Below are 57,671 nucleotides of genomic sequence, written 5' to 3'. Positions count from 1 at the left end.
TGACCATTAACGTTTCCGGCGCATGCAACATCGCGGGAAAGGGAATGGGCAACGGAATCGCTTCAAACCACGATCAGAAACTTAAAATCACAGGCAACGGCACTTTAAATATCACCGGCGGGAGTCCGACCAATGGGAGCGACGGAGGCAGCGGCATCAGTATGGTGGCAGACACATCCGGTACCCTGGGAGCCGGAGCTGATCTAACCATCGAAGGCGATGTGACCGTCACGGCCACCGGGGGCGACTCCTCTGCTTCCGCTGGATCGGGCATTGCCATCACATGGGGCAACATGCAGGTAAATGGCGGCACAGTCAATGCAAGGGGTGGCGTATCCCGTTCTTCAAGCATCAACGACAGCGCAGGCATCAAGCTCACCGTCCCCTTCTCCAATATAGCCTTAGGCGGAAAGCTTACGGTGGAAGGCGGCGGCGTGAACGCGACAGGTGGCAATGCCGACAACGTTTACGCCGGCAAGGGCATGTCTCTTGCCAACTCTGCAACGATCAGCGGCGGCACGGTGACGGCGATCGGTGGCGACAGTGTTGCGGGAACCGGCGGCTTGGCGATCTACACCATCAATCAAAGTATCGGCATCACGGGCGGAACGGTCACGGCCACCGGTGGAAACAGTACGAATAGCAACGGCGGTTCGGCGCTGTATACAGAGCATCAAAACATAACCATCACCGGCGGAAGCGTTACGGCTACCGGCGGCAACAGCGTCAATGGAAGCGGCCGAATGGCGCTGTACGCCGATCAAGCGATCGCCATATCGGGTGGAATCATCACGGCCACCGGCGGTCACAGTGTCAATGAAACCGGCGGCAACGCGATCTACGCCAACCAGCAAAACATCGACGTAACCGGCGGAACGGTGACAGTTGCCGGGGGGAGCAGCGACAAGAAAAACGGCGGTGTCGCTATGTACGCCTACGGGAGGGATATTAACCTCACCGGCGGAAGCGTCACAGCCACCGGCGGCAACGGCGATCTCAACGGCGCGCACGCGGTTTTTGCTTATGCAGGGAAAGTCAAGATTGAAAACAGCGCCGCCGTCCGGGCGGTCGGTGGCACGGGCGCGAAAGGACTGGGCGGCGCCGGCCTGCGCGCATTCGGATATAACAGCGGCACAAATTCGGGGTTGGGTAATACTGTCACCGTATCTGCCAGCGCCGGAGACGTGTATGTGCGAGGAGGACAAGGCGCTTCCGCGCAAAGACCGTCTGTTCTGGGCAAGGATGTCTATGTCGCTGCCGGAAATATCGGCTCAGTGGTGATGGAAGGGACCAATCCGCGCTCCATCAAGAACATCCCCGGCGGGGACGACCTCTTCATGGTCAATGTCTCCACCAACCCGGCGGCGGCGGTTCTTGTGCAATCGGTCATCAACGGCGCGCTGGGGGGAAGTTATACCTACCGGGCCACGACGGCCCCCGATGGCACCGCTTGCCTATGGCTTCCTGCCGGCTCCCAGACCTTGTCTGCGACAGACTATTTGAGCACAACCGTGACCTTGACCACAGACGCCGCACAGACGAATCCCGCAACCATCAATAAATATTCAGCGCCTGATGCGCCAGCGGCGAGCGGGGCGATCGAGAAAATCGTCGTCAACAGCTTCACTGGCGGCGCGACGCTGAAACTCTACCGGACCGACGGCAGATTGATAGCCACCGCTGACCATGTGACAGCGTCCGTTTACACCTTTGATCCCGTAGAACCCAGCAGCTTGGGATACTACATCACTCAGACAGTGAATACAATGGAAAGCCTCCATTCAGGCACTGCCATTGCCGTCCTGCGAGTACCGACCGTCAGTGCAGAGATGGGACGCATCGATGCAGGCAATATCTACCCCGGAGCGGCGATCACCCTCTATGATCGAGATGGCGCAGTCATCTCCAGCGCTCCGACTGATCTGGGGACAGGCGTTTTTCGATTCGCAGGCCTCACTGAAGGAAGCCAGTACTATGTGGCTCAAAGCATCAACGGTGTGCGAAGCCAGAATTCGACCACCGTCACGGTTCCCGGGCCGGGCGCCTTTGTTCTTAACGCGACGCCGGGCAATGGCATTGTCGATTTAACTTGGACAAGTGTGACCGATGCCGTTTACTATCATGTCTATCAAGGGCCATCCCACCTGGACCGCATGATCGTCACGATGCCGGAAAGCAGTTACCATTATAGGGTGAGCGGGCTGACAAACGGTGTCTCCTATCCATTTGAAGTGAAAGCATGGGACAACGCCGAAAGGACTGTTCTCGCTACGGGCCAAGTCAGCGCGACCCCTGTCAGCACGCCGGGAAGACCTGCGGGGATCAGCGCCGTCGCCGGAGACGGACAAGCGGAAGTCCACTTTACTGCCCCCGATGGCGGAGGAAGCCCGATTACCGGATACAAAGTCAATGTGTACATAAACGGGGTAAAGCAGGATTCACTCACGACGAGCGGAAGCAACAGCCCGATTTCGGTAACCGGATTGACCAACGGACAGGCCTACACCTTCCGGGTCGTTGCGATCAACGGCCAGGGAGAAAGCGTCGAATCGGAAGATTCCGCAGCCATAATCCCGTACAGACCTTCCAATGGGGGTGGCGGCTCTGGGTCTGGTTCCTCCGGGACGACACCGGCGGTCGCCAATGCCGGCATGGACGTTCTGGTGAACGGCAAAGCGGAAAAAGCCGGCGCCCTGACCGAAACGAAACAGGGCGATAAAACCGTAGCGACCATTACTGTCGATCCTGCGAAACTAGAACAAAAGCTTGAAGCGGAAGGCAGTCACGCCACAGTGACCATTCCGGTCAACTCCGGCGCAGATATCATTGTCGGTGAACTGAACGGGCAAATGGTAAAAAATATGGAGAGCAGAGAAGCCCTGCTCGAAATCAAGACACCCATGGTTGACTATGTTTTACCGGCAAAAGAGATCGACATTGAGGCCATTTCGGAACAGATCGGAAAGGAAGTAGCGTTGAAGGATATCCAGGTTCGGATTTCTATCGAAAGGTCCGATGAAGCGACAGTCAAGGTGATAGAGAACGCGGCAAAAACGGGCGAATTCACGATTGTTGCGCCTCCGGTTGACTTCACGATTAACTGCGTCGATGGGACGAAGGCGATAGAGGTCAGCAAATTCAACACCTTTGTGGAAAGAACACTCTTGATTCCCGAGGGCGTTGATCCGAACAAGATTACGACCGGCGTTGTCGTAGAACCCGATGGAACTGTGCGGCATGTGCCGACGAGAGTCATCATCAACAACGGCAAGCATTACGCGGTGATCAACAGCTTGACCAACAGCGCCTACACCGTCATCTGGCACCCGATCGCCTTCCAGGACGCAGAACATCACTGGGCGAAAGAAGCCATCAACAATATGGGCTCCCGCATGGTCATCAGCGGTGTTGGCAACGGAATGTTTGAACCGGATCGGGAAATCACCCGGGCGGAGTTTGCGGCCATCGTGGTCAAGGGGCTGGGTCTGAAGCCGGGAACCGGAACGAATCTCTATTCCGATGTGCGACCGGCGGAGTGGTACGGCCCATTCATTCAGACCGCCGCCGCCTACGGCATCATTTCCGGGTATGGAGATGGCACCTTCGGACCCGATGACCGGATCACCCGTGAACAGGCCATGACGATGATGGCGAGAGCGATGAAGATCACCGGGCTCAAGGCTGGATTGAAAACGGATGAAAGCGACAACCTGTTGAATGGCTTTGGCGACGAGCCGCAAATCGCCGTCTGGGCGAAAGAAAGCGCCGCAGCTTGTGTGAAGACCGGCATCGTAGAAGGGAAGAGCCGGGACATGCTTGCGCCGAAGGGTGAAATTACGAGAGCAGAAGTGGCTGTGATTGTCCAGCGATTGCTGAAAAAATCAAACCTGATTTAAATTAAAAAGCCCGCATTCATGGCGGGCTTTTTGAATTTCAGAGGCCAGGCTGGAACTCGGCGACTCGGGGGACGGTTGATGACGCCCCAATAAACTCCGCAAGAATGGAAAAGAAATAAAATCCGGCCTTGATATAATAAAAGCGTGAGGTGGCAAATGCATGCAGTACGGAAAGGATATGGCATTCTGCCGGCAGTATATTGAAGCGCATCTAAATGAAGAAATTGCACCGCGGGCATTGGCGGATATGCTGGGCTATTCATACTATCACTTTTGCCACGTCTTCCGTATTTGCCACAATATGCCGGTAGGCGAATATATACGCAAAAAACGCCTGAAAAAGGCCGTCGAAGCCCTGGAAAAGGGAGCGCAAATCACGGAAATCGCCCTGACTTTCGGGTTTGACACGCCTTCAGGCTTTTCTAAAGCCTTTCGCCGTGAATTTGGCATGAGTGCGCGCGAATACAGGAGGAATATCACGAAAGGTATGATGAACAAAAAGAAAGGTGGAGCGGCTATGCACGTTCGGTATGAAAAAAAAGACGGATTCAAGGCGGTAGGGTATTCCATTGACCCGCAGGATGGTCAAAAAGTCGATTTGCCTGCGTCTGGCGCTTATTGGTTCGGTTTGGACTTTTCATCGGCCAGCAGTGAGGACTATGCCAGGTTGGCAAAAACAGAGAACGGCTACGCCGACCAGATCGGCCTGTGGTATCGTCCGGAAGAAAAAAACGGCGATCTGTCCTACTTTTTCGGAGTGGTGGTGGAAAGCTTTGATTTTGTGCCCACAGGCATGGTGACTTTGGAAATGCCGGCCGCAGAATATGCCGTTTTTACGACTGAGTCCGCCGATTTGGCCAATGATAAGCAGGCTTTTTGCAACGCCATTAAAAGCGCCTGGAAGTATATCTTCGAAGAATGGTTTGCGCAAAGCGACTATGTATATGACCAGGATAAATACGCCTTTGAATTCTATACGGACAAAAACGGCGGGATGGATTGTGAACAGGCTGTGGCCGATATCTACATTCCGGTGAAGAAGAAGAACTAGTTTTTTCCGAGAACACCCGGCGCGGTCCCGCCACTGTATGGAGGAGAAGCCTCGCAACGAGGTCACTGGATGACGTTCGCTTGTTGCCTATCATGCCTTGCTGTCATGCGATCAGCGTGACAGCACGCAATAGGGGGCGGCGCAAGCGTCACCGGGAAGACGCGAGGTTTTGATGAATCCGAGCCAGGAGACCTGCCTGTTTTCTGTCACCAACAGCACCCACGGTCGATGGGGAGGTGATAGAGCATTGGGTTGCGCGATCCATTGCCGAGTAGACCTTGCCGTAAGACGGGCAAGGTTTTTTTGCATGGAGACGGATCGTCATTATCAGATCAGGTTGGAATTCGTGAGATGTTGGCTTGCTTCGATTTGCTGTGTTGCGCGTCAGAGGTCTGATGCAGAGAGAGGGGGAACAGGGATGACCCATTTGAAACAAGGGCTGGTTCAAGTCTACACGGGCAAGGGAAAAGGAAAGACGACAGCGGCGCTGGGCCTGGCTTTGCGGGCGATCGGACATGGCTTTTCGGTGTTCCTCGTGCAATTTATGAAGGGAACCCCCGTATACGGGGAACTGGCGGCGCTGCAGCGTTTGCAGCCGAGCATTCAATTCGCCCAGTACGGCAGAGACTGTTTTGAGGGAAAATATCATGAAGACGGCAGCCCGGTGATCGACTATGACAAGTGCATGATCCGCAAAGGAGAAGCCACCGAGGAAGATCGCCAGATGGCGCAGGCGGCCCTGCACAAAGCCCGAGAGGTCTTGTGCAGCGGAGAGTATGATATCGTCATTCTCGATGAGTTGACCAATGCCATCTACTTTGAACTGGTGACACTCGAAGAGGCCTTGGAACTGATTCAACTGCGTCCGGAGCAGGTGGAGTTGGTGATCACCGGCCGCAACGCGCCCCCCGAGATTATCGAAAAAGCCAGCCTGGTGACGGAAGCGACGGAAGTCAAACATCCCTATCAAGAGGGGATGCTGGGCCGTCAAGGGATCGAATACTGATGCGATAAGACGGTCAAGAGACCCCCGTCTCTTGGCCGTTTTTCCTTCCTTGTGACGTAACCAGCAGCGGTTTGCTTCTTTCAATGCTGCCGGCGGATCAGACGGATCAGGAGGTGGTAAGACATGACATCAACGGAGTTTTTGAACAAATTGATCCAAAACATGCGGGAACGAATCGCCAAGACAGGGGATCAAGACCTGGTAAAAGACCTCGATGAACTTGATCTCATAACGAAGGCGCTGGTTGACAACCTGTCCCGGCAAATCGAGAGGGAACAGAGGGCGCTCCAAAAACGCCTGGAGATGGAGGAGGTGTCGCAAGAGTACATGCTCAAGGTCTTTGCCGATTTTATTAAAGCCAACGGGTTGTCTGATGAATTCGCTCACTATACGGAGGTGTGGCTTGACCTGAATGAAGAGACGCAATTGCGCCATTGATTCTCGTTATAAATATCCCTTTCATTAGCAGGATTTCGCGATCATGTCACGAATAATGATTATGGACAATTTCATAACGAGGGAGTATGGTGACCTGACTGTCATCGTGAAGTCAGGTCTTAAAAGGGAAGACCGGTGAAAATCCGGCGCGGTCCCGCCACTGTATGGGGGAGGAGCCTCTATCAAAGTCACTGGCGCAAGCTGGGAAGACCTGAGGCATCCGACGAACCTGAGCCAGGAGACCTGCCTGCTCCGCTGCCGTTCGACCTACGAAGGATAGGGAGGTGGTCTGCTGTGCCGTTTTCTTTTTTAGAATCGCGGCTGGAGTGATCATGGAACCTTAGCGTATGGCTAAGGTTTTTTTGATCTCCGCGAAAAGGTAAAAAAGAAATGGAGTGGTTTTTGTGAAGTCCTGGCGTAAAATTTCTGCCCTGGTCACCCTGATGTTGCTGACCATGTCCTTTCTCCTGATGGGCGCCTCATCGGCGATGGCGAAAGAAAAAGTCAAGGTCGATAAAAAAGCGATCCTCCTCGTCGCCTTCGGCACGAGCGTGCCGGAAGCGCGGGTGGCCCTGGACAATGTGGAAGCCAAAGTCAAGGAAGCCTTCCCCGGCGTAGAGGTGCGCTGGTCCTATACGTCTTCCATCATTCGCGAGAAGATCGCCCGGGAACAAAAGGTGTTCATCGACAGCCCCATGACGGCCTTGGCCAAGCTGAGCGATGACGGGTATAACAAGGTGGTCGTCCACTCCTTACATATCTTCCCCGGTCAGGAGTACAGCGATCTGGAGAGTGTCGTCAAAAGCCTGCAAGACACAAAGACCAGCGAGGGCCCTGTTTTTGACAAACTGGTCTTGAGCGATTCGCTCCTCCAGGAATTTAACGATTACAAGCGCGCCGGCGCCGCCATCGCCAATCTTATCCCGGAAAACACCAGCGAGGAAGCGCTGCTGCTGATGGGTCATGGCACCGGATACCGCGCTTTGAGCGCTTACGGCTGCATGAATGACGTCCTGCGTCAGCAGTACTGGGGCAAGAATGTGATGCTCGCCACTGTCGAGGGCTATCCGGAACTGCAACATGCCATGCGCGACCTGGCGGCCAGCGGCGTGAAAAAGGTGAAGCTGGCGCCGTTCATGGTCGTCGCCGGTGATCACGCCCAAAACGACATGGCCGGCGATGAGCCCGACTCCTGGAAAAGCCAACTGGAAGCCAAAGGGTATGTGGTAGAAGCCCATATGCAAGGGCTCGGCGAGAATGACGCCGTTGTCAAGATCATGGTCGACCACCTCAAGAAGGCCTGGAATCAACTGTAAGCGAGGAACTATCCGTTGCAAGACCAACCGGATCGTCACGACCTATGGAATGTGTACCGACAGCGCCGCCGTTCGGCGGCGCTGCTCACCGTCGCCATGGCGCTGCTCTTGGGCGGGCTGCTGATCGGCTATACCGGGATCGGCGTGCTTTCCGTCTCGGCCGGCGAGATCAGCCAGATCATCGGCGCCAAGGTCACTGGACAGGCGGAGTGGCTGAAAGGGGTTGACCCGGTGAAGGAGGCGGTCATCTGGAAGATCCGCTTGCCCCGCCTGGTGACAGCGATGCTCGTCGGCGCCGGACTGGCCGTGGCCGGGACGATTTTTCAGGCCATCCTGATCAACCCGCTGGCCGATCCCTACACGTTAGGCGTCTCCTCCGGCGCGGCCTTTGCGGCATCCCTGGCGATCTATGGCAACTGGCAGATCGCCGGCATGCCCCTGTTATCGCTGCCCCTCTTCGCCTTCGGAGGGGCGCTTTTTTCGTTGGCTGTCGTCTATGCCATGGCCCGGATCAATGGGATGCTGTCTGTGACGAACCTGATCCTCGCCGGCGTCATCGTGGGATCCATCTTTTCCGCCGCCATCAGCCTGCTGAAAAGCCTATCCGGCGACGAGGTGAGCGCCATCGTCTTCTGGCTCATGGGCAGCTTTGCCTCGCGCAGTTGGCCCCATGTCTGGCTCGCCCTGCCCATCGTCGCGACCGGCCTGGCCGTGGCCCTCTACTATGCCGAAGACCTGAACCTGCTCAGCTTGGGCGCGCGGACTGCCGGCCACTTGGGTGTCGATGAGGAGCGGGTGCGCACGGCGCTACTGATCATCGCCTCGCTGATCTCCGCCGGTTGTGTCGCCGTATGCGGCATCATCGGCTTTGTCGGCCTGATCGTGCCCCACCTGATGCGCATGGTCATCGGCCCCGACAACCGCTACCTGATCCCGGCGAGCGCCCTCTTCGGCGCCATCCTGCTCAGCTCGGCCGACACCCTGGCGCGCAACCTCTTGACGGCGGAAATCCCTGTCGGCGTGTTGACGACATTGCTCGGCGGTCCTTTTTTTATCTACATCTTCCGGACGAAAATGAAAAAAGGCTGACTCTCCGATGGCGCGACAGATGAGCGAAAGAGCAGTCAAACAATGCGACAGAAGGGTCAAAAAATGGGCGATGAGATGGGCGAAATGATGCGCGACCGGCGCGCAGCGGGACAGAGGTGAGCCGAATGGAGCAAACAAAAGCGAAGGCAAAAGCGCCATTGCTGCGCGTGAAGGAGATGGCCTTCGCCTACCGGGGCGGCGCGTCCTTGATGGAAAAGATCGATCTGTCGATCGACCGGGGCCGTTTCTACGGGATATTGGGCCCTAACGGCGCAGGCAAATCGACCCTGATGAACCTGCTCACCGGCGCCTTATCGCCGAGCCGCGGCGAGATCCTCTATCGCAGCAAGAGTGTCGGCAGCTATGCCAAAAAGGAACTGGCCCGGCGCTTCGCCGTCGTGCCCCAAGACTATGGGGTGGATTTCCCCTTCCAAGTGCTGGAGATGGTTCTGATGGGGCGCAAGCCGCACCTGAGACGTTTTCAGCAACCGAGCGAAACCGACATGGACATCGTCTACGAGGCGATGCGCGTCAGCGGCACCCTCGCCTTCTCCGAAAAAAGGATGACCGAACTGAGCGGCGGCGAAAAACAGCGGGTGATCTTCGCGCGAGCGCTGGCGCAAGACCCCGAGGTGCTCTTCCTGGATGAGGCCACATCGAACCTGGATGTGAAGCACAAGCTGGCCTTGCTGGGCACGGTGCGGAAGCTGAATCAGGAAAAGGGCCTGACAGTGATCGCCGTGATGCATGACTTCAACCTGGCGGGTCTCTACTGCGATGACCTGATCCTGCTGGACAAGGGAACCGTCTTCGCCGTCGGTCCTGTCAGCGACGTGTTGACGAAAGAGAATGTGTTCACCGTTTTCGGTGTTGATGTCGATATCCTGACAAATCGGGACAACGGCAAGGTGCAAGTCCTGCTCAAGGACGAGGGAACACGGCAAAGAGGTACACAATAAAGAGGTACACAGCAAAGAGGAAGATAACAAAGAGAAAGATAGCAAAAGGACAAGGGAAGTCTGTAAGTGGAACGGGCCAAATCACTTATATGAAATAGGGGGGACTGATCATGGAAATGGTGAGCAAGCTGTGGCGAACACTGACCCTATCGGCCCTTGTGGCGGCCCTGGCGATCACCGCAGGCTGCGGCGCAAGCGGCGGCAAGGAAGGGCCAGCCAAGACGGCCCCCGGCGCAGCGGCCAAGACGAGCGCCAACGGGGCCATCACCGTCGTCGACGACGCGAAGCGGACGATTCAACTGGCTCAGCCGGCGCGGCGGATCATCTCGCTCTACAGCGGCCATACGGAAAACCTCTTTTCCTTGGGCCTGAACGACGCGATCATCGGCGTCTCCGAATCGGAGACCTACCCGCCGGAAGTGAAAAACAAAGCCGCCTTCGACTACCGCGCCGACGCCGAAAAGGTGATCGCCGCCAAACCGGATCTGGTGCTGATCCGCACCACCGTCTTTGAGCGAAACCGGGACTTCGTCGACAAGCTGGAACAGGTGGGCATTCCTGTCGTGGCCCTTTTTCCGGAGAACCTCGATGACTTTTACCGCAACATGGACATCCTGGGGACGCTGACGGGCCGGCAGGCCGAGGCGGAGACATGCAAGGGCGAGATGAAACAGCGCCTGGCAGACTTTGACGCCATCGCCCGGTCGATCCCGGAGAACCAGCGCAAGCGCGTCTTCCTGGAAGCGACCAAAGACCCCGTGAAGACGGTCACCTCCGATTCAATGGCCGCTCTGGTGCTGCAAAAAGCGGGCGCCATCAACGTGGCCGCCGACGCGAAGGCCGTCAAGGAGGGCAGTTCCATCGCCAGCTACGGCGATGAGCGACTGTTGACCAAAGCCGGCGAGATCGATGTGTACTTGGCGCAAAAAGGCGTCATGAACCGCGTGACTGAGCAGGAGATCTACCAACGCCCCGGCTTTGAGGCGATCAAAGCGATCAAGGAAAAGCAGGTCTACCTGATCGACGGCGACATGATCTCCCGGCCGACCATGCGCCTGCTCAAAGGGATCGAAGAACTGGGACAGCGGCTCTATCCCGACTACTACAGCAACATAAAAGGAAAGTAGGAGTACATCATGAAGGGAACCTTTACTGGCATCGGCGTCGGACCGGGCGATCCGGAACTGCTCACCTTCAAAGCGGCCCGCTTGATCAGCGAGGCTGACGTGATCATCGCCCCCTTGTCCAAAGAGGGGCGGGAGAGCACGGCCTTGCGCATCGTCCAATCCCACATCGGCCCGGAGGCGCAGGTCTGTCACCTGGAGTTTCCCATGACCTTGGATGCCGAGAAGCTGGCCCGTTCCTGGAGCGAGAATCACCAGGTCATCTTGGGATTTCTGCGCCAGGGAAAGAAAGTGGTCTTTATCACCATCGGCGATCCGATGGTCTACAGCACCTACATGTACATGTACGAGCGGCTGAAAGAAGCGAACGTGGCCATCACGACCGTTCCCGGCATCACCTCCTTTACAGCGGCCAGTTGCCGCGCCGGCGTGCCCCTGGCCGAGGCGGAGGAGACGATCACCATCATCCCCGCCACCACGGACTGCGAAAACCTGGATCAACTCTTTGCCCTCTCAGACACGCTCGTCCTGATGAAGGTCTATAAAAACAAGGATCAGATCATCGATCTGCTGGAAAAGCATGGACTGAAATCGCGGGCCGTCTTGATCAGCCGCTGCGGCCTTGACGGCGAGATCATCGAGACCGATCTGGACAAGGTGCGGGGGAAGGCCATCAACTACCTGTCCATCATCATCGCCAAGAAAGAAAAAAAGGCTCATTCAGCCGTCGAGGAGGCGCGCGGCGTCGTCCGTTCCGCCTAAAAAACTGTTCGGGACAGGTGGGAGACCCCTTGATTTCGATTACGAACGTCACCAAACGGTACGCCGACGGCACCGTTTCGGTGAAGGATCTGAACCTGCATATCGCCCCGGGCGAGTTTTTCGGCCTCCTCGGCCCGAACGGCGCGGGGAAGACGACGACGATCCGCATGCTCGTCGCCTTGCTCGCGCCGACAGAGGGGCAGATCCGGCTCAACGGCCATGCGGTGCGACCGGAACAGGTCGCCTTCAAGGCCGACATCGGGCTGGTGCCGCAGCACATCAATCTGGAGCCAGAACTGACGGTGGAGCAGAACCTCTACCTGCACGGCCTGCTCTACAGCTTGCCGCAGGAGCGGATTCGCCGCCGCATCGAAGAACTGATCGATTTTATCGAGATGCAGGAAAAGCGCCACAGCCCCGTGAACAAGCTCTCCGGCGGGATGAAGCGCAAGGTGCTCATCGCCCGCGCCCTGATGCACGAACCGAAGATCATCCTCCTCGACGAACCGACGGTCGGCCTGGATGTGCACAGCCGACGGAAGGTGTGGGACGTGATCAAGGCGCTCAACGCCAAGGGGATCACGATGGTGCTCACGACCCACTACCTGGAGGAAGCGGAGACTTTGTGCAGCCGCATCGGCCTCTTGAACAAGGGCCGGCTGATCCTGGAAGGGACGACAGAAGAACTGAAGCGGCGCGTCGGCGAGATCGTGGTGGAGCGCTTTGTCCACGACAAGACAGAGGTCTATCTCTTTCCCAGCCAGGCCGAGGCGCTGGCCTTCGCCCAGACGGTGCAAGCGGGCACGATCAGCATCCGCAAAGCCAAGCTGGAAGACATTTTCGTCAAACTGACCGAGGAAACGAAATGATAAAGGATAGGGTCTGAAAAAAACAGAGGCAAGTAAACAAACTGACCGAGGAAATCCAGGAAAACAACGGCTCCGAGAAGTAGGTGACAACATGTCCGGTTTCTACGCCGTGTTGCTGCGGGAATACTGGTTTTTCCGCAGCCGCTTCTGGCAATTTACGACCAGCGCCATGATCTCGCCGATCCTCTACCTGATCGCCTTCGGCTGGGGCCTGGGCAAGGTGGTGCAGATGGAGGGCATCTCCTATTTCAACTTCATCATCCCCGGCATCGTCGCCCTGAGCACGATGAACGCCAGCTTCAACGCCGTGGCTACGCCCACCTCGATCGCCCGGCTCTATGACAAGACCTACGAGGAATACATCACGGCGCCGATCCGCGTCTGGTCCTACGCCGCCGGCAAGATCATCGCTGGGGCCTTGCGGGGAACCTATTCGGCGGCCATCCTGCTGACCCTCACCGTCCTGCTGCGGGCCGAGGTGCATATCACCGCCGGCTTCGTCTTGCTGCTCTTTTTGAATAGCCTCGTCTTCGCCAGCCTCGGCTTTCTCGCCGCCATGAAGATTCGCTCCCATCCCGACATGACCCGCTTCACGAGCTACTTCATCACGCCCATGTCCTTTCTCTGCGGCACCTTTTTCTCCGTCGACTCCGTTCCGGCGCTGGCCAAGCATCTCATCAACCTCCTCCCGCTCACCTATGCCAGCCTTGGCCTGCGGGCCATCGCGCTGGGGAACGATTTTCCCTGGCATGCCCCTGTGGTGCAACTGGCCTTCCTGGCCGCCTTCTGGGTGCTGGGCACGCGGGCCTGTTACCGGGTGGAGCAGAGCTGACGGCGCGCCGGAGCGCAAGCGGAGCAGGGCAGGGCAGGGGAGGATAGGGTAGGATAGGTCAGCACAGGGGAGGGGAGATAGGGGAGGGTTTTGATTGCCCCTGCCGGCAGATGGGTATATGATTAGAGAAGCTGAAGCGAGAACCTAAAACTTGGCAAGTCTATCTCGCCGTGGTGGCAAGCATCTGGGGCGGCATCTATGTCGTCCGCAAAAGGCACAAACAAAGCGTCCGGCATAACTGCCGAACGCTTTGTTTTCAGGAAGGGCATAATCATATTGTTTGATGGGGGAAGCTTCTGATATGGCAAACGCAAAAGTGAAATCGGACAAACCGGCCATTCTCCTTGTCGCCTTCGGCACGAGCGTGCCCGAAGGGCGGGCGGCCCTGGATCATATCGAGGCCGAGGTCAAAGCAGCCTTCCCTGGCGTAGAGGTGCGCTGGTCCTATACCTCCTCCATGATCCGCAAAAAAATCGCCCGGGAACAACAACTGCTCATCGACAGCCCATTGACGGCCCTGGCGAAACTGAGAGATGACGGCTACAACCAGGTGGTTGTTCACTCCCTGCATGTCTTTCCCGGCCGGGAGTACTGCGACCTTGAAGAGATCGTCAAAAGCCTCCAAACGATGCAGACCAGCGACGGCCCTGTCTTTGACAAACTGGTGCTCAGCGACTCGCTCCTTCATGAATTCAACGATTACCGGCGCGCCTGTGACGCCATCGCCGGCCTCATCCCGGAAAACAGCGACGAGGAAGCGCTGCTGCTCATGGGCCATGGGACCGACCACCGGGCCTTGAGCGCCTTCGGCTGCTTAAATGATCTCCTGCGCCACCAGTACCGGGGCCAGAACGTAATGCTCGCCACTGTCGAGGGCTACCCGGAGTTGCAACACGCCCTGGGCGACCTGGCCGCCAGCGGCGTGAAAAAGGTCAAGCTCGCGCCCTTTTTGGTCGTGGCCGGCGGCCATGCCCAAAAGGATATGGCCGGCGATGAGCCCCATTCCTGGAAAAGCCAGTTGGAAGCCAAGGGGTATGAGGTGAGCGCCCACATGCAAGGGTTGGGCGAGAACGACGCCATCGTCGGCATGATGGTGGATCACCTCAAGAAAGCCTGGGGATAGCCCAGGATGGCGCAAGCCATGGAGCACATCATCCAAGTCAACGCGGCCAATATCGAAAAAGAGCATATCTGCTGCGCCTTATCGAATGACAAAAAAGAACGTTGGCGGCGTAGTGGTCAAGGAGTGTTATTGCTTTTTTTGAAGAAGCCCGCTCATCGGCGGGCTTTTTGAATTTCAGAGGCATGGCTGAAAAAGGGCGACTCGGGGCCTGATTAGGATAAGCGGATCGGCCATTCACGTGAGCGAGATAAAGATAAAAAAGGCTACATAAAGTCGATGGGGTCAAACCTTCCGCCTAACACCGTCTCGGACGATCCGCCGAGGAATCGGTCGATCACCGTGGCATAAAGGCGCCGGAAGTCGGTGGTGAACTTCAGATCGCCCTGATCCAGGTCGGTCAACGAGGGATATTCGCCATACAGACCGCCTTTGACGGGCGCGCCGATGAAAAAGACCGGTCCCGCTGTGCCGTGATCGGTGCCGCCGGATGCGTTCTCGTGGACGCGCCGGCCAAACTCGGAAAAGAGCAGGAGCAACACCTGATCAGCCTTGCCGGATTCGTCCAGGTCCTGGCAGAAATGGCTGACAGCCTCGTCAACCTGTTTCAGTTGATTGGTTTGGGTCTGCACCTGTCCGGCGTGAGTGTCGAAGCCGCCCAGTTGGGTGTAGATGACTTGCGTCTGCGTTTCCCCTTTGATCAAAGCGGCCGCGTCGGCCAAGGCTCGTCCCAGGGTTGTCGACGGGTAGCCTTGCGACGTCCCTTTGAGGCGCTCCACTTGTTCCACAGAGGCGATCAGGCTGTTGCCTTTTCGTTTCACTGAGAGGTATGGGTCGGTGGATGCTGCCGTTGCATACATCTGTTTAAACGCCTCGACCAGGGCCGTCTCCTTGGCTAATTTGTAGTTGTTCAGCGAAGGGATGACTGGAACGGACAGTTCGCCAGAAAGCGCCAGCAACATCTGGTTGCCGATGACAACGGCCCGCATGGGGTGATTGGCATCGGGTGTCGAGGCCATGTAGCGCGCCAACCAGCCTTGTTGCGCCCGGGTATCCGGATCGGCCAGGTTCCAGATGTCCATGGAGCGAAAATGAGAGCGGTCCGGTTTGGGATAGCCGACACCTTGGGCGATGGCCACGCGCCCAGCCCCATAAAGGCGATGGATGCCTGCAAGAGCAGGGGACAGACCGACCTGCTCATCAAGGGGCAGGACCGCATCGGCTTTGACGGCAATGGTGGGTCGGTTATTGTAATAAGCGTCATTCTGATAGGGAATGAGGGTGTTGAGCCCGTCGTTCCCACCGGCCATTTGGATGACGACGAGGGTTCTGTCGGTGCGGGGCGCCGAACCTGTGCCGGCAAAAGCCAATTGTGCCGGGAAAAGCCCGTTGGCGCATCCGCTGAGGGCGCCGGCGCCCAAGACCGCAGTGGTGATGCCGGCGCCGACGAGAAACTGCCTGCGTGTGATCGAATCCATGGCGGGCCTCCTACAACCTCTGGTTTTCCGGCGAGATGAGCAGCAGCGCGAGGAGTCCCTGGGCCTTGGTCGCTGACCAGGCGCCCTGGGCGTAGCCAAGCAAGGCCGCACGGCTACTGGCGGACAGAGCCAGGCACAACTGTTGGGACCACTGCGCCAACGCCGCCTCTGCCGTTGGCGGCAACGATTGGACCAGAAGCCCCTGCTTCGCCAGGCGGGCGGCCTCCTGGGCAAACTGAAAGCGTGAACGCAACGTGGCGCTGTTCAGCCAGACCTCGCCGCCGGGCCATCCGGCCACGTTGGGCGGCGTAAACAGCAACTGCCCCATCTCGTTCATCCAGTGGGAGATCTGGTCTGCCGTCAGGCGGATGCCGGTGAGGCGGACAGTCTCGGCGAGAAACTGGGTGGGGTATTTTACCAGGCTTCGTTCCTGGGCGGCCTGAACAAATTCCTTCCGGGCAAAGAGCGCGCCCAGGAGCGCTTTCATATCGTAATCGCTCTGGCGATAGAGTCCGGCCAGTTCCTCGACCAGCGCCGGCTCGGGATTCTCCCGGTAAAAATGGCGCAGCACCTTGGCGGTGATGAACCGGGCTGTCTGGGGATGTTCCAGAAGCAGGTGTATGACGCCGTCGGCGTCGAAGGGGCCGCTTTTTGCAAAGAGGGTCTTGGCGCCCGCGTCATGGATTTTTTTGTTAAAGACGCTTTGGCCCGCCTTGTCCACCTGCCAGCCCGTAAAGGCCCGGGCGGCGTTTTTGATGTCCATTTCCGTGTAATGGCCCACGCCCAGGGTGAAGAGTTCCATCACTTCGCGGGCGTAGTTCTCATTGGGCGCTTTGGCGGTGTTGCGGTTGCCGTCGAGCCAGAGCAACATGGCGGTATCGCGCGTCACCGCTTTCAGCAGATCGCCGAACTTGCCCAAGCCGTGCCGGTAGAAGAGGTCGTACTGGCGGGCCATGTAGAGACTGCGTGTCACCTTGACTGAGGAGGTCGCAAAATGGTTGTGCCAGAAGAGGGCCAGCTTTTCCTGGAGGGGAAAAGACCCTTCGGTCATCCGTTGCAGCCAAGCGGCCCGCAGGGCTTTCAGATTCTCTTGCTCCCGCTGGCGGCGGGCTTTCTTGGCTTCTTCGTCTTTGAGCGGTTCGCCGCCATCATCGTTGACGACACCGGTTAGGGAGGGGGGATGGGGGTCTGTTTGCAGCCAGGCCTCGGGAGCCGCTGCATTTATTGGGGTGGGATAGGTAAGGCTGCCTCCGAAGCCGGCCCTTCGCAGCAACGCCTGACAGAGCGCTTCGTCGCCAGTGGCGGTTGCCGTTGCCGCATTTGAAGCACTTGCCGGAGCGGGGTTTGTCCCTCGGATGGGCGTCGTGGCCGGGCTAGATGTTCCGGTAGAACGGGATGTCCCCGTAGGGCTGGGCGTCCCGGTCGGGTTAGACGTCCTAGTCAGGATAGGAGGGTTTGACGGAATGGAGGTGCTCAGCGAGGCAGACCCTGTTGCCTCGGAAAGGAACGTGCGATGGAGTTCAGTTGCCATCTCTGCCCAACGACCTTTCACACAAAAAGGAAGTGTTTTTTTTATTGTAGCACCGATCACAGGGAAGGGGGCGTTTTTGGTCAGCAAAAACGCCCCCTGTGGTACCACAGGCGGCGGAAGGAGTGGGGTGGGAGAGACAGAAGAATAAGTCCGTAAGGAACTCCTACAGAACGATGTCATTATTTGATGATGGGAGCGTCTGTTGATATAACCAACGAAAGAGCAAAAGCTGGGAGATCGGTTCTTTTGATAAAAAGAAAAATGGGCTATAATTATATATATCTTTTAGACTTTAAATATATAGTTTTAAGGGGATGCCCGTCATGATGTCGTTTCGAAATGAAAAGCTGGAGAGAGCGTCCTGGCCCAATTCCGTCATCTCACTGCTGACGCGAATTGCCGAGTACAAAGGGAAGCAGGCGCTTTTTGAGCGGCAGATTCCGGAGATTTTGAAGGCGATGAAAGAAACGGCCGTCATCCAGAGCACAGAAGCGTCGAACCGGATCGAAGGCATCTATGTGTCGACCCGGCGGATCACCGCGCTGGTCCAGGAGAAGTCGGAACCGAAAAACCGGTCAGAGGCAGAGGTGGCCGGCTATCGTGACGTGCTGAAACTGATCCATGAATCGGCGCCCTATATCCCTGTGAACGAAAACGTGATTCACCAGTTTCACCGGGATCTCATGAACTACGCGACCGGCGCAGGTGGCTCCTGGAAGGCCTCCGAAAACTATATCCGAGAGACGCTTCCGTCGGGAGAAACAAGGGTTCGGTTCCAAACGGTCCCGGCTGTGATGACCCCGGATGCGATGAAGGAATTGACGGAGCGGTATGAACAGGTAAAAAACCAGGGCACGGTCAATGAATTGCTGATCATGGCCGCTTACGTTCTTGACTTTTTGTGCGTCCATCCCTTTCCTGACGGGAACGGGAGAATGGCCCGTTTGCTGACCCTGTTGCTGTTGTACCGGAGCGGCTACGAGGTTGGACGCTACATCAGTCTGGAAAAGGTGATCGAGGAAGACAAAGAGCATTATTATGACGCCCTGCATCGCTCGTCCCTTGGCTGGCATGAGGGGCGGCATGTGCTGCTGCCTTGGACGGAATTTTTCTTGTCCATGCTGCTGAAAGCGTACCAGCGTTTTGAGGAACGGGTTGGCGTCGTGTCGGAAGCCAACCGGAAACGGGGTTGGAAGGAAGAAAAGGTCCAGGAAGTGGTCCTGGCTATGCTGGCCGACTTCAGTTTTTCCGATATTCAGGAACGCTGCCCCGGAATCAGCCGGCCAACCATTCAGAAGGTCCTCAATCGGTTGGCGAGGCAGGATGTCATCGTCTGTATTGAGTATGGGAGAAATGCGAGGTGGAGAAAGATCATCATGTAAAACCTTTTTGCATTCATGTGGGCATATAGAAAAGACTCGCTCTAGTGACTTTTAGGAAAGCCCGCGACAACGGCGGGCTTTTTGCGTGTCAGCAATAGGGTGAAAAGGTTGTGTCATTTTCATTTACTTGGGCAACCTGAATGACCGTTGCCGTTGGGGGTGACAGCATACTTTGAGCCGTATATCGATTTTACTTTGGTCGTTATTTTTAGTATCTGGGGCATCAGTATACGTTTTATCATTTTTTCCTAGTTACCTTGAATGGAAATCCCAATTTACGAATGCTCCTATTGAAAAAATTAAACGCAGGGAGCAGACCATAGCGATTCTTCTATTTGTTCCAGGTATTCTGGGTTTATTTAAGGCTTTGATAGGATAACAAGGAACGCAACGGGCTATGCGCAAAAGGACATGGGCGGGTCTCCGGATGATCCACAGGTGGTGCGACCGGAAGGGCCTGTTTGCTTGAGGAGCGCCATAACCTATAATCGCTGGGCGTCCCCCAGTTCTCAAACCGATGATAATTCGGGTTTGTCGAGTCAAAATAAATCAGGATGGGTGCATGATCCAATTCGGGGTGCGCCATAAAAAATTGAGCATCTCCATATCGAATCGCCGCTAACGCCAGCGGCAATTCGCGCCGAAAGATGCGATCGCGTCGAGCCGATAGGGGAGCAAACTGACCATTCACGTAAACATAGACATACAAAATGATCGTGCCGTCATACCATCGGCATTCCGCCAGGACTTCATCGCGCAGGCTGTTGATTTTTTCGTAGGCGTAGGCGCGACCTATCGTGAGAAAAAGCTCTCCTGTGATATCGGAGTGTGTTAACGTATATTTTCGTCCGATGACAGGTTCCGCCGGGGTCACGCCATCTCTGTATTCGACAACCAGCTTTTCCGGATTTAGCTGTTTCATATACTCCACCCCAGAGCAGTATATGAGAGCGTTTTAACGTTCGCGATTTCTCTCCCGCATGACTTCCTTCAACACATTGGTCCCGTTGATCGCCGCAGGAAACCCCGCATAGACCGTCATCAACAACATGATCTCGATGATCTGCGCCGCTTCCAACCCCACATTCAACCCCGCGTGGATATGAAACTTAAGTTGAGGCTGCGCATTGCCCAGTGCCGTCAACGCCGCGATCGTGGCGATTTGGCGGTATTTTTTATCGAGGTTGTCCCTGGCGTACACATCGGCGTAGTTGCTCAGGATGAGATTGATCAGGTCTGGCGAAAAGTCGGCATAGGCCTGTTCCAGCCGCGCCACCTGCTGCTCGTCCAACACCGAAAGCGCCTGGGCGCCCCGTGCATAGCGGTCCGCGTCCGAGCCCGCCCTGTGGTCAAGGTTCCCGGCGTTGTAGGGGCTTGCCGTGTTCGTCGGGGCTTCGCCGGTCCGGTCGGTGATCCCTTGCGCGCGGCGTTCCTGAAGGACATCCTGCAAGGCGTTCATTGCATTGATGCAGGTGGGAAAACCGGAATAGGCCGACATCTGTAGGATGATCTCTTTCACTTCGTTGATAGTGCAGCCGACATTCAAAGCGCCGTTGAAATGAACCTTCAACTGGGGCTGCGCGTTGCCCAGCGCCGTCAATGCCGCGACGACGGCGATTTCCTTCGATTTCAGATCCAAGCCGTCTCGGCAATAGATGTCGCCGAAGGCATACTCCACGATGTAGCGCACCAGATCAGGCGAGATTTCGTTGAGGCTGTTCTTCACCGCTTCTCCAGCGTGTCCATCCACTTCAAGCAGTTTTTTATAACCCCGTTCCCAGCGACTTTCCGCGTTCATGCAGCGTTTCCTCCATTTCATTGTAAATCTCGATTTTGCCGACCACGTACTCCCGGACTTCCAGCAGTTTGGCGATCTTGTCGTCCATCTCTTTGAGGTGTTCGCAGAGCAAGGCTTTTCGTTCGGAAACGGTGCTGTCCCCGAGATGGCGCAACCGCGCGTATTCCTGCATCTTGCGAATGCTCATCCCGGTGGCGCGCAAGCGGTTGATAAAGGCCAGCCAGCGCAAATCCGCTTCACTATACACCCGTTGCCCGGCGGCATTTCGTTGGATGTCCTTCAAAAGCCCGATGCTTTCGTAATAGCGCAGCGTATGGGGCTTTATTTTTGCCACCTCTGCCGCTTCTTTGACGCTGATGTCGGCCATGTGTGTCGCCTCCTGATCATAGCTTAGTGGTTCAAGTGTACTTGAAGTCAAGGGGGAATGCGAGAAAGCCTCAAGAGGACTCGAAAAAATAGGTGATGGCCTTTCGCTCGAGGAAGGGCTGATGACATGGACGAGAATCATTTCAGTATGTCGGAAGAGCGGATCACGTCCTTTTGGCAGGCCTGTAGCTCGGTTTGCAAACCAGAAACTAGGCGGATAACGAGGGAGAGCGTGTACGTCGCAGCCAGTTTAACAGTGAAGAAGGATAAAAACTGCTCGAATCCTATGATGTTCAGTTTTAGAACAACACCTTTCGGGAGATCAACATCGACACGACCTTTGGTAAAACCCATGTGATCCTCGCGGGAATGAGAAAAACCTCCCGTTACTGCTCCTGGACGAAACGAATGAGAACTCGCCATCATGTGGCACAAGAACATGGAAGAACTTTCGAAGCATTTCTTTGTCTTGGCCGTTTACACCTCGGAGCAGGACCTTTCCTTTAAATAATTTAAATGTATATTTGGAGATGATTATGAGGTAATAGAACAAGTACCTCTACAAAAATCATATGAATACGATTGTAAGCGATTGACGTTAATGGTATAATTAAATAGAAATTAACTTACAATTTATGGTTGTTGTTGACTATGAATGGTAAGATAAAAGAGTAGATATAACATCAATAGTTAATTAGTCTACGGATATAATAACAGCTGGTTAAAGTAAATAATATAAACATATAGGAGGGATCGGGTTGTGGATTGGGATGCTTCCCCAACATGGAGTGGTTATGTATATCAAGGTAAAGTTGCAATATACCATATGTTAAAAGTAATATGCGAGAGATTAGAAAAGGGTGAAAAATGTCCAATAGAATATAGTAAAGACCAAAGCAGTAATAAACTAGCGGAGTGTCATAATTATTTAATGGAGCTTGAGAAGGTAGAAGATTTTTCAATTAAAGATAAATTTCAGAATTACCTCACATTACATCAAGTAAAAGCGTATAAGACCCAAGAAATTAGTCACTATAGAAAGGCTATTTTAAAATTAGTACAAAATACAAATAGTTTTTCAAATTCAAAGGGTTACTTGCATTTAATAAAAGAAGTCCCCATAACTTATGGTAATTCTAACATTTCAACATATGAATATATTATTAACGGAACTATTAAAAATTACTGTGGATTGGAGGAAATTGAACAACTGATAAAAGAGAAAATAATTAAGATAAAATATCTACTAAAAAATGAGACATTAGCTACGTTCGATACGGAAGTTATATATTTATATTTTATGAATGTAATAGACCAGATAGTAAGAGAAAGACACAAGAATATTGATGATTTTGGACGAGGGAATTTTATAGTTGCACCTTATCCTTTTTGTTCTTTATGCGAATTATTAAATACAATTGAGATGGAAAGAGACTTATACTATACCAATAAATTAAAAAGTAAATTTATAAAAAAATTCGAAGAATACTATTATATTATTTTAGAAGTAAAAAGGAGGCTTTTGCAGGAAATAAATACTGACGTTCAAATAGCTTGTACCTCAGAAAAAAATTTTAAGTTGCATAAATACATGTGTCAACTTTGGAATTACTACGGTACTAAAGAAAAGTTTAGCTCTTTTTGTAAAATGGTAACCCCGGAACATAAAACAAACGAAAAGCTTAATGACGATGATTATCGAGCTTTAATTCCTGATAATTTATTAGCGGAGTTTTATTTTCCTACAACAGAACTACTGGTTAACAGTACCGCAAAAGCAAAAAATAATGGTGTATTTATTATTAATCAGAAAAAGTACATAATAACAAATATAACAAAGCCAAATTTAAATGGTTTGTGTAGCGAAGAAGAAGAAAAATTATTTAAAAAAATCCATGAGGACTTGCTAAGGAAAAAGATATTAAACAATCCATCAAATATTGACTTGCTTTATGAGGTTGATGCTTTAATTACGAAAGAAATTAATTTGGATCGAATTTACGATGATAGTTTTTGTGATGTATCTGAACTTTATGTAAATGAACTAGAAAATGAGTTAGATGGTGGGAGATTAAAAAATAATATTGTGCATATAAAAGAAGATATAGAGATAATAAGCTTAGATAAACTGAAAGAGAGGCTTAATAAATGAAGAACATAATTTTAGAAATTTTTCATGAGAACGGATTTGAAAAATTCAAAACACAACAAACTAATAACATAGAATTTTGGGGTCCTAGTAAAGCAAAACAGTCGTTAGAAGCATATTTTATAGTTGATTACCTGGATGACTCTGAATTCACTAATGTAGATGAAGTTAAAGAGAAATTTATTAAATATTACAACATAATCAATGACTCTGAAATACAAAAATCTGCCATGGAAAAAAACACTTACATAATAATATGTTTAAAAGTAAATATAACCTCGCTTGGAAAAGAAATTAGACAAGGTATTTTTGATATAGAAGAGGATCCACAAAAATTCAAGAAACACGTTTTGTTATACACCGAAAACCAAGTTAATCTTTTTAATAATATAAGAAAAAGCTATAACACAACTACAAATGCCTTGTATGATATTTTAAATAGCGACCACTTTCAGGAGTTTAAAAAAAATCCTGAGAATGATTCATTATATAGTTTAGTTGCAGGATTTTTTATTAAATTGCCTTTCCTAAGGTATAAAGGACAGGAAAGAATGATTGATGATTTAGCTTCGGTAATATTTAAAAAGATCCATGAAATAGGTGAAGATAAATCATTATTAGTTAATAAAATAATCAAAATCGATATTGATAGGATAAAAAGCATGAATACTAATGAGATTATTAGCCTTTTGAAAGGGGGTTTTAAGCAATGAATAATTACAAAATCAAATCGTTATATATTGAAAATTTTAAGCTCGTTGAAAAAGCAGTGCTTGATTTTGAGAATATTGATTTAATAGTATTAGATGGACCAAATGGCTTTGGAAAAACAACTATCTTTGATGCAATAGAATTAATTATTACCAATAAAATCAACAGAAATGCTACGATTATTACTTCAGATATGAGAACGGGTTTTGAGTATTCTCCTTATATAAAGAACAAAGAACTTGACATTATTTTAGTTGGTGAATTTATTAATAGTACGGGGAAGATTTTTTCTAAGATTATTTACATGTCACACAATGCTCCTACCACTACATCCAATAGACCTGAATGCTTTGATAGATTCAAGCCATATTACTATGATGGTAGTATTTTTAATGATTTAAATACAGTAAATATTACGTATACCGACTTGGTTGAACAATATTCAAATAAAGTCAAATCTATAATAACTGATCTAAAAGAAAATCAGGCAACTGAGTTTTCTAATGGAGTATTTAACTTTTTTAATAATTTTTATTATATTGAACAAGAGAACAATACTTACTACTTAAAATTACCTGAAAAAGATAGGATAAAACAAATTGATACCTTGTTTGGAACAGGATCCGAAAAAGAACAACTTAAAAAAATTGAAGAATTTTTAAACAAAATTAGAATTGAACATAGAACATTAAGTGCTCAAATAGATTTAATTAAACAAGAAATAGAGGAAGTTGAAAGAGAAATAAGTGGAAAGATAAAAACGGAGTCAATTAGCTATAGATCATTACTAAAGGATTGTGGAGTACATAAGGATTGGGATAGAGAGGATATACAAGTCACAAAAGAAAATAAAGATAAAATCGATGAAGAAATTCAACTGCTGGAACATTATGTAAAGTTTAATGTTGACTATAGGAATGATAATTTTAACAAAACTATTGATAATTACATTGAAAAAAAGGAGCTCATGCGCAATGCTACAATATTAGGGTATTGGATACAAAACAATGATGAATTATACAATCAAATTGTTAAGAAATATAATAATTCAAAAATTGCACATGAAAGTTTAGTTAATTTACAAAAGGAGAGTATAATAACAAAAATTAACGATGCAATTATTGATAAATTAAAAGAGATTTTAGGTGGAAATCATGATTATGACGCGATAAAGATATCTTTGAAGAATATAGTTTTGAAACAAAAAGGTTCGGGTGAATTATCGAAACTTATTCAAAATATGAATAACACAAGAATGTCGCTTATGAGAGTATATGATGAAGTTCGAGATAAAACAGTCTTGACTGATAATGAATGTCCGTTATGCGGCTATACGTGGGAAACGTATGAAAAAATGATCGAGAATATCACAAGCAAAAGGCAAAGTCTATTAAGTTTACTCGATAGTTCTACAAAAGAAATTGAAGATGACATAGATGTTTTGTACAACAAACATATAAATTTACTGATCAATTCTATCAATGAATATTTAAAAACTTCCGACAATATTGTAGATGATGACTTTTTTATTCAGATTACTAAAACTTATAAACATAAGTCTGAAGTCGCTAAATATTTAAAGTGGTGTACGGATAATAAATTTGATTTCTTTCGGTTCTGTAATCAGAAAAAAGAAGCATACTTATTTACGGATGAAGTATATAAAACTATTTGCGATGAAATGAAAGGTTTAAAAAAGGAAATATCACCTGAATTCATAGAAGTAGAAAAAGTGCCAATTTCAAAATTGAAACACATATTTGATTCTTGTTTTGGTAGCAAGATTGAAAATATAGCGTTTGTTACGTTGGAACATATTAAAGAGAAGAAGATGTACATTGAAAGCGTATATTTTAATGCGTTATATACAAAAAAACAAAATTTAGTTGAAAGGAAACGAAAAGAAACAGAAAAGTTTGATGTATTGAATAACTGGACGAAAGGGATTCAAAAAGATGATGTAAGAAACAAAATGCCTTTATATACCATTTGTGACATATACAGCAAAGAAATTAGCAAGAGACATAAAAAGTTAATTCAAGATGTTGAGATCCCTTTTTACATATTTAGCGGCAAGATTTTACAATATTACCAAAAAGGCATTGGCGTTTTTTTAGACACAGGGGATGATAAGAATTCAGCAAAGAGTATTAGATTTATCAGTGACATAAAAAACAAACACGATGTAGTGCACTCTATGAGTTCGGGACAGATTGCGGGTGTAGTAATTGCATGGTCTTTAGCATTAAACAAGGTATATAGTAGTCAAAACAACTTCAATGCAATATTAATTGATGACCCTGTTCAAACTATGGACGATATTAATATGGCTTCTTTAGTCGATCTTCTGAGGAATGAGTTCTCAGATAAGCAACTAATCATTTCAACACATGAAGATTATGTATCGAGATATATGAGATATAAATTTAAGAAAAGTGGTTTAACGGAAAAATGCATTAATGTTAAGGAAAAGTTAGCGTAAAAAAGGTTAGCAATTTTGCAGGAACAACATTTAAACAGTATTTGGATTCCCCCCTCCCTTGACATCCCCCTCCCCAACACGCTATATTACAGGTTGGACACATATCGACAGGACGAGTCGAGCGATGATCCAATCGCGATAAGTACGTGGATTGACTCGTCCCTGGCCGGCGTTTTAGGCGGTCCGGGGATGGGTTTTTGTTTATTTTCAAGGAGGCGTTTAGGCTTTGGAATTCACCGGCAACCGGGTACGGCAGCTCTTTCTCGAATACTTCGAGCAAAAAGGACATACCATCGTCGCCAGTTCCTCCCTGGTCCCTCACAATGATCCCACCCTGCTCTTTTCCAACGCCGGCATGAACCAGTTTAAGGACGTCTTCCTCGGCTTCGAGAAGCGTCCCTACGTGCGGGCCACCACGTCCCAAAAGTGCGTCCGCGCCGGCGGCAAGCACAACGACCTAGACACAGTCGGGCGGACGGCCCGTCACCATACCTTTTTTGAGATGCTCGGCAACTTCTCTTTTGGCGACTATTTTAAAAAGGACGCCATCCGGTTTGCCTGGGAGTTCCTGACCGAAGTGTGCCAGTTGCCGAAGGACAAGCTCTACGCCACCGTCTACCTCGATGATGACGAAGCCTTCGCCCTCTGGCGCGACATGATCGGCGTGCCCGAAGAGCGCATCCTGCGCCTCGGTGAAAAGGATAACTTCTGGGCAATGGGCGACACGGGCCCCTGCGGCCCCTGTTCGGAGATCCTCATCGACCGCGGCGAGCACCTGCGTTGCAAAGCCGACGAGTGCGCCATCGGCAAGTGTGACTGTGACCGCTGGCTTGAGATCTGGAACCTCGTCTTTATGCAGTACAACCGCGACGAAAACGGTGTCATGACGCCGCTGCCCCGGCCCTCCATCGACACGGGCATGGGCCTGGAGCGCGTCACCTCGGTCCTGCAAAACGTGGGCTCCAACTACGACACGGATCTGATGCGGCCCATTATCGCCTTTGTGGAGCAACTCTGCGGCCAAGTCTATCACCGCGACGACCGGGGCTTTCCTTTCCGCGTCATCGCCGACCATATCCGCTCCTGCACCTTCCTGATCACTGACGGCGTTCTGCCGGGCAACGAAGGCCGCGGCTACGTGCTGCGCCGCATCCTGCGCCGGGCCGTCCGCTTTGGCAAGGTCCTCGGCATCGACAAGCCTTTCATGCACGAGATCGTCCCCGTCGTCGTCGAACTGATGGGCGCGGCCTATCCGGACATCCGCGAGAAGCAGGACTTCGTTCGTAAGGTGATCAAGATCGAAGAAGAGCGCTTCCACGAGACCCTCACCGACGGCATGCGCATCGCCGCTGACATGGTGGCCAAGGTCAAGCAGGAGGGCGGCAACGTCCTGCCCGGCAAGCAGGCCTTCACCCTCTATGACACCTACGGCTTCCCCCTCGACCTGGCCGAGGACATCGCCGAGGAAAACGGCCTCACCGTCGACAAGGACGGCTTCCAACAAGCGATGGAAGCCCAGCGTGAGCGCGCCCGAGCAGCCCGCCAGGACACCGTCTACGGCGCCGGCATGGAACTCTGGGCCGAACTGCTCCAGCAACTCGGGCCGACCGTCTTCACCGGCTACGGCAAGACCGCTGGCGAGAGCGTCGTCAAAGCCATCGTCACTGGCGCCGAGCGCGTCACTGAGGCGGGCGCCGGCACCGCCGTTCAGGTGGTTCTCGCCGAAACCCCCTTCTATGCCGAATCGGGCGGCCAGATCGGCGACATGGGCCTCTTGCGCGCCGGCGACGCCGTCGTCCGCGTCGACGATACGAAAAAAATGGCCGGCGGCCTACACGTCCACTTCGGCGTCGTGGCCGAAGGCTCTATAAAGGAAGGCGATGCCATCACCGCCGAGGTCGACAGCAACCGTCGTTTGGCCATCGCCCGCCACCACAGCGCCACCCACCTCACGCACAAGGCGTTAAAGGAAGTGCTCGGCGAGCACGTCAATCAGGCCGGCTCCCTCGTCACGCCCGACCGGCTGCGCTTTGACTTCTCCCACTTCAGCCCCCTCACGAAGGACGAGTGGAATCGCATCGAAGCGGCCGTCAACCAGGCCGTCTTCCAGGCCCTGCCCGTCGAGGTCTTTGAAACGTCCATCGACGAGGCCAAGGCCATGGGGGCTACAGCGCTCTTTGGCGAAAAATACGGTGATACGGTGCGCGTCGTCCGCATGGGCGACTACTCGATGGAACTCTGCGGCGGCACCCACCTGGGCAACACCAGCCAGGTCGGCCTCTGCAAGCTCGTCTCCGAAAGCGGCATCGGCGCGGGCTTGCGCCGCATCGAGGCCGTCACCGGCGAAGCGGCCCTTGCGTACCTGAACGAGCAGGAAGAGACCGTCCGCACGCTGTCTGAAAAGCTCAAAGTCCCTGCTGCTGAAGTGACCAACCGCGTCGATTCCCTCCAGGCCCAGCTTCGCGAGAAGGACCGCGAGATCGAGCAACTGCTCGGCCGCTTGGCCAAGTACCAGGTCGACGACCTCCTGGCCGGCAAAGAGGAGATCAACGGCGTCACCGTCCTGGCCGCCAAGGTGCAAGCGCCCGACATGGACGCCTTGCGCTCCATGTCTGACCTGCTCAAAGAAAAACTCGGCTCTGGCGTGTTGATCCTCGGCGCTGTCGCCGGTGACAAGGTGAACCTTGTCGCCGCCGCCACGAAGGACATCGTTGGCCGCGGCGTCCATGCCGGCAACCTGGTCAAGGAAGCCGCCAAGGCCTGCGGCGGCGGCGGCGGCGGTCGCCCTGACATGGCCCAGGCGGGCGGCAAAGATCCGTCCAAACTGGCCGACGCCCTGGAAGCGGCGAAAAAGCTCCTCAAGAGTCAGATTAAATAGGCTAAAAGTAGAGGAAAATAGAAACTGGCGCAGAATAATATGGTTGGAGAGAGCATTTCTGCACTAGCTTTCGATTACCCGGGCTTCTGTCTGCCCAAGCTTTCTATGCTACCCATGCGTTTTGTTCGAGCGTGATTCCGTTGGGGGGTTGGGACCGATGGCAAACGATACCTTTGACCAAACCATGATGTTCCAGGCGAAGACGGAAGATGAGTTGGCCACCAGCGATATTCTCCGCACCGTCTATGAAGCGTTGAAGGAGAAAGGCTACAACCCCATTAACCAGTTGGTGGGCTACCTTCTCTCCGGGGACCCCGCCTACATCACCAGCCATAAAAACGCCCGCAGCCTGATCCGCCGGCTCGAGCGCGATGACCTCTTAGAAGAACTTGTACGTTTTTACCTGGAGAGCCATGATGAGGAGAAATCTCAGTAACTCAAGCGGTAACGCGATCGGTAACGTAATCGGTTACGCGATCGACCATTCGACACTCGGCCATACCAGTCTTGGCTCACGCGGCGACTCAACACGCAGCAACACAAGACGTGGCAAAGTGCGACTCGGCAGATCGGGACTGGAAGTGTCCCGCCTTTGTTTTGGCAGCCTGACGATCGGCCCGCTGCAAGGCTCGCTCCCCCTCGACCGGGGAGCGGCGCTGTTGCGGCAGGCCTTTTCGTCAGGCGTTACTTTTGTCGACACGGCTCAGATCTACGGCACCTACCCCTACATCCGGGAGGCCCTGCGGGGCTACCACCGCGACGGGGGTGATGTCGATGACGTGGTCATCGCCACCAAGTCCTACGCCTACAGCGCTGAAGGGATGCAGGACGCCCTGGAAGAGGCGCGGCGGGAACTGGACCGGGATGTGATCGACATCTTCCTGCTCCATGAGCAGGAGAGCGAGCATACCCTGCGCGGCCACCGGGAAGCCTTCGAATACCTGCTGGAAGCAAAAGCGCGGGGATGGGTGAGGGCCGTCGGTCTCTCGACCCATGCCGTCGCCGCCGTCCGCGCCGCCGCCGCCATGGACGACGTCGATGTGATCCACCCGTTGATCAACATGGAAGGCATCGGCATCCTCGACGGCACGGCTGCCGAGATGCTCGCCGCCATCGCCGAGGCCCACCGGGCAGGGAAGGGGATCTACGGCATGAAGGTCCTCGGCGGCGGCAACCTCCACGCGAAAGCGCCGGAAGCCCTCGCCTGGGCGCTCGCCCAGCCCCACCTGGACGCCATCGCCATCGGCATGCAGTCTGAACGGGAATTGGAAGTGAACCTGCGCCTCTTCGCCGGGAAAGCCGTCTCCGAGGAGAACTGGCGCGAGGTGCAGGGGCGGGGGAGACGGCTTCTCATCGAAGACTGGTGCACCGGTTGCGGCCGCTGTGTGCCGGCCTGCCCCCAGGGGGCGCTGCGTGTAGTAGAAGAACCGCTGGAAAAATCCCGCTGTGAATCTGAGGATAGCGGAAAGACCACGGAAGCGAACGAAGGGGTACCTATTGAGACGGGTACCGCTGGCACCGAGACAGGTACCAAGGCTGGCACCAAGGCTGGCACCAAGACTGGTATCGAGACTGGCACCAAGACTGATATAGAGACTGGTATCAAGACTGGTATCGAGGCTTCTACCGAGGCTTCTACCGAGACGGGTAACGAGACTGCCCGCGACTGGGGAGAACCGTTGCCCCGAGCTGTCGTCGACCCGGCCTGCTGCCTCCTCTGCGGCTACTGCTCGCGCATGTGCCGGGATTTTTGCATCAAGGTGGTATGAATGTTGCGGATCATGGGATTGGACGTAGGAGACAAGACCATCGGCGTCGCCGTCTCTGATCTGATGGGCTGGACGGCTCAGGGGATTGAGACGATCCGGCGAGGCCGCTTGGCCGCCGATATGGAGCGACTGAAGGAATTGGTCAAGGCCTATGAGGTCGAGCGGATCGTCTGTGGACTGCCGCGCAACATGAATGGCACTTACGGCCCCCGCGCCGAAGGCATCCGCGACTTTGGCCGCGTTGTCGGGGAGAAGCTAGATATCCCTGTCGACTACTGGGACGAGCGGTTGACCACCGTGGCGGCCCAGAAGACGCTCATCGCCGGCGACATGTCCCGGGCCAAGCGAAAACAGGTCGTCGACAAATTGGCCGCCGTGCTGATCCTGCAAAACTATCTGGACGCCAAAGCCCACCAACAGGCAAAAGCCCAGCGAGACGCCAGGGATGATGACGGGGCGGACAGCGATAATAACGATGACAGGCTGGACGAAGTGTAGGTTGGACGAAGCCAAAGGTTTGACGAACCGGCAGGCTTGGCCCCGCTGAAAGCCAGAATGAGGCCAAGGCGCGAAAAGACAAGGAAATCCCATTGGGACAATCCCGTTATGACAAAAAGTCTCACCACTCGACAGGATGAGACAAAATAAAATACGGTTACGAGGCGGCCTTGGGGGATATACTTAGCTTGAGCGTTCGTTGACAAGGGATGTCCCCTGGTATACAATGGCTTTAGTTTCGTAGCGAATAGAGGTGATTACCGGTGGATCAGGAACAAGAAAACATCATCGTTCTGACTGATGAAGACGGTAACGAGCTGGAGTTTGAAGAACTGGACCGCGTCGAAGTCGACGGCAAAGAGTACGCCATTCTTCTGCCCCTCGATGACGAAGAGGATGAAGCCATTATCCTCCGTGTCGAGTATGAAGAAAACGGCGAGGAAGTCTTCAGCCATATCGAAGACGACGAAGAATGGGAAAAAGTCGCTGACTTCTGGCAAGAACTGAGCGAAGAAGACGGCGAAGAAGAGTAATCCCGAATAAACCCTTGTACAGAGGGCCATCCGAGCATTCGGATGGCTTTTTGCTTTTTCTTGATTCGACATACACCGTCTTTATTCTTATCAATCTTGTTTTTTCCTCGCCCCTCTGCCTATAATGGTGACTGACTTCCTCCGTGGCAGCGGGGGATTTTTTTTGGAGGAGGCTCGACGGTGCGGAGCAAGAAAAAGGCCCGGTGGACCCTTGGGTTCGTGGCCATTATCGGCATCATTGCCGCAGTCATCGCATTTCAGATGTACCAGCAGGGATTGACGGCTCTGGACCCGGAAGACCGGCAGGAGATCGTCGTCGAGATCCCTTCCAACGTCACCGCCCGCGAGATCGGCGATCTGTTGGAGTCAAAAAAGGTGATCCGCAGCAGCAGCGCCTTTGCCAGCTATGCCCGCGGGCATGGCGGCGAGTCCCTCAAGGCCGGCGAATATGCGCTCACGCCGAGCCTTTCCGTGCCGGAGATCCTCAACGTGCTGATCGAAGGGAAGACCCGCCTGTACAGCGTCACCATTCCCGAGGGGTACACGACGCGCCAGATCATTGAACTGTTCACCAGCAAGGGACTTGTCGACCGTGAGGCTTTTCGCAAGGCCCTCGCCCAGACGCCGCTGGACTATGACTACCTCAAAGGGCTTCCCGCCAATGAAAACCGGCTCGAAGGGTTTCTCTTTCCGGCCACCTACCGCATCCGCCGCGAGACGACGCCCGAGGAGATCGTGCGCATGCTCGTCAGCCGGTTTGACCAGGAAATGACCCCAGAGGTGCGGGCCCGGATGAAGGCCTTGAACATCGGCGTCCGCGACGCCGTGATCCTGGCTTCCCTGGTCGAGCGGGAGGCCCAGAAAGAGGAAGACCGCCCGGTCATCAGCGCCGTCTTCCGCAACCGCCTGAACAAGGGCATGAAACTGGAGGCCTGTTCGACCATCCAGTACTTGCTGGGCCAACCGAAGGCCAAACTGTATTACAAGGATCTGCAGATCGAATCGCCCTATAACACCTACAAATATCAGGGCTTGCCGCCCGGTCCCATCGCCAATCCGGGGAAGGCCAGCCTCCAGGCCGCCTTGTATCCGGCCAACACAGATTACCTCTATTTCGTCGCCAAAGGGGATGGCTACCATCAGTTCAGCCGAACCTACAGTGAACACCTGCAGGCAGTCGCCAAGTATGGGAATTGAGCTGCTCGCGCCGGCGGGCAACCCGGAGAAGCTGGCCATGGCCTTGCACTACGGCGCAGACGCCGTATACCTGGCCGGCAAAGAACTGGGCTTGCGCGCCTATGCCGGCAATTTCACGACCGAAGAGATGGCTCAAGCCGTCGCCCTCGCCCATGGTCAGGGCAAAAAGGTCTATGTGACGGTCAATATCTTTGCCCACAACCGCGATTTTGCCGCGCTGCCCGCCTATCTGACAGAGCTGCGCGACCTGGGCGCCGACGCCATCCTTGTCTCCGATCCCGGCGTCTTCGCCGTCGCCCGCCGCACTGTTCCCGACCTGCCGCTGCACATCAGCACCCAGGCCAACGTGACCAACGCTGAGGCGGCTCGTTTTTGGGCGGAACAGGGCGCCAAGCGCATCGTGCTGGCCCGGGAACTCTCCCTTAGCGAGATCAAAGAGATCCGCCAGGCCGTGGACATCGAACTGGAGGTCTTCGTTCACGGCGCCATGTGCATGTCCTACTCGGGGCGCTGCATGATCAGCGACTACCTGACGGGACGGGGCGCCAACCGGGGCGAATGCGCCCAGGCCTGCCGCTGGAAATACGCCCTCGTCGAAGAGACGCGGCCCGGCCTCTACCTGCCGGTCGAGGAGGATGAGCGGGGCTCCTATGTCTTCAACGCCCGCGACCTCTGCCTGCTTCCCGATATTCCCGCCTTGCTCGACGCCGGCGTCAACAGCCTGAAGATCGAGGGCCGGATGAAGAGCGTCCACTATGTGGCCACTGTCACCGAGATCTACCGCCGCGCCGTCGACAGCGCTTTGGCCGCCCGGTCGGCGGGAAGGCCGCCGCGCACCGAGGGCTCCTGGTGGGAGGAACTGGCCAAGATCAGCCACCGCCCCTACACGCGGGGCTTTTTGCACGGGCCGCCGGGACAGGAGCCTGATCTGTCCTACCGGCGCGATTATGATTTTGTCGGTGTCGTCCAGGCCTATGACCCGCAAAAGCGGGAAGCCGAGATCGAGGTGCGCAACCGCATCCGCCTCGGCGATTTGCTGGAACTGGCCGGGCCGGGCCGGACGCCCTTTTTGGCCATCGTCAATGAGCTGCGCGATGACGAGGGAAATGCCATCGATCAGGCGCCCCGTCCCCACCAGCGCATCCGCATCGGTGTGCCTCGCCCGGTGGCGCCCCTCGATCTCGTTCGCCGGCCCAAGGACGGCGGGGAAGAATCGTTCCTGAAGGTGCGGATCGATCCGTCCCATATTTTCTACCTCGACATCATCCTGGAGGGCTTCGGCCATTTCGGTGTGCCGACGACAGTCGACAAGGAAGCCGGTCTCGTCCTCATCCGCACGACCCCCGATACGCGCGAGGAAGTGATCCGGGTCCTCGACAGCCTGCCCTGGCCGGTGGCTTGGGAGGGCGGCGAGTCGAAGCCTCCCCAAACGGCGGGAGACCTTTCGGATGAAAAACTGCCGTCTCCGGCAAACTAATGCCGGAGGTGACGTTTCATGGAACTGAACACCCGGGACTTCCTGATGAAGTCGCTGCTCAATGAACAGGAACTGGTCCGCGACTATCAGCAGTTCGCGCAGACGACCGATGACAGGGAAGTGGGCAAACTCTTTCAGGAGTATGCCGAGACGGACGCGTTGCGGGCCAACCGCATCAAGGACATCCTGCAAAACAAATACGGCCTCGACGCAGACGAAAAGTAATGTTCAGGCAAAACGAAAGGCCCCGGCGAACCGGGGCCTTTCTGCATGATTAACGGTAGATAGGCCACAGCAAATGACCCAGGTAGAAGACCAGCGCGATGGCGAAGACGTGCCATACCCACCAACCGGTTTTGAGGAACTCCCAGGTGGTGCCGTTCAACACGTTATCGCTTTTGCGCTCGATGTTATTTTCCACGCGTTCATTCTCCTTTCTTTTACAAGTATACCTAGCTTACCCCTTTCAGTGTTTTTTTACTCCTTCTACATGAAGTTAGGGAAAGAGAAAGAAAGCGCCATTTTTATGGAAAAATAAGGTTGACTATGTAGAGAATGGACGTTATAGTAAAGATAAGACATATATTGTCGAAGGGCGTGGAAGGAGGAGGGTTCGTGAAATCGACGGGAATCGTTCGAAAAGTAGACGAACTGGGCCGGGTTGTCATTCCGATGGAACTCCGCCGCATCATGGGCATTGCCGATAAGGATGGACTTGAGATTTTTGTCGAAGAAGAGAAGATCGTTTTGAGGAAGTACGAGCCCGCCTGTGTTTTTTGCGGCAGCGCGAACGATGTACATAACTACCGGGGAAAAGCCGTGTGCCGGGAATGCGCCGAAGAAATGGCCAAGTTTGTCAGCTGACGCCGTGGCGTGAAATCTCGGCAAAATCTCGGCATAATCCGCTCAAACCGGCGATAAAAAAGCGACGGTGATGCATCTAGGATGCTTCACCGCCGCTTTTTTATCGGCAGTACCGAGTTCACGCGAAGGGCAGGCTCGCTGCGCCCGTAAAGGACGGCGACCCAGAAGACCAGGGCGGCCAACAGAGAGGCGAGCACATCGCTCGGCCAGTGGGCGCCCAGGTAAATCCGGCTGATCGCCACCAGCGTGATGGGGAGCAACGTCACCGCCGGCGGCCGGGAGCGGCCGGTGATGGCCATGAACAACGCCGGCAGGATCAGGGCGGCGCCCAGGGTATGACCGGAGGGGAACGATGCTGACGATTCATGGACGAGGGCCATGGCCATGTCCGGCCGGGCGCGTTCGAAAAAGAGTTTCATGGGATGGTTGAGCACTCCCCAGGCGAGCAGGGCCGCGAGGAGCATAGACAGGCGCTGTGGCGTCCGGCGCAGATAGAGAAGGACGGCCGCCGCCACCGAGGCGGGCAGGAGAAATTGGGCCGACCCCAGCCCGGTGATGGCGCTCATGGCCACGTCCATTCCGGCTGAGCGATGGGAGAAGAGGAGCAACGGCAACGACCAATCCAGTGGAACCGTCCAGTTGAGGGCAGCCAAAAGCGTTCCGTTCAGAAAGAGCATGGTCGCCCCTGCGGCCAATCCGGCCAGGACAGGAAAAAAAGGCGTCCTGGAAACCACCTCGGAACCACCTCCTGAGTTGAGGAATATTGTCCCTTTTCTCCATTTTTCGCCGCCATCATGGCCAGTTCCTTCACAGATCCCCTTGAGTTCGATGGAACATACGTGCTAATATGGAAGCGGAGGTGGGATGATGCAACTCACACCGAAAGAACGGGAAGTATTTGAAGTCATCCGAAAAAATGTCCGCGAGAAGGGGTATCCGCCCAGTGTCCGCGAGATCGGCGAAGAGATGGGTTGGGCCTCCAGCTCGACGGTGCATGTTTATCTGAAGCGATTGGAAGACAAGGGCTGGATCCGCAAGGATCCGACAAAACCACGGGCGATCGAGGTCCTGGCTGACCGGCAGGAACGGCTGGAATCGGGCCGTGGCGGCGGAACGGCGAGCGCCCATCGAGAATTCGATAATCCGCCCTTCGAGCGTCCGCCAAGGGACTCTCACATATCCGAGCGGCAACCGCCGGCAAAGGCCTTCCTGCAAGTGCCCCTGCTGGGCGCTGTGGCTGCCGGTTCACCCATCTTGGCAACGGAATATGTGGAGGACTACCTGCCTGTGGCCAAGTCGATGCTGGGGGAAGGCGAGTTCTTCGGCCTGCGGGTCAAGGGAGACAGCATGATTGAGGCGGGCATCCTCCATGGCGACACGGTGATCGTGCGCAAACAGGCCCACGCCTCTAATGGGCAGATCGTCGTCGCCATGATCGATGAAGACGCCACCGTCAAGCGTTTTTTCATGGAGGCGGACCACGTGCGATTGCAGCCGGAGAACAGCGCCCTGGAGCCGATCCGCGTTCGCGACGTCTCTGTGCTGGGCAAGGTGGTCATGGTCATGCGCACGATCCACTAAACCTTCATCACAACCTATGGCATAACCTATCGTCGAAAGCCCTGCGTTTTTGACTTGCTCCCAGAATAAAACAGAGCCACCGTCGATGCGGTGGCTCTGTCTACAGTTCATGGCTTCGATGGGCCTTTTCCGGCGCGGCTTCTCCGGTGTTATCTACGGAAAAAGCGGTAGCGACGGAAACGACGGACAAGGCGGCAACTGCGCCTTCTAGAGCGTCAGAACAGCAGCCCTTGCAAAAGGCTTTGCAGGACTTTCACCGATAGATAGAGAAAGGCGAAGGCGCAGATGCCATAGGTGAGCCGGGTTTCACGGAGGGTGTCAGCCGATTCAAGCCACCGCTGCGTCCGGGTCGTTACGGATTCCGGCCGGCGTCGCGCCGCAGGCTTGACGGGAAATCGATGGACGACTGGCGCCCGGTGGGCCGCAGACGCCCGAACATAACCGGTTGCTTCCATGGTTCCACACGCTCCTTGGAACTGATGTTCTAATGACAGGATATAAAACATATGTTCCAATGTCAATAGGCACATGCGGACCAGTGAGGCATTTTTTTGCGGAAAATTGTTTTTTCATGGGGGAAACATGGCGGGAAGAGTGGCAACGAGACAAGGGACTCATGAGACGGTCACCGTTGAACTGACGCGAGGCAAAGGCGGAAAGGTCCTGCTTGGCGACCTGGCGGTCCCTTTGCGCGTGGAGCGGCGCAAGGGGGTGCGCAACATCAGCCTGCGGTTGAGCGCGCAAGGGCTGGAAGTGCGGGGACCGGTTGCGCTGACGGGCGATCAGATCCGCGAGATCATCGGCCAGAAAGGGAACTGGATCCTGCGCCACTGGCGAAGGCTGCAGCTGGAGAAGGAACGCCTCGGCCAGGCGGCGCGGGGTGATCGGGTCTTTTTCCGCGGCGATTCGCTGGATGTTGTTATCGTCCATGACCCCGGTCCCCTCCCGGCGGAAAGCCGGGTCAAACACGCGGAAGGGCGGCTGTTTGTTTGGTTGACGCCGGAACAGCAAGGGCAGTGGCGCCCGGTCATTGGGGAATGGCTGCGCGGACAAGCCGAGACGCTGATCCCGCAGCGGGTCAATGAAATCGCCAGGCCTCTCGGTCGCCCCTACGAAAAGGTCACCATTCGCGATCAGAAGTCCCGGTGGGGGAGTTGTTCGTCGCGGCGGAACCTCTCCTTTAACTGGCGTCTCATCCTCTTTCCGCCGGCGGTGATGGATTATGTCATCGTTCATGAACTCTGCCATCTTCAGGAATTGAATCACTCTTCCCGGTTCTGGAGCCTTGTGGCGCAGCATGTTCCCGATTACGCCCTTCACCGGCGCTGGCTGCGCGAGCATGGGCGGGAATTCGCGGCTCCCGTCGAAGGGGAGATGTGACAGTTGCTTTTTTTCTTGTGTGGGCAGGGGTTGTCTAATTCTTAGCGAAAACAATGCTGTTGGGAATCGATACTCTGTTGGGTAATGTGTTGGGTAACGATACGCCACTTTTTTGGACAAGCGGGGGCGTAGGGGGGCCGTGTGTGCGCATTGAAGAGATGATTGAAAAACTGAAGGCCGGAGACACTGACGGACTGCGTCATGCCTATGAGCAGTTTTACAAGTCGGTTTATCAGGCTGCGTTCTTCATTCTCCACGACCCCGACTTGGCGGAAGATGTGACCCATGATGTCTTTTTAAAGCTGGGGGAACGGATCGGCCAACTCCGCAATCCGGAGCGCTTGGAGTCGTGGCTGTGTCAAATGGCCGTCAACGCGGCCCGGGATCTCCTGCGCCGCCGGGTGCGCAATGTCCTTTGCGCCGAAATCCGCGATGAGAGCGAGACCGTTGAAGGCTCCCCCGAAACGGCGACGGTGAAACAGGAGCAGCAATCCATCGTCCGCCGGTGCATCAGCCGGCTGCCACCCGATTACCGCAGTGTCATTTACCTCCGGTTCTATCTGGATCAGAGCATCGAACAGATCAGCGCCACCTTGGACATCCCGTCGGGGAGCGTGAAATCGCGCCTCAGCCGGGCCAAGCAGCGAATTCGCCAATGGTTGGAACGGGATGGTCAGGACAAACGTCTACAGGAAGAAGAGCACATAGACGAAACGACCGTTGCCAGCACGATCGGGAAGATGGGAAAGGAGATTACATAATCATGAGCGATACAATGGAAAAGTGCCCGATTTACGCCCACCTGGAAGGGCGTTATGCGAAGGATATCGAGTTTATCGTAGAACGATACGGCGTTCCCGAATGGCAGGCGATCTGCAACGAGGTATGCCCCAATGTGCTTGGTTACTATGAAGGCACCTCTGACGGACGCTGCGCCGTCCGCATTCGCATGCTCCGCATTGAAGACTAAGGGCTGACACCGGGACGGAGGGATGAAACCGCATGAACAGACAGCCTGAGCGGTTTCTGGATCGGCAAATTGAGGAGACTGTCCGCCAGATGGTGGAGGAAACCCCTGTTCCTCCTATCGAGGCGTCATGGGCCCGCCTGGAGCAAAAACGGCGGGAACAGGCGTCGCTGCAGGCGCAACCGCAACCGCTGTCCCAGACGGGACCGCGGCCACGTCCGCTTTTCCTGCGGTGGGCAGCTGTTGCGGCGGCGGCGCTGGTGGTGGGGGGGCTCATGTCTTCTCAGTGGACCGGTTCAACGACAACAGCGATAAAAACCGCCAGTATTGTCGGAAACGCCGCACTCGATAACGCAAGTGATCGCGCGAATACGCCGCCGCCGCCATCTCCCTCCCTTCGCCCCGCTGCGCCGGCGTCGGCAGCACCGGCGTCGGCAACTTCCGGCGCTGTCGCGCAGGAAAAGGCCGCCATGGCGCCGGTTAGCGCATCGGTTGCAGCCTCCTCGGCAAAGGTTTCCGCTGTAGTTGAGCCGGGTTCGCCGCCGGCCGGCGGTTCTGCTCCGGCTGTTGGAAGCGCAACCTTGTCGACGGCCTCGCCGCCGGTCTCCACCTCAGCCGATGGCGGCGCCCAATCGTCCAAAGAAGAGCGGCGAGTGGCCCTCGCCGTTCCGGCCAGGGGAGACGATGTGTCGCGACCGGCGCCTGCCGCAAAATTGGGCGGTGACCAGAGCGATCGGTCAATGGGGGCTTCCCCCCAAATGGGTGCGGTTCCCTTGGCCGATCAGCAGGAAGCCGCGGCCTTATCGGCCGTCGACGCCGCGCCGCCTCTGCCGGCGGCCCAAAGATCACTGTCCACTTTTGCCGCCCCGATCTTATCGGCTCAACCGGCCGATGTTGTCGAGGGGGGGGCTGTCGTCGGTTATCTTCCGCCCGGTTTTGTCATGCTTGCCGCCAAAGAGAGAATGTTGACGGAACCTACGACGTCCAGGGTGCTACGCTATGTTGGACCGGCGTCAAGTTTCTTCAACCTGACCGTTGGCGCTGCTGCGGCTTCGCCGGCGGAAGGAACGCCCCTGGCCCGCCGGGATGTTGAGCTGGCCGGTGAGCCGGGGAAATTGGCCCTCTTTGCCAAGGGGCTGCTTCGCATCGAATGGCGTCGTGACAAGGCATTCTATATGCTGGAGGGTATCCTTCCGGAAGAAGAGGCGATCCGCGTCGCCCAATCGATCCGGTGAACCGGTCGTTCCACTCATGAATACAGAAAACAATAACTATTACTGATTGACACGGGCTACTTTTTGCGGCACAATAGACGCGAACCACATCCATTTCCGTTCAACGGTTGACCTTGAATGGTAATGTTGGTACTGACGCGCTGAGGAGGAACGACGAATGCGACCCGTTAAAGTCAAGGAGGATATCTATTGGGTAGGCGCCATCGATTGGGACCTGCGGGACTTTCATGGCTACCTCACCCAACGGGGTTCATCCTATAACGCTTATCTGATCATGGATGAAAAGATCACCCTGGTCGATACGGTCAAATCCTATCTCGTCGATGAGATGCTGGACCGGATCGCCCATATCGTTGATCCGTCGAAGATCGACTATATCATCTGCAATCATGTGGAGATGGACCACTCCGGCGGCATTCCCCGATTGATGGAACTGGCGCCCAATGCGACCATCATCACATCGCCCAACGGACAGCGGGGGTTGAAGGCGCACTACAAGTGCGAATGGAACATGAAGGTTGTCAAGACGGGCGAGACGGTGAGCCTTGGCAAGCGCACTCTTTCCTTCGTGCTGACCCAGATGGTCCATTGGCCCGACAATATGGTCGCCTACATGCCCGAGGACAAGATCCTCTTTTCCAACGACGCCTTTGGCCAGCACATCGCCTCCATGGAGCGTTTCGATGATCAGTTGTCCTACCATCTGGTCGTGGAAGAGGCGAAAAAATACTACGCCAACATCGTCCTCCCTTACGGATCACAGGTGCAGAATGCGCTTCAGACCCTTTCCGGCCTCGAGATCGACGTCATCGCCAACAGCCACGGCGTTCTCTGGCGTTCCCATATCCCCGAGATCCTCGAGGAATATGGCAAGTGGGCCACCAATCAGACCGAGGAGAAGGCGCTGATCATCTACGACACCATGTGGGATTCGACGAAAAAAGTCGCCTACGCGATCCAGCGCGCCTTTGAGCACAAAGGCATCGACTCGAAGTTGCTGAACCTGGACAGCAACCACATGTCAGACATCATGACCGAACTGATCACCGCCAAATACGTCTGTGTCGGTTCGCCCACTTTGAATAACAACATGCTGCCGAGTGTGGCCGCCTTCTTGACCTACCTGAAAGGCCTGGCGCCGAAGCACCGTGTCGGCCTCGCCTTTGGCTCCTACGGCTGGGGCGGCCAGAGTGTCGCCCAGATCGACGAGGCCATGAAAGCCGCCGGCTTCGACATGCTGCAGCCTGTCAAGGTGCAGTACATCCCCGATGACAATGTCCTTGAAGCGATTACGGCCCAAGTGGAAGCTGTCGTCGGCGAGTAAGCTCGACGCGAGAATAAAACAGGCAAACGTCCCTGTCCGCTTTTGCGGCAGGGACGTTTTTGCTGTGATAGAGGAAAAAGGCGCCTCTTTTCCCGAACAGCGGCATACAGATAAATTCAGGACAAGTTTCTTCGTCCCGCTGTCAAAAAGTACCGCCCCTGGGGAAGGTCGCCCCTGCCGGAATGAAGGCATAAAGTGAACGGTGAAAGGCCGGTTGACACCCCGGTTCCGTTCGCTACGTCTGCCAGGCCGCAACTACCGGGAAGAGGAGAGGTGTTATGATCCAGGAAATAACGGTTCTTCCGGGACGCGACAAAACGGGGGAACTGGAGAACTTTTCCGGCATCACCCTACGAGCTGGAGAAACCCTGTCCATCGTCGGGCCCACAGGCAGCGGCAAAACCGCCTTCATCACTGATATTGAACTGCTGGCGCAAGGGGACACGTCGACGCGGCGGCATGTGTTGATCAATGGGGGTGAGCCGCCAGAGGAACTCCGCTACAATCCCTCATTGAAGCCGATCGCCATGATCACTCAGAACACGAAATGCTTCACCGACCTTGCCGCCGAGGAGTTTCTCGAGATCCATGCCCGCGCCCGGAAGATCAATGACCGGGACATCATCGACAAGACCATCGAACTGGCCAACAAGTTTACGGGCGAACAGATCCGGAAAGACACGAAGGTGACCGTTCTGTCGGGCGGGCAGACGCGGTCCCTGATGATCGCCGACGCGCTCCTGATCGGTTCGGCGCCGATCATCTTGCTCGATGAGATCGAAAACGCCGGCATCTTTAAGCAGGAGGTTGTCCGGCTGATTCAGAACAGCGGCAAGATCATTATCTTCGTCACCCATGACCCAGTGATCGCCTTGCTGACGCAAAAACGGGTGATCATGAGCAACGGCGCCGTGCGCAAAGTCATCGATCAGAACGAATCCGAGGTTGGCGCCGCCCAAAACCTGATCGAACTGGATAAGCGGGTCGGCATCATCCGGGAAAAGATTCGGGCCGGTCATATCATCACCAAGGAACTGATCAGCGTCAATTTTGGCTAAGGCGGGTGACAGACTGTGAAACTGCTCGTAATCGCCGGGCCGCCGTCGGCAGGCAAGACGGCCTTGACGAAACAGATCGTGCGCCACTTTCAAGACGAGATGAAGATCGCCTACCTGAAGATCGATGTGGTCAAGGCCTTTGAAGACATCGAACTCCAGCGGGAATTCAATATCCTGACCAAAAAGGTCTACTCGGGCGACCTTTGTCCCGACCATGCCGGTGTCATGGTCCTCGGCGACGCCGTCGAATGGGCGGAAAGCAATGAGGCCGACCTCTTCATCGTCGAAAGCGCCGGCCTCTGCCTGCGCTGCTCTCCCTATCTGAACCAGGGGCTGGGCGTGATCGTGCTCAGTTCCATCTCCGGCATCCATGCGCCCGAGAAGATGGGCGCCATGGTTGCGCTGGCTGACATCGCTGTCGTCACCAAGATCGATCTGGTCAGCCAGGCCGAGCGGGAGGTCTTTATTCAAAAGATCAAAGAGGTGCATCCCCACATCGTCCTGATGGAGACGAACGCCCTCCAGGGGACATCGCTGAACCGCCTCTACCAGTTGATCGCCCACTCTGAAGACATCGAAAAGAACCAACTGGTGCTCAAAGGCAGTCCGCCCATCGGCACCTGCACCATCTGCATCGGCAAGAAGGAAATCGGCTGGAAACACCACTTCGGCGTCATCAAAAAACTGGACGGCCAGATCGCCGACTACTTGTACCGGGGTGAATGACATGAACCGATCCTGGTTGCCTCCGGGGAAAAACTGCGGTTTATGCGGCGAAGTGAGTTGCCGTTCCTTTCTCCGCTCTGTTCAGGCGCAGGAAAAATTCTACGAGGACTGTCCCTTCTATAAAGAAACCCAAGGGGGCTGCGGTGTCGATTGGGAGCTGGAAGCGACCCATCCGGAACGGGATGTCCTCGGTCATGGCTATGACTTTGTGCTCCAACCCCTGCCCGGTGAGATATCGGCGCGCAAGATCGTCCTTCCTTTCCGCGGCGACTTGGTCGAGAAACTGGAAATCCGCGAGGGCGATCTGGTGGTGGGACGCCCCATGGGCGCCGGATGTCCCATCCCCCACGTGTTGCGGGTGATTGAGGCCGACCCGATCACGGGATTGTTGACCACCTGGGTGGTGGGTCCCAAATTTGCCCGTGACGGTCAGCAAGAGGTGAAAAACGTCTCGGCCTATCATATGGTCGGTTTTGAGGGGATTGCTACAGCCATTCGCAAGGAACCGACACTCGGCTGCCGGATGACCTTCCTGCCCGGATTTTGCATGATGAGCCTGAATCACACGGGACTGGTCAACATGGTCCTGCAAAAGTCGGAGGGTCCCCATATCCGGATCGAGAATATCCTGATCCTGGCGACACGGGACTGGGACTAGAACTGCCACCTGAAAAAAATGCGATGGCTCGGGAGCGGGGGAATCCGATAAAAGGATTTCCCCAGTTTTTTTAAAAAATGTTGCAACTTTTTTCTGGACTGCCGCGTCTAGTTTGTTGGAGGCGATATCGATGAACGACAAGGCAGCCCCCCGAGTCGGCGCGCTGCTGTTGGCGGGCGCCGTTTTTTTATCGGGCGCCGCGGCGCCGGTTACTGTGAATACCTTATCCGGGCAGGCATCGTTACAGCAGGGAAGCCGTTCACCTGCCGGTGCTTCCTTATTTGCGCCGCAGCCGGCCTGGGCCGATACCGGGAGTACCGGTCCCGCCGATGCCCGCGGCCACTGGGCCGAGGCGCAGATCACCGAGATGGTCGACCGCGGCTGGATCCGCGGTGATGAACAGGGGCTCTTTCACCCGGAGCAAACGATGAGCCGGGCGGAGTTTGTCTCGCTGCTGGTGCGGGCCTTCGATTTCCGGGTGAATTTTATCAAAGCGCCGGATATTCGCGATGTGGCGACCGATGTGCCTGGCGATGTCTGGTATGCGGGCGATCTGATCACGGCGGCCCACACTTTTTTGTCCCTGCCTGACAAGGCCTTTCATCCCCAGGAGGGATTGACCCGCGAGGTGATGGCCCAGTGGGTCTGGGCGGCCTACCTGCATAAGACCGGCGATGACGCCAATGATCCGGCCGCGAGCGGGTCGACGCCATCATCTGACGCGGCGTCCACTCCTTCGGCGATTCCCTTTTCCGATAACGACGCCATCGGACCGGACTGTCGCGAAAGTGTCGCCGCGGCATCGGCGGCAGGGTTCATCAAAGGCGATGAAGAGGGGTATTTTAAACCCAAGGCGGTTGTGACCCGGGCTCAGGCAGCGGTCATCGTCCACCGTGTGGCGGGCAAGCTGACCCCCTATGGCGCTTCGATCGCCCATACTCCCTACGGGCGATCCGATTACGGCAAATGGAACGCCCCGCGCCAGGCCGTCCTGATCCGCAGCGAAGCGGAGTCCCGCGCCTTTGCAGAGCAGTGGCGCGATACGACGCTGGACATGCCTGTTCTGTCCACGACCGGGCTCGATTTTGGCAAGCAAGCGCTCGTGGCCCTGATCGGTTTTTCCAGCTCCAGTTCCAACCCGCCTCAGGTCACCGCCATGATCCGGCAGGGAAACACACTGACCGTATACCTGGAGAAAAAGACGGGTCGGATCGAAACGGCCGACATCACTGGCGCGTACCGGTTTTACAGCGTCGCCAAATGTGATGTGGAGGGCGTCGATCAGGTGCGCGCCGAGCTACGCCTCGTCCCTGTCCATGAATGATCCCTGCAGAGAGCAGACGAAAAGACGCGCCGGTGAGCGATCAGTGAAAAAACTGATCGCTTCGTCGCTTCGGACACTGGCATCCCATGACGGCATCGGCTAAAATATCCCTTGTCGGGTTTCGGCAAACGGGAATCCATAAGGAGCGAGCTCGAACGTGCCTAGACGCGCCATCGCCATGCTACGAGAGGCCAACTATACGTCCCTGAAGAGCGCCATGGGGAACTATTTCCTGGCCGCTGTGAAACTTCTCGCCTATCAGTGGACCGGTTCATCGGCCATGCAGGCCGAGGCGATTCACAGCTTTAACGATGGTTGCGCCCAGGCGGCGGTCTTCACTGGCTCCATCTTTGCCTCCCGCAAGCCGACCCCCAGCTTTCCCAACGGCTTCGGACGTTTGTCCAACCTGATCGTGCTCTTCGTGGCCATCTTCATGACCTACAACGCCGTGAAAGCGATTCAGTCCGGTTATGCGGCCCTTCTGCATCCCCATCAGCCCACCGGCTTTTACTGGAACCTGCTCGTCCTCGCCGTTTCGTTGGCCGTCGATGGGACAGTGCTGGTGACGGCCATGAAGGACATCGCCCGTGAGGCGGAGATTGAGGCCCGAGGTTTCGCCCTGCTCCAGGTGTCGCTGCAGAAGTATGACCTGGCTTCGCCGGAGACGCGGCTCGTCTTTTTCGAGGACCTGCTCGCTTCGGTGGCGATCCTTGTCGCCATGACCGGCCTAACGGCGACGCAGTTCGACATTGCCCCTGGGGGCGACGGGCTTGCCGGCCTGATCATCGGCTTGCTCCTGCTCGGCATTGCTGTCTCTGTGGCCTGGGAGAACATCAAAGGGCTGATCGGCTATACGGCGCCGGAAGAGGTCGTCGACGAGATCGCTGAGACGATCATGGATGTGCAGGGCGTCGAGGATCTCTATGAACTCGATGTGGTCCGCGAGGGCTCTTACCTCGATGTGGACGGCACCATCGAATTGCCGGAAACCTGGTCTGTCGGCCAGGCGGAAGACGTGAAGGAAGAGATCCAGCGCCGGCTCAAGGTGATTTATCCGAATATCCATAATGTCACCTTGAGCATCCATGAGGATGATGAACTGAGCCGCTGGGGGTCGCGCGATTTCGTTCGGCTAAAACGCAAAAAAGTAGCCAACCGGCTGGTCAAAGCCGAGAAAAAAACATAGCGACAGGGGGAACCTTTGGAACCATGGGTGTCATCGTCATCGGTCATCGCAGCCCCGATACGGACTCCATCTGTTCGGCCATCAGTTACGCCTATCTCAAGGAAAAGCTGACAGGCCGCGAGTACATAGCCGCCCGGTGCGGCAATCTCAAACCGGAAACGGAATTCGTCCTCTCTCACTTCAATGTCCAGCCGCCGCGTCTCATCTGCGATGTGCGTTCCCGCGTTTCTGACATGCTTGGCGGACAGGCGCCGGTGGCCATCTCGCCCGACACGCCCATCCGTGAGGTGGGCATCCTGGCCCGCGACAAAAACCTCAAGTCCCTGCCCGTCGTCGATGACCGCAACCGGCTCCTTGGCATCATCACCCTCGGCGACATCGCGCAACGCTACCTGAACCTGGACGAACTGAAGGACCTCGAGCGGATGGGGCTCACCCTGGGTGGGATCCTGCGCACCATGGGCGGCCGCTTCCTCGTTCCGGCGCCTTTGGAGACGAAGCTGCGCGGCAAGGCGATCATCGGCGCCATGCATGTGGAAACGATGGTCCAGCGTATCGGCGAAGGCGACACAGTCGTCACCGGCGACCGGGAAAATGCGCAGTTGGCCGCCATTGAGGCCGGCGCCGGATGCCTGATCGTCACCGGCGGCCTCAGCATCACCGAACGGGTGGAAAAGGCGGCCCGCAACAAAGGCATTCCCGTGCTCACCGTTCCCTATGACACCTTCAACGCCGCCCGTCTCTTGGGCCTCAGCGCGCCCGTCGGCACGATCATGCGCCAGGACATGGTCTGCTTCCAACCGGACGAGTTTGCCGACGACGCCCGCAAGGTCATGCTGGAGACGCGCTTCCGCAACTACCCTGTCATCGATGAAGAGAAAAAGCTGCTCGGCGTCATCTCCCGCTACCACCTGCTGGCGCTCCAACGCAAGAAGGTCATCCTCGTCGACCACAATGAAAAGAGCCAGGCGGTGGCCGGTCTCGATCAGGCGCAGGTGCTCGAAGTGATCGATCATCACCGCGTCGGCGATGTCCAGACGGGAGAACCGATCTACTTCCGCGGTGAGCCGGTCGGTTGCACCAGCACCATCATTGCCGCCATGTATGATGAGAACGATATCGAACCGCCCCGGGAGATCGCCGGACTGATGGTCTCGGCCATTCTCTCCGACACGGTGCTCTTCAAGAGCCCCACCTGCACCCCTCGCGATCGGCGGACTGCCGAAAAGCTGGCCAAGATCGCCGGCATTGACCTGCATGAATTCGGTCTCAAACTCTTCACAGCCGGCTCTTCCATAGAAGGGCGCACGCCCGAGGAGATCATCTTCCAGGACTTCAAGGAGTTTCACCTGGGTCCCCTGAAGCTGGGCATCGGCCAAGTCGAGACGATGGATTACGACGGTGTCAGCCGCATGCAGTCGACCCTGCTGGAGGAGATGGAATCGATCCGCAAGAAAAAGGGACTCGATCTGGCCCTGCTCATGCTGACCGACATCATTAAGGAAGGTACGCGGCTGCTGGTGGCGGGCGAGAAAAAAGAGCCCGTCGAAAAAGCCTTTGGCGTCATTGTTGAAGACAACTCCGCCTACCTTCCCGGTGTCATCTCCCGCAAGAAGCAGGTCGTGCCGCCCTTGTCAGCCTATCTCGGCACGTGAACCGGTTCCACTGCGTTCCCCGTTGGCAGCAACGGGGATTTTATTTTTTAAATCCCAATGTGTGGTTATGCCGGCAGTCTTGTATCGATTTGGCAGGGATTGCGTAATCGTTGTCGAACACTCTTTGGTATCGCTTACTCACGTAGCGTCACATGTTTTAGCGTTATCGTCTTTCAACGTGCTCATTTTAAAATTCCACACTACGACATCAGATGGGTTGTCCTCGAATAAGCGATGAGGGAGGGCACTGGCGTGCAGAAGAGTCTATTAAAGAAAATGGTCGTCTTTTCTCTATTGATCACCATCATTCCCGTGATCGTATCCTTATCGATCGTCTATTGGCAGGTGCGCGCCGAGATGATCGCCAGCCAGGAGCAGCGACTGAGTGAGAATCTGCAAAACCAGGTCCGGATGCTGGAGACGATATTCAGAGAAAGCCAAAACAAAGGCATGATCATCAGCCGCGAAGGGATGATCGTGGAAGCCGCCAATGCCGCGAATCAGGGCTCGACTCAATCGGCAGCGGACGTTTCCCGCTTTTTGCAGGATGTCTATGCCGCCGATAAGGGGCTGTACGAAAATATCTTTATCGTCGGGCGAAACGGCGCGATTTACGCCGACGCCTTAGGCGGGTCGAGCGTCGGCACTGACGTGCGCAACTTTGATTTTTTCCAACCTGCCTTGGGCGGCAAATCCGTTGTGTCCCAGGTTATCCAATCGCCCATCTCAAAGCGGCCTGTCGTGGTCGTGTCGATGCCCATCTGGAATCGAGAGCATGAGGGGCAACCGACAGGCATCCTGGCCATGGCCGTAGAGTTTAACCGGATCTCCCTGCCGATCATCGAGACCCGGTTGGGTCAAACCGGATACAACTACATCACCAATCCCCAGGGCTTGGTTCTGGCCCACCCGGATTCGTCCCAAGTCCTTCAGCTCGACATCACGAAGGAGTCGACCGGCCTGGAGCGAATTCCCGCCAAGGCTGCCGAGGGCAGCGGGATGGTGACGCACCGCGACGGCGGAACGACGCGGATCACCGCCTATACATCTGTCTCCGGCTTGCCGATGCTTCTCTTTAGCACGATGGATCAGAATGAATTCGCCGGTCGGTTCAACCACATGCTGTTGCTCATCGCCGGCGCCACCGCCGTTCTGGTCATCCTGGCCGGCGCGGCGGCCACGATGGGCTCCCGGCAGATCGTGGCCACCATCAAAGTGATACGCGCCGCCATGGCCCACGGCGCCGCCGGCAATCTGACGGCTCGGGCGCAAATTCAGGCGAAGGATGAGATGGCCGGCCTGGCCAAAGCCTTCAATATCATGGTGGAGACCCAGTCCAAGGTGGTGGGGGCGGTGCGCAACTCCTCCGATGAATTGGCTGCGTCATCGCAGGAACTGGCCGCCTCGAACGCCGAAATCAACGCCGCCATTGGCGATATGAGCAAAAACATGGAACAGATGGCGGAGGACGCCGAACTGGGCAACCAGTCCATCGTCGAAGTCTCCCAGGTCCTGATTGAACTGGCTTCACTCATTCAGATCGCCCGCGAGGCGGCCCTCGTAGTGAAGGATAAGTCCCAACTGACCTTGACCCAGGCCCAAAAGGGAAAGACCACCGTCCATGAAACCATGACCGGCATGACCAACATTCAACAGCGCGCCCAGGAGATCGAGACGATTATCGCCAATTTGAACGAATACACCCAGCAGATCGGCTCCATCACCGAAACGATCACCGCCATCGCCACGCAGACCAATCTCTTGGCCTTGAACGCGGCCATCGAAGCGGCCCGGGCGGGCGAACACGGCAGGGGATTCGCCGTCGTCGCCGAAGAGGTGCGCAAGCTGGCCGAACAGTCGACTCAGGGGGCGGCTGAGGTGTCGGCGATCCTGGAAAAAGTTCAGACCCGCACGGCGGAAGCTGTTGAGGCGACCCGGCGAAGTCGGGACGACGTGCAGCGGGGTGTATCCTCTGTGGGACATTCGGGTGAAGTGCTGGAACAGATCCTGCAGGCCGTCGAATTGTCAGGCAAGGAAGTCGACCGCATCGTCGAAATCACCAACGAGGAAGTCACCAGTTCCGATAAAATCCTGCAGTTGATCAACCATGTGGCCAATGTGATCGAACGGACAGCGGAGATCGCCACCCAGATGGCCGCCTCCAGCGAGGAGGCGGCGGCGACGATGGAAAATCTAACGGCCGCCAGCGAACAGATCAGCGCCATGGCCACCCAGTTGAGCCATACCGTTCGAAAATTCAAGACCTAGGTCGGGTAGGCGGATAGGGGACAGATTGAAACGCTATAATATACTGGACCTTCCAAGTAGAGGAGAGACGATCCATGGAAAAAGAAAAGGCGCTGCCCAAGCGCCCGGACATCGCTTCTGAATTTAAGTGGAAGTTGGAAGACATCTACCCCGGCGACGACGCCTGGGAAAAGGATGTTCAGGCTGTGCCGGCATTGCTGGAAAAGATCACCGCCTTGAAAGGCAAGCTCCAGGAGAAGAGCGCCCATCTCCTGACGTCCTTGCAGCTTCAGGATGAACTCGGGAAAATATTGGAGAAGATCTTCACCTATGCCCGTATGCGCCGCGATGAAGATAACGCCAGTCCCACCTACCAGGCCTTGACCGACCGGGCCGTCGCCCTCAACGCGCGCGCCGCCGGCGCGACCGCCTTCCTCACGCCGGAGATCCTGGCCATTCCCGATGAGACGCTCCGGCGCTTTCAGCAGGAAGAGCGGGGCCTAGACCTGTACCGCTTCCTCCTCGAAGACTTGAAGCGGCAGAAGCCCCATGTCCTGACGGCCGATGAGGAGGCGATCCTCGCCCAGGCGAGCGAACTGGGCCAATCGCCGGGGCAGATCTTCACCATGCTCAACAACGCCGACCTGACGTTCCCCACCGTCCGTGACGAAGAAGGCAAGCCCGTGGAGATCACCCATGGTCGCTACGGCCAATTGATGGAGAGCAAAGACCGGCGTGTCCGCAAAGAGACCTTCCACGGTCTCTATGGAACCTATAAAAAACTGGAGAACACCCTGGCGACCACTTTCAGTTCGGCCATCAAGCGGGATGTCTTCTTCTCCCGTGTTCGCCACTATCCCTCGGCCCTGGAAGCGGCGCTCTTTGGCGACAATGTGCCGAAAGAGGTCTACGACAAGCTGATCGGGACCGTGCGCGCCCACAATGACGCCATGCACCGCTATGTGCGCCTGCGCAAGAAGCTCCTCGGCGTCGACCAACTGCACATGTATGACCTCTATGTGCCCATGGTGGCAGAGGTGGACTGGAAGGTCTCTTACAATGAAGCGCTGGAGATGGTCAAGCGGGGTCTGGAGCCTTTAGGCGCCGAGTATGGCCGTGTCCTCGATGAGTCCTTCAAGACCGGCTGGATCGATGTCTATGAAAACAAGGGCAAGACGAGCGGAGCCTACTCCTGGGGACCCTACGGCACCCACCCCTATGTGTTGCTCAACTACCAGGACCGTCTCGATGACGTCTTCACCTTGGCCCATGAGATGGGCCATGCCATGCACTCCTACTATTCCCACAAGGAACAGCCCTACGTCTACTCGGCCTACACGATATTCGTCGCCGAAGTGGCCTCCACCGTCAACGAGACGCTGCTGATCCGCCACCTGCTGGAAAAAGAACATGATCGGGGACGGCGTCTCTTCCTGCTCAACCACTACCTCGAGCAGTTCCGGGGCACTGTGTACCGGCAGACCATGTTCGCTGAGTTTGAAAAACTCGTTCACGCCAAAATTGAGGCAGCCGAAGCGCTCACCCTTCAGGAACTGAAGCAGATCTACCACCGGCTCAACGTCGATTACTACGGGCCGGACATCATCGTCGATGACGACATTGACATCGAATGGGCGCGCATTCCTCATTTCTACAATAACTTCTACGTCTACAAGTACGCCACCGGCTTTTCCGCCGCCACGGCGCTCTCCGCTCAAATCCTCGCCGAGGGGCAGCCAGCTGTCGAACGCTATCTGACCTTCCTTAAGAGCGGCGGTTCCGACTACCCCTTGGAACTGTTAAAGCGGGCCGGCGTGGACATGGGGACCGCCGAGCCGATCGAAAAGGCTTTGGCCGTCTTCCGGGAACTGCTCGACGAGATGGAGAAGTTGGCCGCCGAGGCTGGGTGAGCGATCGGGGCAACAGAAACCACAAAGACATATCACAGCGAAAGCGGTCAGAAGCAAGAAAGCGATGGCCGCTTTTTTGTTACATATTTCTCAACAAAGCAGACGATAGTGGCAGGATTCTGTACGTTTGGAAAGAATTTTATAACGTCAGAAACAGGATAAAACATTGGTGGTATAAGGGAATTTTACGAGCTTAGTCTGTACGTACTCTGTAAGACGGTTCTGAGATATGAACGGATCAAGCTGTCCGATTTTCACAATGCAGGGGGAAGGTACAGCGGCGGGGGAGGAGAGCGCATGTTGACGGACACATCTTTTTGTGACGCCGTTATCGATAAAGAGTCATTGGCTTCACTGTTGGAGGATTTGGATCCTTTAGAAAGCAGAGAGCTTTTTTCTCGCCTCGTCGAGATTTATCTTCAGGAAACTCCGCGAAAAGTCAAGGCCCTCGCCGAAGCGCTGGCGAGCGACCTGCCCGGAGAGGTTCGTCTGGCCTCCCATAGCATCAAATCGAGCAGCGCCATGTTAGGCGCCCACAAAGCGGCGGACGTAAGTTATCAGATTGAACAGTTTGCCAGAATGGGAGAACTAGCCGGCGTTTCAGCACTTCTAGCGGCCCTGGAACAAGAGTGTGAACAAGTATATGCCTGTCTCCAGTCGATTCGGGACAGCGGTTTCCCCAGTGAGGAACCCTAGCAACGCCGAATCGAGGAGCGGAAGAGGGAGTGGCAGTGGCTACCAAGCCAATCAATCGGAGTGAGGACGACGCGCAAAGGGGCACTTTTTTCCGCTTGCGCACGCTGAAAGCGCAGTTAAACTGGTGGGGGATACTGCTTATCATCGTGCCTACCGTCGTGCTGACGGTTAACTTCCTCGTTTCAGAAATTGAACATATTCAGCGGGAAAAATTTGAGCAGTTGGAACAGGCCATCACAATCCAACGCAACGCCATTGATGAATGGTTTGATAACTGTCGCGATGATGTGCGCACCTTGGCCGAGATCAAGGCGGTCCGCAATGGAGACAACCGGGAGATGGATGACCTCTTTCGGAGCTTTTTGGACCAGCACAAGCATTTCACAAACCTGACCTTTGTCAATCGCGAAGGGATCAATGAAGTTGATACGGCGGGACGGGTAGGCCAGATCAACTTGTCTGATCGCGATTACTATCAACAGGGCGTCAACGGCAAAGACTATGTAACCGACGTCATCATCGGACGCAATACGGGCCGACCGCTGGTCATGATTTCTTCACCCGTTTACGGCTTCAATGGTCAATTTCGGGGGATCATCTTCACATCGGTCAACTTGGCCACCATTGAGGCGGTCATGAGCCGTTACCGCCCCGGAGAAACCGGCGAGACCTATCTGGTCAACGCGAATGGCCTGATGATCACGCAATCGCGGTTTGCCTCGGACCTCGTCAAACGGGGAGTCATCGACGGAACCGCCCCGTTGCAGGTCAAGGTGGACAGTCCCGCTTTTCAACAGGCGTTGAAGGGAAAACCGGGCACAGCCGTCTACCCCAACTACCAGGGAAAAAAGGTCCTTGGCGCTTTCCAGCAGATGCGACAGCAGAACTGGGTGATCATCGGAGAAGTGTCAGAGACGGAGGCGATGGCGCCCTATTACCGGCAGATGGCTACCATGATGGGCGTTTCCCTGATCCTGCTTGTGCTGTCGGTTCCTCTGACCGTCGCAGTCTCTAACCGGATTCGCAAACCCATCGATAACCTGATCGAAGGCTCAAGGCATATGCAGCGTAAAGACTACAGCTACCGCATAGATTTGCCCGACAGCCCCAATGTGCCTGTTGAGCTTACGGAATTAAGTCAAACCTTCAACCGGATGGCCGAAACGATCGATGATCACGTGCGGGAACTGCGGCGCGCCAATGAGGCCAAATCGGACTTTTTGGCCAACATGAGTCACGAGATCCGGACGCCCATGAACGCCATCCTCGGTATGACGGAATTGCTCGGCGAAACCCAGTTGACACCGGAACAGGCGGAATATGTCCGCATCTGCCATGGCGCCGGCGACACGCTGCTCTACCTGATCAATGACATTCTCGATCTGTCGAAGGTGGAAAGCGGTCGTCTCGAACTGGAGTCCTCGGTCTTTCACCTGGGTGAGTTAGTGGAAAGAACGGCTGAGATGATGGCTGTGCGCGCCCATAAAAAAAGTCTTGAATTGGTCTGTCACATCTCGCCTGACGCGCCGGCCCAGGTTTGCGGTGATTCGGAGCGTCTCCAGCAGATTCTGATCAACCTGTTAGGCAATGCCGTGAAGTTTACGGAACGGGGTGAGATCGTGCTCCGTGTTGAGCGCGATCTCTCGCGGCCTGACCAGACGGGAGCGGTTCTATTTTCCGTGTCCGATACGGGGATCGGCATCGCCCCTGATAAAATCGGTGTGATCTTTGAGCGGTTCAGCCAGGCCGATTCATCGACCACGCGCCGCTACGGCGGCACGGGTCTTGGCCTGACGATCTCCCGCCATCTCGTGGAGATGATGAACGGTCGGATTTGGGTGGACAGCGAACTGGGGAAAGGGAGCACCTTTTACTTTACCGTCTGTTTCGCTCCCTGCGATCCGGATGGAGAGAACAGCCTGCAGCCCATCGAATCCTTGCGAGGGATCAAGGCCTTGATCATCGACGACAACGAGACAAACCGCATTATCCTGCGTGAAACGGTTAAGTCTTGGGGGGGGATGCCGGTGGATACACCGGGGGGCGCAGAAGGTATCGAAGAGATGAAACGAGCCAGGGCGCAGGGAGAACCCTATGAACTGGTCCTGCTGGACTGCCGGATGCCGGAGATGGATGGTTTTCAGGTTGCCGAGACCATTCAGGCCGAACCGGAACTCCGCGAGGCGACTGTCTTGATGGTCACATCGGACAACCGGATTGACGATGCCCAACGAGTGAAACAGTTGGGCTTAGCCGCCTACCTGGTCAAACCGGTAAAACGGAACGATCTGCTCAAGACGGTGTTGGCTGTTCTGGAAACACGCCCGGATAAGCGGGAAGCGAGACAGGAGAGCGCCAATCTCGCGACACCGCTTGCGGTGCGCATCCTCTTGGTGGAAGACGCCGAAGACAACAGTCTCTTGATTCGCACCTATCTCAAAAAAGAGCCGGTGCTGATCGATATGGCTGAAAACGGCCAGAGAGCGGTTGAAATGTTCTCAAAAGGCCAATATGACATGGTGTTGATGGATATTCAAATGCCGGTGATGGATGGCATCACTGCTACCCAAAAGATCCGGCGATGGGAGCAGCAGCGAGGACATCCGAAAACGCCCATTATCGCACTCACGGCCAATGCGATGAAGGAAGATATGGAACGCAGCCTGGAGGCTGGCTGTGATGACCATTTAACCAAGCCGATCAAGAAGAAGATCCTCCTGGACGCGCTTCACCGTTTCTGCGGCAAACTGGAGCGAGGCAAAGATACAGGAACAGGGTCTCGTAACGGCAATGATAAGGCCAACGTAGGCGCGTAGCTGTGATTCTAGCCGACGCGGTGGGGGGAAGGCGCAATGGGAATTTTGATCATCGATGACGCAGAGGACATTCGGATTTATCTTGAGACGGTGCTGGCCGCTGCCGGTTATGAAACATACTCGAGCGCAGCGGCGGGAGAAGCGCTAGCCTTGCTTGAAAAGGGACCAGCCGTAGACCTCATCCTGATGGATGTAATCATGCCGGAAACGGACGGAATCGAACTGTGCCAGCAGATAAAGTTAGACGAGGCGTGGCGCGATATTCCCGTCATCATGGTGACGGCGTTGACGAACATGGTGGATTTAGAACGGGCCTTTGCCGCTGGCGCGATGGACTACATCACCAAACCCGTCAAAAAGCTGGAACTGCTCGCTCGCATTCGTTCGGCCCTCACGTTGAAAACAGAAATGGATCGACGGAAGGCGCGGGAAGAAGAGTTGCTGCGAGTCACCGTTGAATTGGAGGAAGCGGTGCGCAAGCTAAAAAACCTCTCCTCCCTGGATGGCTTGACCGGTTTGGCGAACCGGCGCCGTTTTGATGAGTACTTGACGGCGGAATGGAAGCGAGCGATCCGGAACGGCATCCCCATCTCGCTTGTCCTCTTTGATATTGACTGGTTTAAGCCCTATAACGATACATACGGTCACATCCAGGGCGATGATTGCCTGAAAAGCATCGCCAGGCTCGTGCCTGACGTGGTTCGCCGTTCCAGCGATCTTGTCTGCCGTTACGGCGGGGAAGAGTTTGCCGTCATCTTGCCGGACACCTCACAGGAAGGTGCCCTCAATGTGGCCGAGGCGATTCGCAAGGTTGTATCGGAAGCCGAAATCGAACATCGTGAGTCGGTTCTTGGCCGAGTGACAATCAGCGTAGGTGTCGCTACGGCTTACCCGGCGCCAGGCAGCGAAATAAAAACACTGATCGGTTTTGCCGATGAAGCGCTCTATGAGGCGAAGCGGCAGGGACGCAACCGGACGGTCGAGATGGCGGACATTCATCGACATCGCTGATTTTTACCTAACCGTACGAAAAAACGTCTGATTGACTGTCGGGCGAAAATATTGAAGCAAAAATGCCCGATGAAGGAAAAGTATTTATTGAAAATGGGAACAATCAAAACAAGGGCGAGAGAGTGCCACGGTCTTGGATAAATTTAGTCCTTGATCGTTTCATTTGAGTGTGGTATTATTCTCAAGTGCCGCTGATGAGCCCGAAAAATCGGCAAGAAACGAAAAAGATTCTTGTTGACGAGTCCGCGGCGATGTGATAAGATATCATTCGTTCGCAACAAACCGTTGAATCAAAAATGAAAAAACGGAAGTAAGCGAATCA

At 55.1% G+C, this 57,671-nt stretch carries 50 protein-coding genes, 2 pseudogenes and 2 riboswitches (1 of these 54 running past the window's edge); of the genes and pseudogenes, 43 read left to right on the top strand and 9 right to left on the bottom strand.

The features are described 5' to 3' along the window. From GTO89_RS17895 to GTO89_RS15070, 13 genes and pseudogenes are all read left to right on the top strand, one after another. Positions 1–3,896, top strand: the 3' portion of a protein-coding gene (locus GTO89_RS17895) for an S-layer homology domain-containing protein (RefSeq protein WP_161262934.1). The gene continues 379 nt to the left of window position 1, outside the view; 3,896 of the gene's 4,275 nt are visible here — the last part of the coding sequence; the start codon falls outside the window, past its left edge; its stop codon occupies positions 3,894–3,896. Positions 3,897–4,056: 160 nt separating this feature from the next. Then, positions 4,057–4,875: pseudogene (locus GTO89_RS18000) on the top strand (AraC family transcriptional regulator); the annotation flags it as partial. An 11-nt stretch (positions 4,876–4,886) separates the two neighbouring features. Further along, positions 4,887–5,161, top strand: a riboswitch (cobalamin riboswitch). Positions 5,162–5,365: 204 nt separating this feature from the next. Then, positions 5,366–5,953: a cob(I)yrinic acid a,c-diamide adenosyltransferase gene (gene cobO, locus GTO89_RS15120; protein WP_161262933.1), complete on the top strand. Its 588-nt coding sequence runs from the start codon at positions 5,366–5,368 to the stop codon at positions 5,951–5,953. Positions 5,954–6,076: 123 nt separating this feature from the next. Next, positions 6,077–6,391 (top strand): hypothetical protein, encoded by a 315-nt coding sequence (locus GTO89_RS15115; protein ID WP_161262932.1) that lies wholly within the window; start codon positions 6,077–6,079, stop codon positions 6,389–6,391. A gap of 69 nt (positions 6,392–6,460) precedes the next feature. Continuing rightward, positions 6,461–6,656: riboswitch (cobalamin riboswitch) on the top strand. Between the two features lie 139 nt (positions 6,657–6,795). Further along, on the top strand, positions 6,796–7,707 hold the full coding sequence (locus GTO89_RS15110; RefSeq protein WP_328793928.1) for a sirohydrochlorin cobaltochelatase: 912 nt from the start codon (positions 6,796–6,798) through the stop codon (positions 7,705–7,707). Between the two features lie 15 nt (positions 7,708–7,722). Further along, the gene (locus GTO89_RS15105; protein WP_235920509.1) at positions 7,723–8,796 is read left to right on the top strand and encodes a FecCD family ABC transporter permease; all 1,074 of its coding nucleotides are present in this window, start codon (positions 7,723–7,725) and stop codon (positions 8,794–8,796) included. Positions 8,797–8,921: 125 nt separating this feature from the next. Then, the gene (locus GTO89_RS15100) at positions 8,922–9,755 is read left to right on the top strand and encodes an ABC transporter ATP-binding protein (protein WP_161262931.1); all 834 of its coding nucleotides are present in this window, start codon (positions 8,922–8,924) and stop codon (positions 9,753–9,755) included. A gap of 110 nt (positions 9,756–9,865) precedes the next feature. Further along, positions 9,866–10,882, top strand: a complete 1,017-nt coding sequence (locus tag GTO89_RS15095) for an ABC transporter substrate-binding protein (protein WP_161262930.1) — start codon at positions 9,866–9,868, stop codon at positions 10,880–10,882. A 9-nt stretch (positions 10,883–10,891) separates the two neighbouring features. Beyond that, positions 10,892–11,641 (top strand): precorrin-2 C(20)-methyltransferase, encoded by a 750-nt coding sequence (gene cobI / locus GTO89_RS15090; protein ID WP_161262929.1) that lies wholly within the window; start codon positions 10,892–10,894, stop codon positions 11,639–11,641. Between the two features lie 29 nt (positions 11,642–11,670). After that, entirely contained in the window at positions 11,671–12,510 is an 840-nt protein-coding gene (locus tag GTO89_RS15085) for an ABC transporter ATP-binding protein (protein WP_161262928.1), read from the top strand. 91 nt (positions 12,511–12,601) lie between these two features. Next, positions 12,602–13,342, top strand: a complete 741-nt coding sequence (locus GTO89_RS15080; protein WP_161262927.1) for an ABC transporter permease — start codon at positions 12,602–12,604, stop codon at positions 13,340–13,342. Between the two features lie 301 nt (positions 13,343–13,643). Further along, positions 13,644–14,465: a sirohydrochlorin cobaltochelatase gene (locus GTO89_RS15075; RefSeq protein WP_161262926.1), complete on the top strand. Its 822-nt coding sequence runs from the start codon at positions 13,644–13,646 to the stop codon at positions 14,463–14,465. An 18-nt stretch (positions 14,466–14,483) separates the two neighbouring features. Next, positions 14,484–14,636: a hypothetical protein gene (locus GTO89_RS15070; RefSeq protein ID WP_161262925.1), complete on the top strand. Its 153-nt coding sequence runs from the start codon at positions 14,484–14,486 to the stop codon at positions 14,634–14,636. Positions 14,637–14,728: 92 nt separating this feature from the next. On the opposite strand, the gene GTO89_RS15065 is transcribed toward GTO89_RS15070, so the two are convergent. Both GTO89_RS15065 and GTO89_RS15060 read right to left on the bottom strand, forming a co-directional pair. Beyond that, positions 14,729–15,940, bottom strand: coding sequence for a DUF1501 domain-containing protein (locus GTO89_RS15065; protein WP_161262981.1), 1,212 nt, complete (start codon positions 15,938–15,940; stop codon positions 14,729–14,731). Between the two features lie 10 nt (positions 15,941–15,950). After that, positions 15,951–17,213 (bottom strand): DUF1800 domain-containing protein, encoded by a 1,263-nt coding sequence (locus GTO89_RS15060; protein ID WP_161262924.1) that lies wholly within the window; start codon positions 17,211–17,213, stop codon positions 15,951–15,953. A gap of 581 nt (positions 17,214–17,794) precedes the next feature. On the opposite strand from GTO89_RS15060, the gene GTO89_RS15055 reads away from it, so the two are divergent. Then, positions 17,795–18,853 carry a Fic family protein gene (locus GTO89_RS15055; protein WP_161262923.1) on the top strand — a complete coding sequence of 353 codons (1,059 nt, stop codon included), beginning with the start codon at positions 17,795–17,797 and terminating at the stop codon, positions 18,851–18,853. 478 nt (positions 18,854–19,331) lie between these two features. Here the strand turns inward: GTO89_RS15055 and GTO89_RS15050 are convergent. From GTO89_RS15050 to GTO89_RS15035, 4 genes and pseudogenes are all read right to left on the bottom strand, one after another. Next, positions 19,332–19,775, bottom strand: a pseudogene (locus tag GTO89_RS15050) (staygreen family protein); the annotation flags it as partial. 33 nt (positions 19,776–19,808) lie between these two features. Then, a complete protein-coding gene (locus GTO89_RS15045) occupies positions 19,809–20,651 on the bottom strand; it encodes a carboxymuconolactone decarboxylase family protein (protein ID WP_161262921.1) in 843 nt (280 codons plus the stop codon). Beyond that, positions 20,617–21,018, bottom strand: coding sequence for a MerR family transcriptional regulator (locus GTO89_RS15040; RefSeq protein ID WP_161262920.1), 402 nt, complete (start codon positions 21,016–21,018; stop codon positions 20,617–20,619). Before GTO89_RS15040 ends, GTO89_RS15045 begins: the two co-directional genes overlap by 35 nt. Positions 21,019–21,155: 137 nt before the next feature. Beyond that, positions 21,156–21,371 carry a hypothetical protein gene (locus tag GTO89_RS15035; RefSeq protein WP_161262919.1) on the bottom strand — a complete coding sequence of 72 codons (216 nt, stop codon included), beginning with the start codon at positions 21,369–21,371 and terminating at the stop codon, positions 21,156–21,158. Positions 21,372–21,777: 406 nt separating this feature from the next. Here GTO89_RS15035 and GTO89_RS15030 point away from each other — a divergent pair, with 406 nt between their 5' ends. The 11 genes from GTO89_RS15030 to GTO89_RS14980 all read left to right on the top strand — a co-directional run bounded on the left by GTO89_RS15030 (position 21,778) and on the right by GTO89_RS14980 (position 34,936). After that, positions 21,778–23,169 carry an ABC-three component system protein gene (locus GTO89_RS15030; protein WP_161262918.1) on the top strand — a complete coding sequence of 464 codons (1,392 nt, stop codon included), beginning with the start codon at positions 21,778–21,780 and terminating at the stop codon, positions 23,167–23,169. Beyond that, on the top strand, positions 23,166–23,879 hold the full coding sequence (locus tag GTO89_RS15025) for an ABC-three component system middle component 1 (RefSeq protein ID WP_161262917.1): 714 nt from the start codon (positions 23,166–23,168) through the stop codon (positions 23,877–23,879). The genes GTO89_RS15030 and GTO89_RS15025 overlap by 4 nt, the downstream gene beginning before the upstream one ends. Beyond that, a complete protein-coding gene (locus GTO89_RS15020) occupies positions 23,876–26,359 on the top strand; it encodes an AAA family ATPase (RefSeq protein WP_161262916.1) in 2,484 nt (827 codons plus the stop codon). The genes GTO89_RS15025 and GTO89_RS15020 overlap by 4 nt, the downstream gene beginning before the upstream one ends. Positions 26,360–26,585: 226 nt before the next feature. Continuing rightward, positions 26,586–29,237, top strand: a complete 2,652-nt coding sequence (alaS, locus tag GTO89_RS15015; protein ID WP_161262915.1) for an alanine--tRNA ligase — start codon at positions 26,586–26,588, stop codon at positions 29,235–29,237. Positions 29,238–29,394: 157 nt separating this feature from the next. Beyond that, positions 29,395–29,673, top strand: a complete 279-nt coding sequence (locus GTO89_RS15010; RefSeq protein ID WP_161262914.1) for an IreB family regulatory phosphoprotein — start codon at positions 29,395–29,397, stop codon at positions 29,671–29,673. A gap of 118 nt (positions 29,674–29,791) precedes the next feature. Continuing rightward, positions 29,792–31,006 (top strand): aldo/keto reductase, encoded by a 1,215-nt coding sequence (locus tag GTO89_RS15005; protein WP_328793927.1) that lies wholly within the window; start codon positions 29,792–29,794, stop codon positions 31,004–31,006. A gap of 3 nt (positions 31,007–31,009) precedes the next feature. Next, positions 31,010–31,504, top strand: coding sequence for a Holliday junction resolvase RuvX (gene ruvX, locus GTO89_RS15000; RefSeq protein WP_204758269.1), 495 nt, complete (start codon positions 31,010–31,012; stop codon positions 31,502–31,504). Positions 31,505–31,767: 263 nt separating this feature from the next. After that, positions 31,768–32,037 carry a DUF1292 domain-containing protein gene (locus GTO89_RS14995; protein WP_012281410.1) on the top strand — a complete coding sequence of 90 codons (270 nt, stop codon included), beginning with the start codon at positions 31,768–31,770 and terminating at the stop codon, positions 32,035–32,037. Positions 32,038–32,217: 180 nt separating this feature from the next. Further along, positions 32,218–33,234 carry an endolytic transglycosylase MltG gene (gene mltG / locus GTO89_RS14990; protein WP_161262912.1) on the top strand — a complete coding sequence of 339 codons (1,017 nt, stop codon included), beginning with the start codon at positions 32,218–32,220 and terminating at the stop codon, positions 33,232–33,234. After that, the gene (locus GTO89_RS14985) at positions 33,224–34,711 is read left to right on the top strand and encodes a U32 family peptidase C-terminal domain-containing protein (RefSeq protein WP_328793926.1); all 1,488 of its coding nucleotides are present in this window, start codon (positions 33,224–33,226) and stop codon (positions 34,709–34,711) included. The genes mltG and GTO89_RS14985 overlap by 11 nt, the downstream gene beginning before the upstream one ends. Before the next feature lie 18 nt (positions 34,712–34,729). Next, the gene (locus GTO89_RS14980) at positions 34,730–34,936 is read left to right on the top strand and encodes a hypothetical protein (protein ID WP_161262911.1); all 207 of its coding nucleotides are present in this window, start codon (positions 34,730–34,732) and stop codon (positions 34,934–34,936) included. 49 nt (positions 34,937–34,985) lie between these two features. Here GTO89_RS14980 and GTO89_RS17115 read toward each other — a convergent pair whose 3' ends face one another. Beyond that, positions 34,986–35,132 (bottom strand): hypothetical protein, encoded by a 147-nt coding sequence (locus tag GTO89_RS17115; RefSeq protein WP_012281405.1) that lies wholly within the window; start codon positions 35,130–35,132, stop codon positions 34,986–34,988. A gap of 194 nt (positions 35,133–35,326) precedes the next feature. Here GTO89_RS17115 and GTO89_RS14975 point away from each other — a divergent pair, with 194 nt between their 5' ends. Then, positions 35,327–35,575: an AbrB/MazE/SpoVT family DNA-binding domain-containing protein gene (locus GTO89_RS14975; protein ID WP_161262910.1), complete on the top strand. Its 249-nt coding sequence runs from the start codon at positions 35,327–35,329 to the stop codon at positions 35,573–35,575. An 86-nt stretch (positions 35,576–35,661) separates the two neighbouring features. Here the strand turns inward: GTO89_RS14975 and GTO89_RS17890 are convergent, their stop codons facing one another. Further along, on the bottom strand, positions 35,662–36,309 hold the full coding sequence (locus GTO89_RS17890; protein WP_161262909.1) for a phosphatase PAP2 family protein: 648 nt from the start codon (positions 36,307–36,309) through the stop codon (positions 35,662–35,664). Positions 36,310–36,442: 133 nt separating this feature from the next. On the opposite strand from GTO89_RS17890, the gene lexA reads away from it, so the two are divergent. Further along, positions 36,443–37,156: a transcriptional repressor LexA gene (gene lexA / locus GTO89_RS14965; protein ID WP_407929499.1), complete on the top strand. Its 714-nt coding sequence runs from the start codon at positions 36,443–36,445 to the stop codon at positions 37,154–37,156. 215 nt (positions 37,157–37,371) lie between these two features. On the opposite strand, the gene GTO89_RS14960 is transcribed toward lexA, so the two are convergent. Beyond that, positions 37,372–37,611: a hypothetical protein gene (locus tag GTO89_RS14960; protein WP_161262907.1), complete on the bottom strand. Its 240-nt coding sequence runs from the start codon at positions 37,609–37,611 to the stop codon at positions 37,372–37,374. A 127-nt stretch (positions 37,612–37,738) separates the two neighbouring features. Between GTO89_RS14960 and GTO89_RS14955 the strand changes: the two genes are divergently transcribed. The 16 genes from GTO89_RS14955 (at position 37,739) to GTO89_RS14880 (ending at position 57,349) form a co-directional block, all read left to right on the top strand. Then, positions 37,739–38,536: a M48 family metallopeptidase gene (locus GTO89_RS14955; RefSeq protein WP_161262906.1), complete on the top strand. Its 798-nt coding sequence runs from the start codon at positions 37,739–37,741 to the stop codon at positions 38,534–38,536. A 143-nt stretch (positions 38,537–38,679) separates the two neighbouring features. Continuing rightward, positions 38,680–39,297, top strand: a complete 618-nt coding sequence (locus tag GTO89_RS14950) for an RNA polymerase sigma factor (protein ID WP_161262905.1) — start codon at positions 38,680–38,682, stop codon at positions 39,295–39,297. A gap of 2 nt (positions 39,298–39,299) precedes the next feature. Further along, a complete protein-coding gene (locus tag GTO89_RS14945) occupies positions 39,300–39,506 on the top strand; it encodes a hypothetical protein (RefSeq protein ID WP_161262904.1) in 207 nt (68 codons plus the stop codon). 32 nt (positions 39,507–39,538) lie between these two features. Further along, positions 39,539–40,738 carry a hypothetical protein gene (locus tag GTO89_RS14940; RefSeq protein WP_161262903.1) on the top strand — a complete coding sequence of 400 codons (1,200 nt, stop codon included), beginning with the start codon at positions 39,539–39,541 and terminating at the stop codon, positions 40,736–40,738. Positions 40,739–40,895: 157 nt separating this feature from the next. Further along, positions 40,896–42,062: an FprA family A-type flavoprotein gene (locus tag GTO89_RS14935; RefSeq protein ID WP_161262902.1), complete on the top strand. Its 1,167-nt coding sequence runs from the start codon at positions 40,896–40,898 to the stop codon at positions 42,060–42,062. 278 nt (positions 42,063–42,340) lie between these two features. Beyond that, positions 42,341–43,120 (top strand): ATP-binding cassette domain-containing protein, encoded by a 780-nt coding sequence (locus GTO89_RS14930; RefSeq protein WP_161262901.1) that lies wholly within the window; start codon positions 42,341–42,343, stop codon positions 43,118–43,120. Positions 43,121–43,135: 15 nt separating this feature from the next. Further along, the gene (locus GTO89_RS14925) at positions 43,136–43,846 is read left to right on the top strand and encodes a GTP-binding protein (RefSeq protein WP_161262900.1); all 711 of its coding nucleotides are present in this window, start codon (positions 43,136–43,138) and stop codon (positions 43,844–43,846) included. Position 43,847: 1 nt separating this feature from the next. Next, complete coding sequence (locus GTO89_RS14920; RefSeq protein WP_161262899.1) at positions 43,848–44,504, top strand: (Fe-S)-binding protein; 657 nt, start codon at positions 43,848–43,850, stop codon at positions 44,502–44,504. Between the two features lie 130 nt (positions 44,505–44,634). Continuing rightward, a complete protein-coding gene (locus GTO89_RS14915) occupies positions 44,635–45,828 on the top strand; it encodes an S-layer homology domain-containing protein (protein ID WP_161262898.1) in 1,194 nt (397 codons plus the stop codon). A 157-nt stretch (positions 45,829–45,985) separates the two neighbouring features. Next, positions 45,986–47,014 carry a cation diffusion facilitator family transporter gene (locus tag GTO89_RS14910; RefSeq protein WP_161262897.1) on the top strand — a complete coding sequence of 343 codons (1,029 nt, stop codon included), beginning with the start codon at positions 45,986–45,988 and terminating at the stop codon, positions 47,012–47,014. Positions 47,015–47,037: 23 nt separating this feature from the next. Then, a complete protein-coding gene (locus GTO89_RS14905) occupies positions 47,038–48,669 on the top strand; it encodes a putative manganese-dependent inorganic diphosphatase (RefSeq protein WP_161262896.1) in 1,632 nt (543 codons plus the stop codon). 252 nt (positions 48,670–48,921) lie between these two features. Next, positions 48,922–50,937, top strand: coding sequence for a methyl-accepting chemotaxis protein (locus GTO89_RS14900; RefSeq protein ID WP_161262895.1), 2,016 nt, complete (start codon positions 48,922–48,924; stop codon positions 50,935–50,937). 74 nt (positions 50,938–51,011) lie between these two features. Next, positions 51,012–52,826, top strand: coding sequence for an oligoendopeptidase F (gene pepF, locus GTO89_RS14895; RefSeq protein WP_161262894.1), 1,815 nt, complete (start codon positions 51,012–51,014; stop codon positions 52,824–52,826). 297 nt (positions 52,827–53,123) lie between these two features. Continuing rightward, on the top strand, positions 53,124–53,522 hold the full coding sequence (locus GTO89_RS14890) for an Hpt domain-containing protein (RefSeq protein ID WP_161262893.1): 399 nt from the start codon (positions 53,124–53,126) through the stop codon (positions 53,520–53,522). Positions 53,523–53,557: 35 nt separating this feature from the next. Continuing rightward, on the top strand, positions 53,558–56,338 hold the full coding sequence (locus GTO89_RS14885) for a response regulator (protein WP_161262892.1): 2,781 nt from the start codon (positions 53,558–53,560) through the stop codon (positions 56,336–56,338). A gap of 36 nt (positions 56,339–56,374) precedes the next feature. After that, complete coding sequence (locus tag GTO89_RS14880) at positions 56,375–57,349, top strand: diguanylate cyclase (protein ID WP_161262891.1); 975 nt, start codon at positions 56,375–56,377, stop codon at positions 57,347–57,349. Positions 57,350–57,671 lie beyond the last annotated feature (322 nt).

The sequence above is a fragment of the Heliomicrobium gestii genome, assembly GCF_009877435.1.
Taxonomy (GTDB): Bacteria; Bacillota; Desulfitobacteriia; order Heliobacteriales; family Heliobacteriaceae; genus Heliomicrobium; species Heliomicrobium gestii.
The sequence above is the reverse complement of the archived record's forward strand: the minus strand, read 5'-3'. Positions and strand labels throughout refer to the sequence as shown.

Bases quoted from the DNA above. Each gene is read 5' to 3' on its own strand.
- cobI (WP_161262929.1), top strand. From the start codon at position 10,892: ATGAAGGGAACCTTTACTGGCATCGGCGTCGGACCGGGCGATCCGGAA.
- GTO89_RS15070 (WP_161262925.1), top strand. From the start codon at position 14,484: ATGGAGCACATCATCCAAGTCAACGCGGCCAATATCGAAAAAGAGCAT.
- GTO89_RS14935 (WP_161262902.1), top strand. From the start codon at position 40,896: ATGCGACCCGTTAAAGTCAAGGAGGATATCTATTGGGTAGGCGCCATC.
- GTO89_RS14915 (WP_161262898.1), top strand. From the start codon at position 44,635: ATGAACGACAAGGCAGCCCCCCGAGTCGGCGCGCTGCTGTTGGCGGGC.
- GTO89_RS15115 (WP_161262932.1), top strand. From the start codon at position 6,077: ATGACATCAACGGAGTTTTTGAACAAATTGATCCAAAACATGCGGGAA.
- GTO89_RS15020 (WP_161262916.1), top strand. From the start codon at position 23,876: ATGAATAATTACAAAATCAAATCGTTATATATTGAAAATTTTAAGCTC.
- GTO89_RS15095 (WP_161262930.1), top strand. From the start codon at position 9,866: ATGGAAATGGTGAGCAAGCTGTGGCGAACACTGACCCTATCGGCCCTT.
- GTO89_RS15080 (WP_161262927.1), top strand. From the start codon at position 12,602: ATGTCCGGTTTCTACGCCGTGTTGCTGCGGGAATACTGGTTTTTCCGC.
- lexA (WP_407929499.1), top strand. From the start codon at position 36,443: ATGCAACTCACACCGAAAGAACGGGAAGTATTTGAAGTCATCCGAAAA.
- GTO89_RS14955 (WP_161262906.1), top strand. From the start codon at position 37,739: ATGGCGGGAAGAGTGGCAACGAGACAAGGGACTCATGAGACGGTCACC.
- GTO89_RS14985 (WP_328793926.1), top strand. From the start codon at position 33,224: ATGGGAATTGAGCTGCTCGCGCCGGCGGGCAACCCGGAGAAGCTGGCC.
- GTO89_RS14945 (WP_161262904.1), top strand. From the start codon at position 39,300: ATGAGCGATACAATGGAAAAGTGCCCGATTTACGCCCACCTGGAAGGG.
- GTO89_RS15010 (WP_161262914.1), top strand. From the start codon at position 29,395: ATGGCAAACGATACCTTTGACCAAACCATGATGTTCCAGGCGAAGACG.
- GTO89_RS15065 (WP_161262981.1), bottom strand. From the start codon at position 15,940: ATGGATTCGATCACACGCAGGCAGTTTCTCGTCGGCGCCGGCATCACC.
- pepF (WP_161262894.1), top strand. From the start codon at position 51,012: ATGGAAAAAGAAAAGGCGCTGCCCAAGCGCCCGGACATCGCTTCTGAA.
- GTO89_RS15045 (WP_161262921.1), bottom strand. From the start codon at position 20,651: ATGAACGCGGAAAGTCGCTGGGAACGGGGTTATAAAAAACTGCTTGAA.
- GTO89_RS15025 (WP_161262917.1), top strand. From the start codon at position 23,166: ATGAAGAACATAATTTTAGAAATTTTTCATGAGAACGGATTTGAAAAA.
- GTO89_RS14905 (WP_161262896.1), top strand. From the start codon at position 47,038: ATGGGTGTCATCGTCATCGGTCATCGCAGCCCCGATACGGACTCCATC.
- GTO89_RS14920 (WP_161262899.1), top strand. From the start codon at position 43,848: ATGAACCGATCCTGGTTGCCTCCGGGGAAAAACTGCGGTTTATGCGGC.
- GTO89_RS14940 (WP_161262903.1), top strand. From the start codon at position 39,539: ATGAACAGACAGCCTGAGCGGTTTCTGGATCGGCAAATTGAGGAGACT.
- GTO89_RS15040 (WP_161262920.1), bottom strand. From the start codon at position 21,018: ATGGCCGACATCAGCGTCAAAGAAGCGGCAGAGGTGGCAAAAATAAAG.
- GTO89_RS15100 (WP_161262931.1), top strand. From the start codon at position 8,922: ATGGAGCAAACAAAAGCGAAGGCAAAAGCGCCATTGCTGCGCGTGAAG.
- GTO89_RS14930 (WP_161262901.1), top strand. From the start codon at position 42,341: ATGATCCAGGAAATAACGGTTCTTCCGGGACGCGACAAAACGGGGGAA.
- cobO (WP_161262933.1), top strand. From the start codon at position 5,366: ATGACCCATTTGAAACAAGGGCTGGTTCAAGTCTACACGGGCAAGGGA.
- GTO89_RS15075 (WP_161262926.1), top strand. From the start codon at position 13,644: ATGGCAAACGCAAAAGTGAAATCGGACAAACCGGCCATTCTCCTTGTC.
- GTO89_RS14880 (WP_161262891.1), top strand. From the start codon at position 56,375: ATGGGAATTTTGATCATCGATGACGCAGAGGACATTCGGATTTATCTT.
- GTO89_RS14890 (WP_161262893.1), top strand. From the start codon at position 53,124: ATGTTGACGGACACATCTTTTTGTGACGCCGTTATCGATAAAGAGTCA.
- GTO89_RS14960 (WP_161262907.1), bottom strand. From the start codon at position 37,611: ATGGAAGCAACCGGTTATGTTCGGGCGTCTGCGGCCCACCGGGCGCCA.
- GTO89_RS15055 (WP_161262923.1), top strand. From the start codon at position 17,795: ATGATGTCGTTTCGAAATGAAAAGCTGGAGAGAGCGTCCTGGCCCAAT.
- GTO89_RS14980 (WP_161262911.1), top strand. From the start codon at position 34,730: ATGGAACTGAACACCCGGGACTTCCTGATGAAGTCGCTGCTCAATGAA.
- GTO89_RS15035 (WP_161262919.1), bottom strand. From the start codon at position 21,371: ATGGGTTTTACCAAAGGTCGTGTCGATGTTGATCTCCCGAAAGGTGTT.